General features: G+C 42.1%; 54 protein-coding genes, 1 tRNA gene and 2 pseudogenes (1 of these 57 running past the window's edge). 10 read left to right on the top strand and 47 right to left on the bottom strand.

Features of this window, described 5'->3' with window-relative positions; all coding sequences use genetic code 11:
• The 29 genes and pseudogenes from ABT997_RS08525 to ABT997_RS08390 form a co-directional block, all read right to left on the bottom strand.
• Nucleotides 1-993 carry the 5' portion of a nicotinate phosphoribosyltransferase gene (locus ABT997_RS08525; protein WP_350019152.1) on the bottom strand. The gene continues 465 nt to the left of window position 1, outside the view, so 993 of the gene's 1,458 nt are visible here — the first part of the coding sequence; the start codon lies at nucleotides 991-993; its stop codon lies off the left edge, out of view.
• A 200-nt stretch (nucleotides 994-1,193) separates the two neighbouring features.
• Entirely contained in the window at nucleotides 1,194-2,108 is a 915-nt protein-coding gene (gene trxB, locus ABT997_RS08520; protein ID WP_350019151.1) for a thioredoxin-disulfide reductase, read from the bottom strand.
• A 58-nt stretch (nucleotides 2,109-2,166) separates the two neighbouring features.
• Nucleotides 2,167-2,394 carry a DUF4059 family protein gene (locus tag ABT997_RS08515; RefSeq protein ID WP_350019150.1) on the bottom strand — a complete coding sequence of 76 codons (228 nt, stop codon included), beginning with the start codon at nucleotides 2,392-2,394 and terminating at the stop codon, nucleotides 2,167-2,169.
• A 195-nt stretch (nucleotides 2,395-2,589) separates the two neighbouring features.
• Complete coding sequence (locus tag ABT997_RS08510; protein WP_195214373.1) at nucleotides 2,590-3,333, bottom strand: amino acid ABC transporter ATP-binding protein; 744 nt, start codon at nucleotides 3,331-3,333, stop codon at nucleotides 2,590-2,592.
• Entirely contained in the window at nucleotides 3,330-4,136 is an 807-nt protein-coding gene (locus ABT997_RS08505) for an amino acid ABC transporter permease (protein WP_350019149.1), read from the bottom strand. The genes ABT997_RS08510 and ABT997_RS08505 overlap by 4 nt, the downstream gene beginning before the upstream one ends.
• Nucleotides 4,137-4,359: 223 nt before the next feature.
• Nucleotides 4,360-5,703, bottom strand: a complete 1,344-nt coding sequence (locus tag ABT997_RS08500; RefSeq protein WP_350019148.1) for a DEAD/DEAH box helicase — start codon at nucleotides 5,701-5,703, stop codon at nucleotides 4,360-4,362.
• Nucleotides 5,704-5,829: 126 nt separating this feature from the next.
• Nucleotides 5,830-6,831 (bottom strand): phospho-N-acetylmuramoyl-pentapeptide-transferase, encoded by a 1,002-nt coding sequence (gene mraY, locus ABT997_RS08495; RefSeq protein ID WP_070464892.1) that lies wholly within the window; start codon nucleotides 6,829-6,831, stop codon nucleotides 5,830-5,832.
• A gap of 1 nt (nucleotide 6,832) precedes the next feature.
• On the bottom strand, nucleotides 6,833-9,118 hold the full coding sequence (gene pbp2x, locus ABT997_RS08490) for a penicillin-binding protein PBP2X (protein WP_350019147.1): 2,286 nt from the start codon (nucleotides 9,116-9,118) through the stop codon (nucleotides 6,833-6,835).
• Entirely contained in the window at nucleotides 9,111-9,446 is a 336-nt protein-coding gene (ftsL, locus tag ABT997_RS08485; RefSeq protein WP_006596866.1) for a cell division protein FtsL, read from the bottom strand. Before ftsL ends, pbp2x begins: the two co-directional genes overlap by 8 nt.
• 12 nt (nucleotides 9,447-9,458) lie before the next feature.
• The gene (rsmH, locus tag ABT997_RS08480; protein ID WP_350019146.1) at nucleotides 9,459-10,409 is read right to left on the bottom strand and encodes a 16S rRNA (cytosine(1402)-N(4))-methyltransferase RsmH; all 951 of its coding nucleotides are present in this window, start codon (nucleotides 10,407-10,409) and stop codon (nucleotides 9,459-9,461) included.
• A 395-nt stretch (nucleotides 10,410-10,804) separates the two neighbouring features.
• Nucleotides 10,805-11,062 (bottom strand): DUF896 family protein, encoded by a 258-nt coding sequence (locus ABT997_RS08475; protein WP_154859396.1) that lies wholly within the window; start codon nucleotides 11,060-11,062, stop codon nucleotides 10,805-10,807.
• A gap of 33 nt (nucleotides 11,063-11,095) precedes the next feature.
• Complete coding sequence (glyS, locus tag ABT997_RS08470) at nucleotides 11,096-13,132, bottom strand: glycine--tRNA ligase subunit beta (protein ID WP_350019145.1); 2,037 nt, start codon at nucleotides 13,130-13,132, stop codon at nucleotides 11,096-11,098.
• 208 nt (nucleotides 13,133-13,340) lie between these two features.
• Nucleotides 13,341-14,258 carry a glycine--tRNA ligase subunit alpha gene (glyQ, locus tag ABT997_RS08465; RefSeq protein WP_000038760.1) on the bottom strand — a complete coding sequence of 306 codons (918 nt, stop codon included), beginning with the start codon at nucleotides 14,256-14,258 and terminating at the stop codon, nucleotides 13,341-13,343.
• Between the two features lie 509 nt (nucleotides 14,259-14,767).
• Complete coding sequence (locus ABT997_RS08460; RefSeq protein WP_350019144.1) at nucleotides 14,768-19,258, bottom strand: S8 family serine peptidase; 4,491 nt, start codon at nucleotides 19,256-19,258, stop codon at nucleotides 14,768-14,770.
• Between the two features lie 247 nt (nucleotides 19,259-19,505).
• Nucleotides 19,506-20,348, bottom strand: coding sequence for an aldo/keto reductase (locus ABT997_RS08455; protein WP_350019143.1), 843 nt, complete (start codon nucleotides 20,346-20,348; stop codon nucleotides 19,506-19,508).
• A 1-nt stretch (nucleotide 20,349) separates the two neighbouring features.
• Entirely contained in the window at nucleotides 20,350-20,577 is a 228-nt protein-coding gene (locus ABT997_RS08450; protein ID WP_048715249.1) for a hypothetical protein, read from the bottom strand.
• Nucleotides 20,578-20,754: 177 nt separating this feature from the next.
• Nucleotides 20,755-21,906 carry an N-acetylglucosamine-6-phosphate deacetylase gene (gene nagA, locus ABT997_RS08445; protein ID WP_006597080.1) on the bottom strand — a complete coding sequence of 384 codons (1,152 nt, stop codon included), beginning with the start codon at nucleotides 21,904-21,906 and terminating at the stop codon, nucleotides 20,755-20,757.
• A gap of 579 nt (nucleotides 21,907-22,485) precedes the next feature.
• Complete coding sequence (locus ABT997_RS08440; protein WP_023022293.1) at nucleotides 22,486-24,117, bottom strand: Na/Pi cotransporter family protein; 1,632 nt, start codon at nucleotides 24,115-24,117, stop codon at nucleotides 22,486-22,488.
• A gap of 144 nt (nucleotides 24,118-24,261) precedes the next feature.
• Entirely contained in the window at nucleotides 24,262-24,612 is a 351-nt protein-coding gene (gene rbfA, locus ABT997_RS08435; protein WP_023022291.1) for a 30S ribosome-binding factor RbfA, read from the bottom strand.
• 72 nt (nucleotides 24,613-24,684) lie between these two features.
• Nucleotides 24,685-26,982, bottom strand: a pseudogene (gene infB, locus ABT997_RS08430) (translation initiation factor IF-2); the annotation flags it as partial.
• A gap of 336 nt (nucleotides 26,983-27,318) precedes the next feature.
• Nucleotides 27,319-27,393 (bottom strand): annotated as a pseudogene (locus ABT997_RS09835) (hypothetical protein); the annotation flags it as partial.
• A 31-nt stretch (nucleotides 27,394-27,424) separates the two neighbouring features.
• Nucleotides 27,425-27,724, bottom strand: coding sequence for a YlxQ-related RNA-binding protein (locus ABT997_RS08425; protein ID WP_023022287.1), 300 nt, complete (start codon nucleotides 27,722-27,724; stop codon nucleotides 27,425-27,427).
• The gene (gene rnpM / locus ABT997_RS08420) at nucleotides 27,717-28,013 is read right to left on the bottom strand and encodes an RNase P modulator RnpM (RefSeq protein ID WP_006596879.1); all 297 of its coding nucleotides are present in this window, start codon (nucleotides 28,011-28,013) and stop codon (nucleotides 27,717-27,719) included. The genes ABT997_RS08425 and rnpM overlap by 8 nt, the downstream gene beginning before the upstream one ends.
• 10 nt (nucleotides 28,014-28,023) lie before the next feature.
• On the bottom strand, nucleotides 28,024-29,169 hold the full coding sequence (gene nusA / locus ABT997_RS08415; protein WP_023022285.1) for a transcription termination factor NusA: 1,146 nt from the start codon (nucleotides 29,167-29,169) through the stop codon (nucleotides 28,024-28,026).
• 45 nt (nucleotides 29,170-29,214) lie between these two features.
• A complete protein-coding gene (gene rimP, locus ABT997_RS08410) occupies nucleotides 29,215-29,703 on the bottom strand; it encodes a ribosome maturation factor RimP (protein WP_350019163.1) in 489 nt (162 codons plus the stop codon).
• A gap of 321 nt (nucleotides 29,704-30,024) precedes the next feature.
• Nucleotides 30,025-30,660, bottom strand: coding sequence for a tRNA (guanosine(46)-N7)-methyltransferase TrmB (gene trmB / locus ABT997_RS08405; RefSeq protein ID WP_023022282.1), 636 nt, complete (start codon nucleotides 30,658-30,660; stop codon nucleotides 30,025-30,027).
• Nucleotides 30,657-31,451, bottom strand: a complete 795-nt coding sequence (gene ccrZ / locus ABT997_RS08400) for a cell cycle regulator CcrZ (protein ID WP_023022280.1) — start codon at nucleotides 31,449-31,451, stop codon at nucleotides 30,657-30,659. Before ccrZ ends, trmB begins: the two co-directional genes overlap by 4 nt.
• A 40-nt stretch (nucleotides 31,452-31,491) precedes the next feature.
• On the bottom strand, nucleotides 31,492-32,547 hold the full coding sequence (locus tag ABT997_RS08395) for an ABC transporter permease (protein WP_123159659.1): 1,056 nt from the start codon (nucleotides 32,545-32,547) through the stop codon (nucleotides 31,492-31,494).
• Nucleotides 32,544-33,275, bottom strand: a complete 732-nt coding sequence (locus ABT997_RS08390; protein ID WP_123159660.1) for an ABC transporter ATP-binding protein — start codon at nucleotides 33,273-33,275, stop codon at nucleotides 32,544-32,546. The genes ABT997_RS08395 and ABT997_RS08390 overlap by 4 nt, the downstream gene beginning before the upstream one ends.
• A 67-nt stretch (nucleotides 33,276-33,342) precedes the next feature.
• Here ABT997_RS08390 and ABT997_RS08385 point away from each other — a divergent pair, with 67 nt between their 5' ends.
• A complete protein-coding gene (locus ABT997_RS08385; protein ID WP_350019142.1) occupies nucleotides 33,343-33,756 on the top strand; it encodes an HIT family protein in 414 nt (137 codons plus the stop codon).
• Nucleotides 33,757-33,769: 13 nt separating this feature from the next.
• Nucleotides 33,770-34,066, top strand: a complete 297-nt coding sequence (locus tag ABT997_RS08380; RefSeq protein ID WP_006596887.1) for a hypothetical protein — start codon at nucleotides 33,770-33,772, stop codon at nucleotides 34,064-34,066.
• A gap of 58 nt (nucleotides 34,067-34,124) precedes the next feature.
• Here the strand turns inward: ABT997_RS08380 and lytR are convergent, their stop codons facing one another.
• From lytR to ABT997_RS08360, 4 genes are all read right to left on the bottom strand, one after another.
• Entirely contained in the window at nucleotides 34,125-35,294 is a 1,170-nt protein-coding gene (lytR, locus tag ABT997_RS08375) for a glycopolymer--peptidoglycan transferase LytR (protein ID WP_006596888.1), read from the bottom strand.
• On the bottom strand, nucleotides 35,291-35,824 hold the full coding sequence (locus ABT997_RS08370; protein ID WP_233332370.1) for a GNAT family N-acetyltransferase: 534 nt from the start codon (nucleotides 35,822-35,824) through the stop codon (nucleotides 35,291-35,293). Before ABT997_RS08370 ends, lytR begins: the two co-directional genes overlap by 4 nt.
• A 2-nt stretch (nucleotides 35,825-35,826) precedes the next feature.
• Nucleotides 35,827-36,276, bottom strand: coding sequence for a tRNA (adenosine(37)-N6)-threonylcarbamoyltransferase complex ATPase subunit type 1 TsaE (gene tsaE / locus ABT997_RS08365; protein WP_350019141.1), 450 nt, complete (start codon nucleotides 36,274-36,276; stop codon nucleotides 35,827-35,829).
• A 123-nt stretch (nucleotides 36,277-36,399) separates the two neighbouring features.
• Complete coding sequence (locus ABT997_RS08360; protein ID WP_154854892.1) at nucleotides 36,400-37,821, bottom strand: NCS2 family permease; 1,422 nt, start codon at nucleotides 37,819-37,821, stop codon at nucleotides 36,400-36,402.
• Nucleotides 37,822-38,085: 264 nt separating this feature from the next.
• On the opposite strand from ABT997_RS08360, the gene ABT997_RS08355 reads away from it, so the two are divergent.
• The 7 genes from ABT997_RS08355 to serS all read left to right on the top strand — a co-directional run bounded on the left by ABT997_RS08355 (nucleotide 38,086) and on the right by serS (nucleotide 45,235).
• Nucleotides 38,086-38,898, top strand: a complete 813-nt coding sequence (locus tag ABT997_RS08355) for a Cof-type HAD-IIB family hydrolase (RefSeq protein WP_350019140.1) — start codon at nucleotides 38,086-38,088, stop codon at nucleotides 38,896-38,898.
• Between the two features lie 278 nt (nucleotides 38,899-39,176).
• Nucleotides 39,177-40,199, top strand: a complete 1,023-nt coding sequence (gene adhP, locus ABT997_RS08350) for an alcohol dehydrogenase AdhP (protein WP_350019139.1) — start codon at nucleotides 39,177-39,179, stop codon at nucleotides 40,197-40,199.
• 342 nt (nucleotides 40,200-40,541) lie between these two features.
• Complete coding sequence (locus ABT997_RS08345) at nucleotides 40,542-41,531, top strand: PTS sugar transporter subunit IIB (protein WP_350019138.1); 990 nt, start codon at nucleotides 40,542-40,544, stop codon at nucleotides 41,529-41,531.
• Between the two features lie 27 nt (nucleotides 41,532-41,558).
• Nucleotides 41,559-42,362, top strand: coding sequence for a mannose/fructose/sorbose family PTS transporter subunit IIC (locus ABT997_RS08340; protein WP_156677092.1), 804 nt, complete (start codon nucleotides 41,559-41,561; stop codon nucleotides 42,360-42,362).
• Nucleotides 42,363-42,380: 18 nt separating this feature from the next.
• Nucleotides 42,381-43,292 carry a PTS system mannose/fructose/sorbose family transporter subunit IID gene (locus ABT997_RS08335; protein ID WP_009732289.1) on the top strand — a complete coding sequence of 304 codons (912 nt, stop codon included), beginning with the start codon at nucleotides 42,381-42,383 and terminating at the stop codon, nucleotides 43,290-43,292.
• Nucleotides 43,293-43,371: 79 nt separating this feature from the next.
• Nucleotides 43,372-43,743: a DUF956 family protein gene (locus ABT997_RS08330; protein WP_350019137.1), complete on the top strand. Its 372-nt coding sequence runs from the start codon at nucleotides 43,372-43,374 to the stop codon at nucleotides 43,741-43,743.
• Nucleotides 43,744-43,957: 214 nt separating this feature from the next.
• On the top strand, nucleotides 43,958-45,235 hold the full coding sequence (gene serS / locus ABT997_RS08325) for a serine--tRNA ligase (RefSeq protein ID WP_350019136.1): 1,278 nt from the start codon (nucleotides 43,958-43,960) through the stop codon (nucleotides 45,233-45,235).
• A gap of 45 nt (nucleotides 45,236-45,280) precedes the next feature.
• Here serS and ABT997_RS08320 read toward each other — a convergent pair whose 3' ends face one another.
• From ABT997_RS08320 to ABT997_RS08260, 13 genes are all read right to left on the bottom strand, one after another.
• On the bottom strand, nucleotides 45,281-46,051 hold the full coding sequence (locus ABT997_RS08320; protein WP_350019135.1) for an acetyl-CoA carboxylase carboxyl transferase subunit alpha: 771 nt from the start codon (nucleotides 46,049-46,051) through the stop codon (nucleotides 45,281-45,283).
• Nucleotides 46,051-46,911, bottom strand: coding sequence for an acetyl-CoA carboxylase, carboxyltransferase subunit beta (accD, locus tag ABT997_RS08315; protein ID WP_350019134.1), 861 nt, complete (start codon nucleotides 46,909-46,911; stop codon nucleotides 46,051-46,053). The genes ABT997_RS08320 and accD overlap by 1 nt, the downstream gene beginning before the upstream one ends.
• Before the next feature lie 88 nt (nucleotides 46,912-46,999).
• Nucleotides 47,000-48,367 carry an acetyl-CoA carboxylase biotin carboxylase subunit gene (locus ABT997_RS08310; protein ID WP_350019133.1) on the bottom strand — a complete coding sequence of 456 codons (1,368 nt, stop codon included), beginning with the start codon at nucleotides 48,365-48,367 and terminating at the stop codon, nucleotides 47,000-47,002.
• Nucleotides 48,368-48,377: 10 nt separating this feature from the next.
• Nucleotides 48,378-48,800 carry a 3-hydroxyacyl-ACP dehydratase FabZ gene (fabZ, locus tag ABT997_RS08305; RefSeq protein WP_006596902.1) on the bottom strand — a complete coding sequence of 141 codons (423 nt, stop codon included), beginning with the start codon at nucleotides 48,798-48,800 and terminating at the stop codon, nucleotides 48,378-48,380.
• Complete coding sequence (accB, locus tag ABT997_RS08300) at nucleotides 48,797-49,279, bottom strand: acetyl-CoA carboxylase biotin carboxyl carrier protein (protein WP_350019132.1); 483 nt, start codon at nucleotides 49,277-49,279, stop codon at nucleotides 48,797-48,799. The genes fabZ and accB overlap by 4 nt, the downstream gene beginning before the upstream one ends.
• Nucleotide 49,280: 1 nt before the next feature.
• Nucleotides 49,281-50,513, bottom strand: coding sequence for a beta-ketoacyl-ACP synthase II (gene fabF, locus ABT997_RS08295; protein WP_023022242.1), 1,233 nt, complete (start codon nucleotides 50,511-50,513; stop codon nucleotides 49,281-49,283).
• A gap of 18 nt (nucleotides 50,514-50,531) precedes the next feature.
• Nucleotides 50,532-51,266: a 3-oxoacyl-[acyl-carrier-protein] reductase gene (gene fabG / locus ABT997_RS08290; protein ID WP_006596905.1), complete on the bottom strand. Its 735-nt coding sequence runs from the start codon at nucleotides 51,264-51,266 to the stop codon at nucleotides 50,532-50,534.
• 12 nt (nucleotides 51,267-51,278) lie between these two features.
• Nucleotides 51,279-52,199: an ACP S-malonyltransferase gene (gene fabD, locus ABT997_RS08285; protein ID WP_350019131.1), complete on the bottom strand. Its 921-nt coding sequence runs from the start codon at nucleotides 52,197-52,199 to the stop codon at nucleotides 51,279-51,281.
• Nucleotides 52,200-52,223: 24 nt separating this feature from the next.
• Nucleotides 52,224-53,189: an enoyl-[acyl-carrier-protein] reductase FabK gene (gene fabK / locus ABT997_RS08280; protein ID WP_350019130.1), complete on the bottom strand. Its 966-nt coding sequence runs from the start codon at nucleotides 53,187-53,189 to the stop codon at nucleotides 52,224-52,226.
• Between the two features lie 110 nt (nucleotides 53,190-53,299).
• Nucleotides 53,300-53,524 carry an acyl carrier protein gene (locus ABT997_RS08275; protein ID WP_003003892.1) on the bottom strand — a complete coding sequence of 75 codons (225 nt, stop codon included), beginning with the start codon at nucleotides 53,522-53,524 and terminating at the stop codon, nucleotides 53,300-53,302.
• 55 nt (nucleotides 53,525-53,579) lie between these two features.
• Nucleotides 53,580-54,554: a beta-ketoacyl-ACP synthase III gene (locus ABT997_RS08270; RefSeq protein ID WP_350019129.1), complete on the bottom strand. Its 975-nt coding sequence runs from the start codon at nucleotides 54,552-54,554 to the stop codon at nucleotides 53,580-53,582.
• Nucleotides 54,554-54,988 carry a fatty acid biosynthesis transcriptional regulator FabT gene (gene fabT / locus ABT997_RS08265; RefSeq protein ID WP_042507432.1) on the bottom strand — a complete coding sequence of 145 codons (435 nt, stop codon included), beginning with the start codon at nucleotides 54,986-54,988 and terminating at the stop codon, nucleotides 54,554-54,556. Before fabT ends, ABT997_RS08270 begins: the two co-directional genes overlap by 1 nt.
• Nucleotides 54,989-55,086: 98 nt before the next feature.
• Nucleotides 55,087-55,878, bottom strand: coding sequence for an enoyl-CoA hydratase (locus ABT997_RS08260; RefSeq protein WP_129822877.1), 792 nt, complete (start codon nucleotides 55,876-55,878; stop codon nucleotides 55,087-55,089).
• A 213-nt stretch (nucleotides 55,879-56,091) separates the two neighbouring features.
• On the opposite strand from ABT997_RS08260, the gene ABT997_RS08255 reads away from it, so the two are divergent.
• Nucleotides 56,092-57,441, top strand: a complete 1,350-nt coding sequence (locus tag ABT997_RS08255) for an aspartate kinase (protein ID WP_350019128.1) — start codon at nucleotides 56,092-56,094, stop codon at nucleotides 57,439-57,441.
• Nucleotides 57,442-57,515: 74 nt separating this feature from the next.
• Here ABT997_RS08255 and ABT997_RS08250 read toward each other — a convergent pair.
• Nucleotides 57,516-57,589, bottom strand: a tRNA-Asn gene (locus ABT997_RS08250).
• Nucleotides 57,590-57,671 lie beyond the last annotated feature (82 nt).

Below are 57,671 nucleotides of genomic sequence, written 5' to 3'. Positions count from 1 at the left end.
AACAATCTTATAGACTGCTCCGAGAGCTGGTTGGTCATAGGCTGTGATCAACTTAGTTCCGACACCCCAGACATCAATCTTAGCCTTTTGCATCTTCAAGTTGAGGATGGTGTTCTCATCCAAATCATTTGAAGCATAGATCTTCGCTTCTGTGAAACCAGCTTCATCCAACTGTTGGCGAACCTTTTTCGAGATGTAGGCAATATCTCCAGAGTCAATCCGCACTCCTAGGAAGTTGATACGATCGCCCATCTCACGCGCCACCTGAATCGCAGCTGGAACTCCGATGCGTAACGTATCATAGGTATCCACCAGGAAGACACAGTTGCGATGGGTCTCAGCATAGGCCTTGAAGGCTTGATAATCATCGCCATAGACCTGCACCAAGGCATGGGCATGTGTCCCAAGGACAGGGATGTCAAAGAGTTTTCCTGCACGTACGTTACTGGTTCCGCTAGCGCCTCCAATAACGGCTGCACGGGTTCCCCAAATAGCCGCATCCATTTCGTGCGCTCTACGAGTTCCGAACTCCATCAAAGGTTCGTCTTCGATCACAGCCTTGATCCGAGCGGCTTTTGTGGCAATCAAGGTTTGGAAATTGACAATATTGAGGAGGGCCGTTTCAACCAACTGACACTGGGCAAGCGGTCCTTCTACTTGGACAATCGGCTCATTGGCAAAGACCAGGTCCCCTTCTTTGGCAGAACGAACAGTCAATTCCATTTTAAAATTTTTCAAGTAATCCAGGAAGGCTCCTTCGTAGCCTAAGGATTCTAAGTAGGCAATATCCGACTCTGAAAAACGTAGATTCTTCAAATAGTTGACAATGCGCTCAAGACCTGCAAAGACGGCATAGCCATTTTTAAAAGGTTGCTGGCGGAAATAGGCTTCGAAGACCGCCTTTTTATTGTGGATGCCTTGCTCAAAGTAAACCTGCATCATATTGATTTGATACAAATCAGTATGGAGAGTTAAACTATCATCTGGGTACATGTTTGATCCCTCTTCTTTTTTCTTACGTCATGGCACCAGTCACGCTCTGTCAACTGGCACAGTCCAAAATAATTTTAAACACATTATAGCACATTTTAAGCAGGACCACATGACTTTAATCCGGGCTAAGCCTCATTTTTATCGTAAAAAAGAAGGGATCTTCGCCTCTTTCCATCAGACGAACATCCCTTTCTTCTTTCTTATTCTTCGTGTTCAGTAATATATTTATAAGCTTCTTGACCGGCGACAGCGCCATCCCCAACAGCTGTAGTGACCTGACGAAGATCTTTTTGGCGGACATCTCCAACCGCAAAGACACCCGGCACGGAGGTCTTCATATGATCATCAGTGATCACCCAACCTTGATCGTCTAGAATACCGAGGTCTTTGGCAAAGTCACTGACAGGATCCAAGCCTACATAGATGAAGACACCACCTGCTAGTTGCTCACGGACTTGACCAGTTTGAACATCTTTTAAAAGCAGACTGGTCACACGGTTGTCCCCTTTGATTTCTTCAACCACTGTATTCCAAGCAAAGTGAATCTTTTCATTGGCAAAAGCCCGATCTTGAAGAACTTTTTGGGCACGTAGGGCATCGCGTCGGTGAACGATGGTAACAGACTTAGCAAACTGAGTCAGGAAAATTGCCTCTTCAACCGCTGAATCTCCTCCACCAACGACCATAAGGTCTTCATCTCGGAAGAAGGCTCCATCACAGACGGCACAATAAGAAACCCCACGACTATTCAATTCTTCTTCACCTGGAACTCCCAATAAACGATGGTTGGAACCTGTCGCAATAATAACGGTCTTAGCTTGTAGGAGACCATCATCTGTCGTAATTTCCTTGTAGCTTCCTTGATCAACAATGTTTTCGGCTCTGCCAAACAAGTGTTCCACTCCTAAAGCTTCTAGAGGTTCGAACATCTTTTCAGCCAATTCAGGACCACTGATGTTGGCATAGCCTGGATAATTTTCAATGTCAGACGTGTTGTTCATCTGTCCGCCAGGAATTCCTGCTTCTAACAAGGCAACCTTGAGATTGCTGCGGGCTGCATACAAGGCTGCGGTCATTCCCGCAGGTCCTGCGCCGATAATCAGTGTATCATACATAAGCTTCTCCTTTTGTTGTAACTATCTTGATTCTAACTCCAATTCAATCATTTTGCAATTATCTTGCTCGAAGAATAAACAGAACTCCAATGACTGCAAAGGTAAGGACTGGAATTATCATAATATCAATTAATAAAATATCATAGAGGTGTAACTGGCGTTCCTTAGCTGTTTTATCCGTCTTACGAGCTGCTCGCAAGCCTATCCAAATAGCTGAAGCAACCAACACCCCAATTGAAGTGATGATTAGGCTCTCGATATAGAGAGATAGCAATTGGTTTAACATAAGATCTCCTTAGTATCCAAGATTGGAATGAGGGGACGAGATGCCGATTCGTTTCGTTCACTATTAAATCAACTTGAAACTTCTATCTATGCGGAAAAATGAACTACATATAATCCTCTTTTCCTGAGGCACCTACTCAAAGAAAAATCCGAGTCTGAAACATCGCGTTCCAGACTCGAGCTCTTATATATTATATCAAACAAATGTTCGTTTGTAACTAGCAAAGAATTCTTTTGTCCGCTCTTCTTTAGGAGATTTCATAATCTCTTCTGGAGTGCCAGATTCAATAATTTTCCCCTTGTCGAGGAACAAGACCTTGTCTGCCACCTGGGAAACAAAGCTCATATCATGGCTAACCAAAATCATGGTTTGACCTGCCTGAGCTGCTGCTGCGATGGCTTTTTCTACCTCTCCGACCAATTCCGGATCGAGGGCTGAGGTTGGCTCATCCAATAAGAGGACTTCCGGCTTCATGGCTAGGGCTCGCGCCAAGGCTACCCGTTGCTTCTGCCCTCCGGACAAATGACGAGGATAATGGGTTTCGCGGTCCGACAGACCGACTTTTGCGAGTTCTTCTTTGGCAATCTTGGTCGCTTCCTGGTCGGGTAAGCCTTTGACGACGATTAGTCCTTCCTTGACATTATCCAAAGCAGTCTTGCGACTGAAAAGATTAAACTGTTGAAAGACCATAGCTAGTTTTCTTCGAAGGGTCAGGATCTCGTCCTTGCTGATAGTTTCAAAGTCCACCTTCTCCCCATTGATATCAATACTGCCACTATCTGGGGCTTCCAAATAGTTCAAGCTTCTCAAGAAGGTTGATTTCCCAGCTCCAGAAGAACCGATCAAGGCAACAACTTCCCCTTTTTGGACTTCCAAATCGAGATGGTCTAGGACCACTTGACCGGAAAAAGATTTTGATAATTGTGAAATCCGAATCATGCTGCTCGTTCCTCCTCTTGCAAGGTTTGGGTAACAACTTTTGGATCTTTGATAGCGAGTACTTGTTCGATCCAGCGACCCAATTGTTCAATCAAAATATTAATGGCCCAGTAAATCAATGAAACAGAGATAAAGCGCTCAAAGTAGCGGCTGTCATTCCCCGACATAATCTTGGCTTGGGCAAAAATTTCCAAAACTCCAGCATAGAAGGCCAGAGAAGTTCCCTTGGTCAAACCAATCAAAGAGTTGATCAAGGTCGGTGTTGCAACCACGGCTGCATTTGGAATAATAATTCGACGATAAACTTGGGCATTGGTCATGCCGAGACTCTTCGCCGCTTCGATTTCACCCGCATCAACAGATAAAATCGCTGCCCGAATGGTCTCACTGGCATAGGCTGCCTCATTGAAGGCAAAGGCTACAATGACAAATAAATGGGCTGGCACATCGTTGATATTAAAGGCTGTCCCATATTGTTGGTTAATGGCCTTCAACAAGAGCGGGATTCCATAGTAGGTCAGCATCAACTGGACCAAAATTGGTGTTCCTCTTAAAAAACTCACAAACAAGGCTTGGACAGGGTAGAGGATTTTTACCCGATTGATTTTGACAATGGCAAACAATAGGGCTAGCAATAAACCAAAAAAGGCTCCTGCCAAGGTTAACAAAATCGTATTTGGAAGCTCTTTTAAAATTCCGGGAATAGCTTCAAAAACGACGCGTAGATTAAAGATTTCTCCTTCTGGTATCCATTTTAAAAACTCTTCGTACCAGCCGGATGCCAGATAAGTAGTTGTAAACATCTTCGTTACTTCCTCCCTCGATAATGAATCATTCTATCATATTTACAGTTAAAATGCTGAGTTTTGCTACTGATTGTTCGTAAATCATGCTCAATGTATCATGCAATAGCAAGCAACAATCTCCTCTAATAGTAAAAAATAGACTATCTATAGATAGTCTATCACAAAATAAATCAGTGACCAAATAGTTAATTTTTATGGAAATCTTTAAATTTCTTTATCACTAAAAGGTTTGGCGTTTAGCCTTTCTTTCTGCCCGACCGCGAGCGCGGTTCTCAGCTCGCTTGGCTTTCCGACGTTTCTCGTCCACGGCCCATTTGATTTTTTTCTTGTAGCCTGGTTTGATTTTTTTCTTTTTCTTCTTGACCAAGCCAATCATCTCAATATCGAGTTTTTCTTGGCGTTTTTCACGATTAGCCCGACGATCCCGGTCATAGGTATCCTCGATAGCCCCACCCTTCAAGACCTTAGGTACAAATTGAATCCCCAATTTTTCAAGCTCCCGAATGTCTGAGTCATCACTCGGTTGATAGAGGGTAATAGCTGTACCAGGAAGGCCATTCCGACCAGTCCGGCCAACGCGGTGGACAAAGAAGGACAAATCTTGTGGAATGGCATCGTTGATGACATGACTGACCCCTTCAATATCAATACCACGCGCTGCCAAATCTGTCGCAACGATATATTCAAAATCCAGGTTTTTGACTTGGTTCATAATCCGCTTACGCTCCCGTGGAGGAACCCCTCCATGGATTTTAGCGACTTTAAGGCCCTTTTCTACCAAATAAGCATGCAAGTCATCTGCTCTGTCCTTGGTGTTCACAAAAATCATAGCCAGATAAGGTTGAAGAGCCTGGGTTAGTTGATAGACTTGCTCATTCTTATCGCGCCCTTTTGTCGATACCAACCAGTTATCAATGGTGTCCGAGATCACCGTTTTGGTTTTGATCTGCTCCATGACAGGGTTGGATAGGTATTTCTTCAAGAAAGGTTGCAACTTTTGCGGAATCGTAGCAGAGAAGACCAAGAATTGGAGTTGTTTGGGAAGACTGGATGCAATCTTATCTACCGTCGTCAAAAAGCCCATATCGAGAGTCATATCAGCCTCATCGACCACAAAGGTATGGGCCTTATGAATGGCTAAATCTCCAGAGGCAACCAAATCATAGATGCGTCCTGGTGTCCCAATCACGATATGCGGTTGAGCCACTTGGAGCTTATCAATCTGACGAGCCTTATCAGTTCCGCCAACATAGTTAGCAATCCGAATTTCCTTTTCACAGTGGCTAGCAATCTGACGAGCCGCTTGGTAAATCTGTGTGGCCAACTCCCGACTAGGCGCTGTAATCACCACTTCGACATGGCTACTATCCTCATTTAAGGTTTGAAAAATTGGCAAGAGGAAGGTATGAGTCTTCCCTGATCCTGTTTTGGATTCACCGACCAAATCTCGACCTGCTAAAACAATCGGGATGAGTTTTTCTTGAACTTCTGTCGCTTCGATAAAATTAATCTCTTTTAAGGCCTCTTGGATATAGTCCTTAAACTTAAAATCTGTAAATTTCATTCTCTTATCCTTTCATCATCTCTACTATTATATCAGAAAAGTCCTCTTCCCGCTCTTCTTTTGGACAGCAATTCCTAGCCAGCGAAAAAGGTTGAGATAGCATCCCAACCTTTTATAATTCATGACTTATGAATTGGTCAAAAAGTAGATCAAGAGAGTCAAGGCACTCATTCCTGCACCGACGCTCCAAAGAAAGGCATCGACCTTCCACTCAGACCATTTAGGTCCATTCCCAGACAAACCACCCAATTCTAGATGGTGATGGAAAGGCGTCATGCGGAAGATCCGGCGCCCTTCTCCTGTCCGTTTCTTGGTCCATTTGAAATAGGACACTTGGAGCATGACCGAGCTAGTCTCAAAGACGTAGACAATCCCAATCAAGAGCAAGGTCCACTCTACGTGGAGAGCCATGGATAGAGTCGCAAGCATCCCACCTAGGGCTAGGCTTCCAACATCTCCCATGAAAATCTTGGCCGGCTTATGGTTGTAGACGAAGAAACCTAATAGAGCTCCAATCATACTAATGGTCACAAAGAGGATATCGATTCGTCTTTGCCAAACAGCGATGATGGAATAAGCGATTAAACTGATCGTCACCGAAATGCTTGCCAACCCATCAATCCCGTCCGTCAAGTTGACAGCATTTGAAAAACCAACCAACCAGAACAAGGCAAAAACAATGTAGAAATGCCCCAAATAAAGATCCCAACCAAAGACATTGAGAAGACTACCAGCTCCATGGCGTTCAGAAAAGAGATAGAAAATGATTCCTCCCACCAATTGCAAGGCTAATTTTTGCTTAGGATTCAATCCTTCATTGATCTTACGGAAAACTTTTAAGAAGTCATCCAAGAAACCGACGATTCCGTACAAGACCAAAATAAAGAGAATCAATTGAACAGGTCGCGTAAAGTTCCCAGTTAAAAAGCTAAAAACCAGGGTGACAAAGACAGAAGTGATCAAGAAGACCACTCCACCCATGGTAGGAGTGCCCGCCTTGGCTTGGTGTTGCTTCACATCTTCGTGCATTTGTTGCCCTGAAATATGGGCTCGTTGATAGAAACGGATGAAGGCCGGAATGCCAATAACCGTCAGTATAAATGATACTACTAGGGTAGCAAGTAACATATCAATCTCCTAATGTAATTGTTATTTTCTTCGTCTTCTTTAAAGCAGTTTCTACTTTGACGTTTTGTTTGCTCACACGAGAACCTTCCCCTTTATAGGTGATCTCAATGCCCGTCCATTCTGCAAATTTATCAACATTTTCCTTGGTCCATCCGTACATATCCGGAACTGAATCCAAGTCATCTGTCAACAATAACACTTGCTCATTTGCTTTTAATTTCGTTCCTGCTGAAACAGACATCTTTTTAATGTTTTTTCCAGTACCTAGGACGACAGGCTGGATCAGATTGCGCCGCAGTTCATCTGCGAAGCCACCTGGGCTGATGGTCTGCTTCAACTTCAATTCTTTCGACAAGGATTCTGCCGATGGCATCTTATAAGTGTCCTCTTTCGCGACCCCATCCAAGGCCTTGGTTTCCGTTACTAGATTCAATTCATCCTTCAAAGCAACCGCATCTTCCAAGACTGGATTGACCAGTTCTTGCCAGCTCTTTGGACTAAAGCTGACTTCAGGCTGTTGAACCGTCACATACATAATGAAATCTGGGTCTTCAGCCGGTGTCATGACAACAATCGAGTTGATATTATCATTTTCGCCTTCCAGGTAGCCATTAGCCGTTGCAATTTGGGCAGTCCCTGATTTAACAGCAACATTTTGTCCAGCTACTTGGATAATGGGACCATCCGATGAATAGAGGGTACCAAATTGAGGATCAGTCCCTACCGTAATCATGTAATTACGGGTCTGTTGGGCAGCCGAAGCGGATACTGGATTGCCGACAATCTCTCTTTGTGATTTACGAGCAGTTTCATGCTTGCCGTCGTAGATCGCACTGATAAATTTAGGCTCCAACATTTCCCCATCGTTGGCAATAGCAGAAAATGCTCGCAACATCTGCGTTTGGGTCACAGAAATCCCTTGACCAAAGGAAGACATGGCTTGAGTAACATAGTTATCACCTGGCAAGCCTCCAAAACTTTCGTCTCCCATTCCAAAACGCGTAGGAAGTCCGAATTTAAAGAGAGTGAGGTAATTCATCCAGACATCATTGCCCATCTTCTGTTCAAGCTTGGTCATCCCAATGTTACTTGAATAGGCGAAACCTTGGGCAATATTCATATAGCGACCTTCTGTCAAGCCCATATTGATTTCCCAGTCTTTGATGGTCGCATCTTTCACTTGCAACTCGTTATTGTAATATACCTCGTTATAGGCTGGGAATGTCCCATGATCAATCGCCGCGGCCAAGGTCATGACCTTCATAGTCGAACCTGGTTCGTACTGATCCTGGTAAAGAATCGTGTTCCAAGTTCTCAGATTCTTGATATCCAGACCTTCTTTGGTATCTGCATTATAGGTTGGCCGTTGCGTTGTCGCAAGGATTTCCCCTGTTTTGGCACTCACTAGGGTCGCACTAACAAATTTGCCTTTTACCTTTTCTTGGAATACATCCATTCTGGTTTCGAGATAGGTTTGAAGTTCCGCAGAAATGGTTGTATAAACATCCTTTCCATCTTCGGTCTTCACGGCAACCTTGTCTGATCCCGGTACAATATTTCCGTTACGATCCTTTTCATAGGTCACCACTCCATCCTGACCACCCAGGATCCGATCCAAGGATTTTTCTATTCCCGTTGTTCCCTGCAGGGTTTTATTGCCTTCTTTATCTTCTATCAATTGAGCTTGACCGATAAATTGAGAGGCAAAGGTCCCATTTTTATAACTCCGGTTTGGACTCGTCGTAAAATCAACACCTTTAATGTTGGCAGCTTCTAGTTCACTCCGGATAGCATCCATGTTGCTATAACTAATATCGTTCCCCGCTGCACCAAAAGAAACTTGGTTGAGCTTCTTTTGAGACAGTTGTTGGACGACATAATCTTTTTCCATCCCCAAATAACGATTAAAAACGTCCGCTACTTGGTTGTATTGGCTTTCTTCAACGTATAAAACTTCACCTTTTGCTGATTTATAAGTTTTATCGATGATAGCATAAACATTATAAGTCGTCGCATCTTCAGCAATGACAGCTCCATTTCGATCATAAATTGTTCCTCGTTTGGCTGGAACAATCTCGGTTTTCTGATGGACTTGATGCGATAACTCAGATAAATTTTTTCCAAATTTGCTATCTGTGCCTATAATAACTGCAAAATTAATGAGAAAAATGAAGAAAACAAGAATGGAAAGCAAACTTAAATTCTTAGCTACTTGCCGACGATTTTGGTCTGGAAGTTTCCTTTTTTTAAGGGAATAACGAATGATTTTCTTTTTTAATTTACTCATCGCTACTTGAACTCACCACTTTTCGATTTTCTTTTTGGAGGGTCATCCCCTGAGAACTAGCTAACTTAGACAAGCGTTCATAGCGAGTCAACTCATTAACTTCTTGCCGGATATCTTCTAGTTCAGTCTCTTTTGTTTTTAGTTCTGTATTGAGGTTTGTCAAATCACTTTGCACTTGTAGAATCCGCGTCTGCATAAAAATAATACTGACAGCAAGAATAATCCCTGTTAGGACAATCGAGCCATAAAAAGCTTTCTCTACTCTGGTAAAGCGACGAATACGATCTTGCAATTGACTGCCCCGAGATCGTAATGGTTGATCTGCCATGTTCATTTCCTCTTACTTATGAATTTTTCGAGCAACTCGCAATTTTGCAGAATGAGCTCGGTTATTATTTTCTAACTCTTCTTGGCTTGGAAGAATCGGTTTTCGAGAAACTAATTCCATTTTTGGTTTTAAATCCTCTGGGATAAAGGGCAAGCCCTTCGGTACTTCTACTGTAGAAGCCTCTTTAAACAATTGCTTGGTCAAACGATCTTCCAAGGAATGAAAGGTAATGACTGAAATACGACCACCAACTGCCAACAAATCCATAGCCTGCTGGATTGATTCATCAGCCGCTCCCAATTCATCATTAACTTCAATTCGAATAGCCTGAAAAATTTGTTTGGCTGGATGCCCCTTTTTCTTTAGTTCCTTAGCTGGTTTTGCAGACTTAATAATCTCTGCTAACTCTGTTGTCGTTTCAATCGGTTTGACAGCACGCGCCTGTTCAATCTTCCTGGCAATTTGTTTAGAGAATTTATCTTCTCCATACTTGAAAAAGATTCGGACTAGATCGTGGTAATCATAATTGTTGACCACGTCATAAGCCGTCAAAGAAGCTTCTTGATTCATCCGCATGTCCAAGGGAGCATCTTTTTTATAAGAAAAACCACGAGACCGCTCATCTAACTGAGGACTAGAGACTCCCAAGTCATAACAAATGCCATCAATTTCACTGATTCCCAATTCTTGGAGACGCTCTTGAAGATTCCGGAAATTGTCTTTGATGAAGGTTACCATGCCTTTTTCAACGTAAGGAGCCAATCGTTTCTCCGCATTATTAATCGCATGCTGATCCTGGTCAAAGGCATATAAATGCCCTTTTTCACTTAATTGACTTAATAAATATTCGCTATGGCCAGCTCCACCTAGAGTGGCATCCACATAGATTCCATCTGGCTTTACATCCAGCATATCAATCGTTTCATGGAGCAAGACCGTTACATGATGAAATTCTTTACTCATATCCTATCTATTTTACCACAAATCTGACCAGGATGCACTTGAGATTCTCTTCTCTATCTGCTCACCATTTTCGGATAAAAAGTTCCCATTCTTCAAAAGCTCATCCTATCAACCAATAGACCGAGAGAAGCAAATTGTGATACAATAACTCTATGAAAGATAAGAAATACCTTCTCCTTGGCCTGCTAGTGGCCGATCTAATTGCAGTCTACTTTTTCCTCCGAACTCCTGTCCCTTGGATTTTTTGGACAGCAACCTTCGTTCTTGCCGTCTCCATTTGGATATTTAAAAATCAATGGAAAAACTACAAAAATAGAGATAAGGATTCAGAGTAACCCATATAGAACAAGAAAACTCGATCAGTTCAACTTCTGATCGAGTTTTCTATTGTCTATTTATGAATTGGGATCATCAAGGCTACGGCCATGCAAACCTTTCTCCCGTTGGACTTGGCGCAATTTTTCTGGTGTCACGTCATTGCCTTCTTCATCCACCACCTTGATTCCTTCAATGTGGTGACGAACCGAACGACGATAACCTTCAATGTATTCTTCACGAAGTTTTGCTTGTTCCACTGTTTCTTCTGGTGTCAAACCTTCTGTTTTTTTCTTTTTAGCAAGCTCATTGATCCGAGCAATTTTTTCAGGTGTCATAATAAGACCTACTTTCTACCTGTCACCAGGTACTTATTTTGTGTTCAATTGGTTGAAGGCTGCGACAGCATTAGCTTTCGCTACAAGGCCTACAAGAAGGGCCAAACGGTTATTTTTGACAGCTTCATCTTCAGCCATCACCATGGTATTGTCAAAGAAGGCATCGATGACTGGGCTAAGAGCGAAGAGTTGAGCCAATTTGTCGCTAGCTGAACCTGTCAATTCAAGCTCTTCAATTGCTTTAGCAAGAGCTTTTTCTTGATCATTTTCAAAGAGACTAGCATCGACCACGACTGAAGCATCTGCTTTTTCTGCCAAGTTGAAAGCACGAGAGAGGGACTCAACAGCCGACTTATAACCATCCTTCTTCGCAGCTTCTGAAAGAGCATCAGCTGCTTCCAACATATCCGCCACAACAAAGTTTGAACCAGCAAGAACGGCTTCTTTGATATCTTTTGAAGTGCGTCCCATCATCTTGTCCACACGCGCTTTGATGAAGTTGAGCACTTCTGCTTGATTGTCATAGGAAAGACTATCAAACGAAAGAGCGTAAAGGCTGTCAATCAACTCATCCATAGGGATATGCCAACCAAAAGCATCCAAGATACGAACAATCCCTTGTGTTGCACGACGAAGCGCATAAGGGTCATTTGAACCTGATGGGATGAGGCCAACTGAGAAGAATGAAAGGAGGGTATCCAATTTATCTGCAAGGGCAAGGATAGCACCAACCTTAGTCTCTGGAAGAGCTCCGTCTGCTGAATCAGGAAGGTAGTGCTCACGGATAGCTGTCGCAACCGCAGCATCTTCACCAGCGAGAAGAGCGTATTTCTCACCCATGATTCCCTGCAATTCATCGAACTCTCCGACCATACCAGTCAAGAGGTCAAATTTGTAGATTTCAGCTGCACGAGCTACGGCTGCCGTTTCTTCAGCAGTCAAACCAGCTTGCTCAGCCAAGGAAGCTGCAATGACACCAGCACGCGCCATGTGTTCTGAAAGAGAACCAATTTTTTCATGGAAGGTCACGTGAGCCAATTTAGCAACGAGGTTTTCAATCTTAAGTTTTTGGTCTTCACGCCAGAAGAATTCACCATCTTCGAGACGGGCAACCAAGACTTTTTCATTTCCGCGAACGACATTTTCCAAGTGCTCAGCGTTACCATTACGGACTGAGATGAAGTTTGGTTTGAGCTTACCATCAAGATCACGCACAACAAAGTAACGTTGGTGTGTTTCCATTGAGGTCACCAAAACCTCTTCTGGAACGTCCAAATATTTGGTGTCGAAGCTTCCCATAAAGGCCGTTGGGTATTCCACCAAGTTCAAGACTTCATTTAGAAGTCCTTCTTCGATTTGGACCTGAACACCTTGTTCTGCTTCGATAGCCTTGATTTGCTCACGAATCATGTTTTCACGTTCCTTGCTATCCGCAATCACGTAAACGGTGCGAAGGTCTTCCTCATAAGAATCCGCATTGGTAATTTCCACTTCGTGTCCAAGGAAACGGTGTCCACGGCTCACACGATCTGATTGGATATCCAAGAAATCAAGGTCAAGCGCTTCGTCGCCCAAAAGAACGATCAAGGTGTGAACTGGGCGAATGTATTCAAAGGTGTTGTTGGCCCAGTGCATGCTGACAGGGAAGGTCATTGAAGCAAGGACTTCTGGAAGGCCAGCCAAGACTTCTTTGGCAGGTTTTCCAGCTTCGTGCTTCGTAACATAAACGTACTCTTCCCCTTTGACTTCACGGAATTCGATATCATCAACCGTCAAGCCTTTTCCACGGACGAATCCTTGCGCTGCTTTTGAGAAGTTTCCATCTGCATCCAAGGCGATTTTCTTAGAAGGTCCTTTAAAATCTTCGGTCAAATCAGATTGTTGATCCGCCAAACCAATGACACGGACAGCCAAACGGCGTGGCGTTGAGAAGGTTTGAATGCTTTCGTATGAAAGACGGTTGTCATCCAAGAAGGCTGCCATTTTTTCACCCAGTTGTTTTTCGCTTGGTGTGACAACGTAGGCTGGTAACTCTTCAAGTCCTAGTTCTACTAATAAGTTTTTTGTCATGTTTTTTCTCCGAAAAATATCTTTTTTTCCAGTTTGCCTTATGTGATTGGCACGCAAGCAACCGACTTCGTCGTTTCATTGCTAAAATTGGAGCCTAAAGTCTCCAATTTTGCCTGGTATCGTTAGTTTCTCTAACGATACCTTTATCACTGCGGCAACTGGTTCTGTAGGATTGCTCTATCAGTCAATCCCATCTAATACGCTCTCTTTATTCTTCCTCTTCTGCTAGGAGTTTTGCGCGTGTGGCTTCGTCAAGCAGTGGGTAACCAAGTTTTTTACGTTCTGCGACGAAGGTTTTGGCTACAACACGGGCCAAGTTACGGATGCGGGCAATGTAGCCAGCGCGTTCTGTAACAGAAACAGCACCACGTGCATCTAGCAAGTTGAAGGTGTGTGAGCATTTCAAAACATAGTCATAGGCTGGGTGAACAAGCCCCAATTCCAAAGCACGTCCTGCTTCTTTTTCAAATTTTTCGAAGTTTTCAAGAAGCATATCTTGGTCAGAAACTTCAAAGCTGTATTTTGAATGCTCATATTCAGGTTGAAGGAAGATTTCTCCGTATTTAACCCCTGGAGCCCACTCAATATCGTAAACAGAATCTACTTCTTGGATATAAGAAGCTAAACGCTCCAACCCATAAGTAACTTCAGCGGTAACAGGACCAGTTGCCAAACCACCGACTTGTTGGAAATAAGTGAACTGAGTGATTTCCATACCGTCAAGCCAAACTTCCCAACCAAGACCAGCTGAACCAGTTGATGGGTTTTCCCAGTTATCTTCAACGAAGCGGATATCGTGTTCCAATGGATTGATCCCCAATTTTTCCAATGACTCTAGGTAGAGCTCCTGGATATTTGATGGTGATGGTTTCATGACCACTTGGAATTGGTGGTGTTGGTAAAGACGGTTTGGGTTTTCCCCGTAACGACCATCCGCAGGACGACGTGATGGCTCCACATAAGCCGCGTTCCATGGCTCAGGACCAATGGCACGAAGGAAGGTGTAAGGACTCATGGTTCCCGCACCTTTTTCATTATCATAAGCCTGCATGAGCATACAACCCTGGTCATTCCAGTATTGTTGCAAAGTCAAAATAATTTCTTGAAATGTTAATTTCTTAGACATTAAATACTCCTTGATTTAAATGATTTCTTGCGACACGAGTCTGCCTCGTCGATTATACGAGGCAAGACGAGTTAGTACTGCGTTTAGCTCAGGCATCCTAGTGCTGAGCGTGGGGCAGTCCGACTATAAGGAGGCATCTGCCACTAACGCAGTGGAAGGTTAGTTTTTTAGACATCTTCTTCTCCTTTTTATAATTCTTGCGACTTTGGATACAAAAAAACCGTGTCTTTGCTCCTAAGTCAAGTGACCTAGGGGCGTCAAAAACGCGGTTCCACCCTAATTTATTACTTCATTTTATTCTACTGTACTCAGCTATCTACTGAGAGAAAGCGCCACTTGCTTATCTTGCTCTGCTTGGCTTTCACTATCCCAAGCTCGCTAAAAAAACGCCATAAGCCTTTCTTTCTTGACTAGTATTATAGCAGATTTCTATTCGAGTGTAAACAAAAAACAAGTCCGAAACAGGTGTTTCAGACTTGTCGCAAATCCTTTCAAAGAAAGGGTGACTGTTATGGGCGTTTTACAACCTTTGGTTTTTTCCCATTTAATTTTTTCTTAGCAGCTTTAACCTCAGCTAATACCGCCTTGACTTCCTGTTGACTGGCACCAGGATTAGCCAGTACAGCTTGAGCGCGGATAAAGGCTTGTAGGTAGTTTACCTTCACCTTATCTGCTGCATAGATAAACTTCGCATTCTTAGCTTGGAACTGGAGTTCTGCGGCAATCAATTTCTTCAGACTTGAAAAATCAGTTGTTTTACCATTTAGCTGTTGATCAGCTGCCTGGTAATTTGCAAGTGCTTGGTTGATTTGCTCTTGTGTCACACCTTCACGGACGAGCAAGAGTGCCAATTCCTTAAAGCTTTGGTCAAAGGTACGTCGAGCGGAATCCTTAGCGTTGGCATAACGACCTGTTTTTGAGGTTACATCATAGGCAGCAATGGCTGATTTTAGCGCTGTAAAATCAGACTCTTTTCCGTCTAATTGACTTGTTACCAATCCAAGATTTGAAAAGATTTGGTTAACTTCTGCTTGTGATAACTTAGCTGCAAGAGCTTTCTGAGCTTCTTGATAAGCTACATCATAGGCTAAACGTTTTTCACTTGTTGCATTAAAGTACTGAGGCGTGCTGGTCAAGTTCGCTTGTTGGGCCAACAATTGCAACAATTGGGTTTTAATGACTACAGAAAGTTTTGCGAGATTGTTTTGGTTCGCTAGAACGGTCACAGTTGGTGCATCCTCAAGCAACTCATAACCTGTTGGTAGACTGACTGAAATCGTATAGGTTCCAACTGGGATATCTTTCCCAAAAGCATTCTTGCCATAGCGTTGAACTGGAAGAACAAAGGTTTCACCAGCTTGATTTTTCAAGACAACTGGTGTTGTTCTTGGTACTGCTTGATCAAAGACCAGGCTCAATGGTGCAGTGACAATCTCTTTGGCCAAGAATTCAATGGTCTTAAAGCTGTCCTCTGCAGTGATTTCAAATTTCTGAGTTCGTTCGCTGACGAGTTTCAGATCTGATTTGTCATAGGCAAAGAGTTCTGCCACATAGCTACCAAACTTAAGGAAATTGATTTCTTTCCCCTTGTCTAAGTTGACATACTGTCCTTTATCATCCTTGATACGGTAGACAAAATCGGTATCTAATTCTTTATGTGTATCGGCATCTAGGACTGACACCTTAATTCGGCCACTATCTTCACTACCAGCAAAATCAGCAAGAGAAGCAAAGTCGCGGTTTCCAGCGTAGTCTTCTACCACATAGTAAAGTAAGTCTTTACTGATTCCTTCTGGAAGAGTATAGCCACCATCTTCATTTGCCGTTAAATAGACACGGTTTTCAAAGCGACTAGTCTTCCCTAGGGCGTCTTTCCCCTCTTTAACCAGGGTCCCTTCTTCATCAAAGGCTTTGACATAGAAGACTTGCTCTCGTAAGATTCCACCATTGCCAATATCTTTTGTTTTACGAGCATAGAAGGTTTCTACCCCATCCTTCTTGGTCGTATAACCTGAAGTCAAGACTGGTTTTTGGGTATCGATTTGAAGATTAAAGCGAACAACTTGCTCTTCTGCTCCTGGAACGGCTGGCGTATAGCGAACTTCATAGACATAGTGACCATCCGCTACCTTTTCACCCTTGGCATCCGTTCCTTCCCAAGCCGTATTGTCGACTAGATAAGATCGTTTCCCACGTCCGTCAAAATAATTCTTACGAGCAGAGAAAGATCCTGTACTTGACCAAATTGGATTAGCAAATGCTTGATCATCTGCCTTGTAGACAGCTGCTTTCATATTTTTTAGGTTTCGCAAGACGACTGCACGATACTGCACGTAATCTTTGTTCCCATCTCCATCTGGAGAAATAGCCAGACGGACATTGCCGTCAGCATCCAAATGGAGGACGTTCAAACCTTCTGGTGTTTCCACTGTTCCAAGAACGATTGGGCTTCGTTCTGCTGTTTCCTTCTTAGCAGTCGTATAGAGCACATCATTCGCGTTTGAAACTAAAGAAGTGACGTTTGCATTCGATGGCACGTGTTTGGTTTCTGGGACATCATAGTAGAATCCTGATTTCCCTTCTCTTACCAAGTTGTAGATTGGTTTTTCAACCGCAGGGATATCTTGGAAAGAACCACGGAAGCCCATAAATGGGATGCTAACCACATCGCCATCATCTGCTGGGTCCACAAAGCGAACAAATCCTTCTAGGAAGTAACCGTTCGGCATCAATTTAGTCAATTCTTCTGCAAACTTAGATGCATCGACAGTCACCGTCACTGTCTGACTACTATGGGCTTTTACAGTGACATTTGGCCATACCGTCTCTGTTAATTTCCGTGGCTTCAAGGTAAAGTGATCGTCTTTTACATCGTCGGTAGTGGTATTCACAATCATCTTCAACTCTCTATCAGTATCAGAAATATTATGAACAGTCACATCAAAACTGAATCGATCTTCCACATTACCAAGAGTTACGCTTGGGTAAGCATCTTCATTCGTTACATATAAATCTGTTGAGACGGCTGCAGCAGTATCTACAATCCCTGCCCCTTGTTGACGTACCGAAGTGTAGGCTCCCGTTTCTTTGTTGAAGTGCGGTTTTGCAGTTGACATGATCAAGGCCTTAACCGTTGCAGATAGCTCCTCTGGTGAAAGTTCTGGATGATGAGCTTGGAGGTATTCCTTCACCAAAGCTGATACCCCAGCCACATGAGGAGAGGCCATACTGGTTCCGCTGATACTGCCATAGCTATTATCATTTAGTGAAGAGAAGATTGATCCACCAGGTGCTGTGACATCCGGTTTTAATTGTCCATCCGTTGAGACTCCCCAACTAGAGAATTCAGACATTTTTCCTGCGTCAGGGTTTGGACGGTTATCCAGACTGCCATCAAAGACTATCTTGTAGTCTTTGTCTTTGATCGCTTCTCCATACCGCTTAGAAATAAATACCGCAGGAATCTTTCTCGCATCGCCTTCGAGACCCATTTTGACATTTGCACCTTCGACACTGTTATAAATGAGGGCGCCAATCGCTCCTTTTTTATAGACATTAGCGACCTTATCTGAGAAGGTGATTTCGCCACGTTTGATGAGGGCAACTTTACCAGTCAAATCGAGACCTTCTAAATCACTCTCACGCCCCAAACCAGCATCCACATAGTCATATTCTTTCCCATTTTCGAAATTGGCATCTGTTTCAGCTGCTGTATAGGTAAATTTCCCTTTATCCAAGTCGGCATTGTCTTCCAAACCACGCACTGTAAAGACTTCTTCTGTTACGAATGAATCATTTACTGAGGCAACTGAAATAGACTCTTCTACGGTTGAAGGACTACCCACGACTCCATAATCAGGGTTTTCAGCACTTGGGTTGTTATAACCGTATCCATAAGTATTGCTATTACCTGCCGCGATGACGACACTAACCCCTTTGGCGCGTGCTCGTTGGATCGCTTCTCTGACAGCAGGACTAGCATTCACTGTAGATCCTGTCCCAGATCCCAAACTCATGTTAATGACATCAGCTCCCAATGCCACTGCGTCATCAATCGCTTTCACATAGACAACATCGCTGGTGGATCCACTACGATCAGAGAAAACCCGCATAAACATCACTTGGGCTTCTGGAGCAACTCCATATACGTAGTTGCCATCCCCAGCTTTTTTGTCAGGGTTCCCAGTCGCAATACCTGTTACGTGCATACCGTGTGAATCATGGTCTTTTTCTTTGATATTGTCATCTCCATCCATATAATCATAGGCAAAGACAACCTTATCGTTGTACCATTTTCCGTAGTCAATTCCCGCTGCTTTTTTGGCAGCTTCTAATTCTGTTTGATTTTTGAACTTCCCTTTTGTAGGATCTGAAATCCGCAATACTTCATGGTAGACATCTAAACCAGAGTCAATGACTGCAACAACCGTCCCTTCACCCTTGTAGCCTTTTTCCCAAGTTTGGGGCACATTAATAATCGTATTGCTACTGATACTTAATGGTTTATCTTCAGCTTTCTTTTCGGTTCTTGCTTCCGTTACAGGTTTAGCCTTACTCTTCTCCTCTGTTGAAGAAGGTTTTGCTTCTGTTTTTTCCTGTCCTTCGGATGCTTTTTCTACAGTTTTATCTTCGGTTTTAGTTACGACTTCCGCTTGCTTCTCCGTAGCTTGAGCCTCTGTTTTGGCTTCTTTCGCAAGGACTTGGCTATCTGATTCGACAGATGGAGTTGTTGCCCCTTTTTCTGAGGAAGCAGGCTCGTCAACAACTTTACCATTTTCAACTACTGAGTCTGCAGTCTGCTCACTTGCCTGATTCGTTACAGGAGACGCAGACTCACTTGGCGATACTGGATTTGCTTCTGCAGATGCAACGACTGCAATCTCTGGTTGTTTCGCTTCATCAGCACTTACATTCCCTGCTCCAAAGACAAGAACAGATCCTAACAGCACCGATGCAACACCAAACTTATATTTTCTCAATGAGAAACGCTGTTTACTCATAAAATTCCCCCTATATACTAAATTATTCTTATTATACTCCTAATTTTTCAGAAAATTCACTCAACATTAACTTTGTTATCAAATTGTAATATTCCCGTACGATATCTTTAATTAGTTATTTTTTATTTGCTTTTTGGTGGTTTTAATATCCAAATAATTAGACAAGTAAAACAAATTGTTCGTCTTTTATCTCATTACACAAAAAAGACAGCGAGAGCAACCTCTCACTGTCTATAAATAAACGATCTTAAAAGTCTTTGGTGTCTGGGTCTGGTGCTCCCGCCTCTACTGGGATCTTCCGAAGGAGCTCACAGTCTTCTGGGGATAATGCAATCGCAGAGCATTGTAGGTTACTTGCAATCCGCTCAGGAGTCACTGACTTGGGTAAAGGCAAAAATCCTTCTGCTAAACTCCAAGCCAAGAGAAGCTGGGCTGGTGTCACGTCATACTGTTTAGCCAGTGTGAGGACTGTCTCATTTTGGAACAGCTCTCCTTGGCCAAATGGTCCCCATGCCTCCAATAAAATTCCTTTATCACGGCAATAACGGACCACTTCCTCTTGATAAACTCCAGGGGCCAAGCGAATCTGATTGACCGCCGGAAGAACGTTGGCACTCTCTAACAAAGCATCCAGGTGATGGGGCAGGAAGTTACTCACGCCAATAGAACGAATCTTTCCTTCTGCCTGCATATCTTCCATGGCTCTCCAAACCTCACGATTCCGTTCTTTCCAGGCCTCATTTTCTCGATGAGTCACAGGATTTGGCCAGTGGATGAGGTACAAATCGATATAATCTAGTCCCAATTTGTGTAAAGATTCTTCTAGGCCATTAACAGCATCCTCATAGGTGTGACGATTATTCCACAACTTGGTCGTTACAAAAAGCTCTTCTCTTGGAATACCACTATCTTTGATAGCCTTTCCGACGCTTTCTTCATTTTGATAGATGGCTGCCGTATCAATATGGCGATAGCCCGCTTCTAAGGCTGCTTTTACTGCTTGATAAGCTTCCTCGCCATCTTTCGCCTTCCAAGTACCAAAACCAAGTACAGGAATGTGGTGTCCGTCATTTAGTTTGTAGCTCTTCATCTTATTTCCCGTTACTTTCCTTTGTTTTTTCACCAGACTTAGAAGTCTTCGCATTCAAGCGCAACTTTGGCTTAAAGATATTTTCTTTCGGCTGCACCATCGATTTACTAAAAAAGGCATAGAGTAAAAAGGCACTACCTGCCACTAGGATGACGGGACTACGGCGCAACATACCGTAGATAAAGAAAAACAAGCCCATCAATAAAAAACGTACGTTTATCTTATTCATAAAACTACCTCGCGATTCAATTACTTTCATTATACCATGTATCGGAGCAAAGAGACAAATGGCTAGATCAGGGAATCCAATCCAAATAAGCTGAGACTCTCATCCCAGCTTATAGAAGAAATTCAATTTTTAGTCTGGCAATAGCAAGAGATTCGTAGTTGAACCTCTTTTTCACCATTAAGCTTCAAATCGTTTTTGGCCATCCAAGAAGGTTGCTACCAACTCTAAATCTTTATCCAATACAATAAAGTCAGCGTCATAACCCTCACGGATTTGGCCGCAGACATCATCAATATGGACAGATTTAGCAGGGTTGAGACTCGCCATCATGACTGCTTCATGAGGATTGGCAATGCCCCACTCAACAACATTCTTCAATCCATCTTTGAGCTTCAAGATCGAACCAGCCAGATTCCCTGTCGATTTCAAACGGGCTGTTCCATTTTCTACGACAACAGGGAATTCACCCAACATGTAGTCGCCATCTTCCAAGCCACCAGCTGTCATACAGTCGGTGATCAAGGCAATATTTTCCACTCCTTTTTGTTTGAGAAGGATGTCGCAGGCTTTTGGATCAACGTGATGGCCATCACAGATTAACTCTGCATAAGTATGAGGAAGTTGGTACATAGCCCCAACCATTCCTAGCTCACGGTGCGTCAAACCGCGCATTCCGTTATAAGCATGTACCCAGACACTGGCCCCAGCATCCACTGCTTTTTTAGCTTCGTCAAAGGTTGCATTGGAGTGACCAAGCGCAACCGTTACCCCTTCTCCTGTCACTGTGCGGACAAAGTCTTCGACACCATCTCGCTCAGGAGCAAGGGCAATTTTATTGAGCAAGCCGTTGGCTGCTTTTTGCCATGCACGGAATTCATCCATCCGAGGATCTTTCATGTAGGCTGGATTTTGTGCCCCTTTGTACTTCTCTGTAAAGTAAGGTCCTTCAAAGTAAATACCACGAATCTTAGCACCAGACGCTTCTTGGTAGCGTGCTCCAATGTTTTCAGTGACTGCTAATAATTGCTCATAAGAAGAGGTCAAGGTTGTTGGCAAAAAGCTAGTGACCCCTGTGCTCAAGAGCCCCTCACTCATAGTATGAAGGGTTCCCTCGATGTTGTTGTCCATAACATCAACTCCACCAAATCCATGGATGTGCGTATCGACCAAACCAGGAGCAATACTATAGCCTGTATAGTCCAAAACAGTAGCTCCCTCTGGTAGCTGATCTACATGTTTCCCAAATTTGCCATCGACTATTTCTAGATATCCTCCCTTACGAATGCCATGGGGATAAAAGAATTGATCTGCTTGTATATAAGTTGTCATGGTGATTTCCTTTCTTTTTCTACCGATATATTCATACACATTATAATCCTTTGTGCTACATTTGTAAATGGTCTAGACCTATTTTATTTAAATATATTAATATTCTTTATAAATACAATAAGAAATCCAGTTCTAAAGAACTGGATTTCAGAATATTGACAAACTTTTTCCATAAAATAGATAGATGATTTTTTTAAAAAATTATCTTTTTTGAGAAATTAGGCAGATCTAAAACTTTCCGCTGTGAGAAAAGTGCCTAGATCAATTAAGGTCTAGGTACACGGAATTATTGAGACCTTAGGCTCAATAATTAGTCATGGAACTTCGAAGAAGTTCGCTGACGTCCGTACTCACCTAAGGAAAGTTTTAAAAAAAATGTTATACCAATCTAAAGAGAGTGGGACAAAAATCGGTCACTCGTTAGATTCGATTTCGTCGTCCCACCTCCGCACAGTTGAGTAGGACTGTAAAAGCTGATGAAATCAGCCTAGTAGATCCCTACTCAACCACTGCGTCTTGCTCGACAATCCAAAGACAATTGAGAGGCTAGGACTTTTGTCCCAGCCTCTTTTTGCTTTTTTAGATCTGCTCTAATTGTACCTTCTCTGCTAAATTCATGGCATGGTCTGCAACACGTGTATAGTGAGAGATCATATCAATAAAGTTGACACCTGCTTGAGGTGTACACTCGCCCTTGTTTAGACGAGAAATATGGGTCTTCCGCAATTTCTTTTCGAGCTTTTCAATTGCCTGATGGCGCTGTTCCAACTCTGCTGCCAACTCTTGGTTATCCTCTTCTACACTTCTAAGTGCATCTTTAACAAAAGTAGCAGTTTGTTGGTAGATATCTTCTAATTCAGCCAAGGCATTATCAGAAAACACAACTTTCTTCCGAATGAGGTAGTCCGTCAGGTTGATTAAGGATTCCGCGTGGTCTCCAATCCGCTCTAAATCTCGAGAAGAATCCAAAATATTAGTCAAGGATTCACTTTCTTTTGGACTCAGAGCTTCACTAGACAAGCGGATCAAGTATTTGGTCAACTGATCATCGATGGTATTAATGGCTTCTTCTGTTTTATGGCCTTTTTCAGCTAGCTTTTCTTCTTGATTTACAATGTAGCGATAGGCCAAGTCGAAACTCTTTTCAGCATAGGTTCCTAAATGCAATAGTTCTTTTTTGGCATTTCCTAAAGCAATCGAAGGAGCTTGGGTAATCAGATTTTCATCCAAGTAAAGTGGTTCGTATTTGACCACTTCATCCTCACCAGGAATCAATTTCGTCACAAAGTAAGCCAAAGCTCCAATGAAGGGGAACTGGATGATGGTATTGGTAATATTAAAGGTCCCGTGAGCAAAGGCTATGGTCATCTCGGGAGACAAATGAAGAGTCGTTTCAAACCATTGAATCAAAGATGTAAACGGAACAAGGAAGACAAGACAGATAATGGTTCCGATAACATTAAAGGCTACATGGGCACCCGCCACACGTTTGGCCGCAATATTTGCTCCCAAGGAAGCAATGATGGCTGTAATGGTCGTTCCGATATTATCACCAAAGAGAACTGGGAGAGCCCCTTTAAGGTCAATCAAATGACTAGCATAGAGATTTTGTAAGATACCAATGGTTGCAGAGGAAGCCTGAATCAAAAGAGTTAATCCTGATCCGACAAAGACACCCAAGATAGGACTTTTACTCAACTCCACCATGTAGTCACGAAAAACTTGCAAATCTTTAAGAGGTTCCATAGCCCCACTCATCAAGTTGAGGGCAAAGAAGATACCACCGACACCAAAAACGATTCGTCCAACATTATTAACCAAACGATTTTTGGTAAAGAAGAGACAAATCGCTCCGATAAAAAGCATAGGCAAGGCGTAGTCTCCTAATTTAAAACCAATGATAAAGGAGGTAACAGTAGTTCCAATATTGGCCCCCATAACAATACCAATAGCTTGACGGAGGGTTAGAAGTCCAGCACTCACCAGACCGACCGTAATCACTGTAACCCCTGAACTAGACTGAATCAAAGCAGTCATCCCAATCCCTACTAGAACCCCTAGAAAGGGATTACTCGTATATTTATCAATATAGTATCGAAGGCGATCCCCTGCAGCCTGTTGCAAGCCTTCTCCCATGGTTTTAATACTATAGAGAAAGAGACCCAAGCCACCTAAGAAGTTAAATAAAATGTTCTGCCAATCAATGGACATTTCTTTCCTCCATCATCATTCGATAAAAGTTTACTCACTCTATTTTAAAACATCCACCACTTGGACACAAGTTTTTTTTTGAAATTTCTTCTGAATTTTGTCCTAAAAAAACGATAGACTCTACAAAATCTATCGTTTTGTTCATTATTTTTTATCAAGCTCTCGTAACATTTGATCAATTTTGTTTCCATATTCAATGGATTCATCTTTGATAAAGGTTAAATCCGGAATCTTATATAATTTTAAATTCCGACCTAATTCGCGCTTGATGGTTCCTGTTGCTTTTTCAAGCCCTGTCTGAGCCTTCTGATTATCTGAAGCCAGGTCACTCATAATCGAATAGTAGACCTTAGCCATAGACAAATCGCCTAGCATCTGAACATCCGTAATGGTGACACCTTGAACACGTGGGTCACGAACTTTTTTTTGCAAAATTTCGTTGACTTCACGCTTGATTTCCATCCCTACTCGGTCTGTCCGAAAATGACTTGCCATAGGAACTCCTTTCTGATCTGTCTTTAAAACTAGGAAATGGGAGATTTCTTCTCTTCTTTCCTAGTTAACAGTTTATTTTTTAATTTCTTCCATGATGTAAGCTTCGATGGTATCATCCGTCTTGATATCATTGTAGCCTTCGATCATCAATCCACCTTCGCGACCGTTGGTTACTTCTTTGACATCATCTTTATAATGTTTCAAGCTAGCAAGAGCGCCATCATAAATCACGACACCGTCACGAATGACACGAACTTTGGAATCACGAGTGACCTTACCACTGAGGACCATAAATCCACCAATGGTACCCACTTTAGAGACTTTGAAGGTTTCACGAATAACCGCTTCCCCGATGACTTTCTCTTCAAACTCAGGATCCAACATTCCCTTCATGGCATCTTCCATTTCTTCAATCACTTTGTAGATGATTGAGTGAAGACGGATTTCTACCTCATCAGCTTCAGCTTGCTGACGCGCTTGAGGAGTAGGGCGGACGTTAAATCCAATGATGAAGGCATTTGAAGCTTCTGCGAGGGTAACGTCTGATTCGTTGATAGCACCAACCGCTGAGTGAACGATGGTAACCTTGACACCTTCTACTTCAATCTTTTGAAGGGAAGCAGCAAGGGCTTCAACCGAACCTTGTACATCAGCCTTGATAATGACATTAACAGATTTCACTTCACCAGCCTTCAAAGTATCAAAGAGGTTTTCAAGGCTGACACGATTAGTTGCTTGCCGTTGTTTCAAGAGGGCACGTTTGGCACGTTCTTCACCCGCTGCACGCGCTGATTTTTCATCTTCATAAACCGCAAAATGGTCACCCGCCATCGGCGCTTCGTTTAGACCAGTAATCGAAACTGGTGTGGAAGGACCTGCAACCTTAACCCGACGTCCAAGGTCATTGGTCATGGCACGGACACGCCCGAAAGTATTCCCGACAACGATTGGATCTTGGACATTCAAAGTACCTTGTTGCACAAGAAGAGTTGCAACCGCACCTTTACCTTTATCCAAACGCGCTTCGATAACCGTACCGATGGCACGAACAGTTGGATCTGCCTTGAGTTCTTGGATTTCAGCCACAAGAAGGACCGTTTCCAACAACTCATCGATGTTTTGGTTGAACTTGGCTGAGATTTCTACAAATTCAGAATCTCCACCCCAAGCAGTTGACATAACGCCGTGTTCTGCCAATTCTCCAATAACACGTTCTGGATTGGCACCTGGTTTATCAATCTTGTTAATGGCAACGATAATTGGAACGTTAGCCGCTTTTGAGTGGTTAATGGCTTCAATCGTCTGAGGCATAACCCCGTCATCCGCTGCTACGACCAAGATGGTAATATCGGTAACAGATGCACCACGTGCCCGCATAGAGGTGAAGGCTGCGTGTCCAGGTGTATCCAAGAAGGTAATCTTCTTGCCGTTTTCCATGATTTGGTAGGCTCCGATATGCTGGGTGATCCCACCGGCTTCTCCTGTCGCAACCCGTGAGTTACGAAGGGTATCCAAAAGGGTTGTTTTACCATGGTCAACGTGTCCCATAATGGTAACAACTGGTGGACGCTCCACCAATTTATCTGGATTCAAATAACCATCTTCGACGAAGAAGCGCTCGATATCCGCATTATCCACTTCAACCTTTTTCTTAGCTTCAATTCCATAATCCACTAACAGAAGTTCAATGGTATCGCCATCCAAAGATTGGTTTTGTGTCGCCATCACGCCCATCATGAAGAGCTTCTTAACGATTTCTGCCGGCTCACGCTTAATCCGTTTTGCGATTTCCGCAACCGTCATTCCATCTGTGTACTCCAATTCACTTGGCAACTCATGGAATTTACGCTCTGTTACTGGTTTTGGAGCTTCATTGCGGTTATTCTTTCCTTTTTTATTCTTTTTGTTGTTATTCCAGTTACTATTTCTTTGATTTCTCACTTGGTTTTGACTACTTCGATTCTTTTGTTGTTTTCTTGGACCATCTTCTTCACGATCAAAATCTTCACGTTTTTTGTCTGGTCTAGCTTGCTTTTTCCGACGTGTATCAACTGCTGCAGGACTTGGACTCGCTACTGGAGTTGCTTTCACTGGCTCCGCCTTTGGTTGTGAAGCGACAACTTCAGTGGCAACCACTTCTTCGCGCTTACGACGTTGTTGTCGTTCTTGCTCAACCTTGGCTGCCTGGTTTTGCTTGTAGCGTTCTTCACTACCACGTGCATATTCCGCATTTTGCTCTGCCTTTAATGCTGCAGCACGGGCTTTGAAATCAATCTTGGGTGCACCGTTTACTGGATTTGGACGTCCTTGACCATTTCCAGCTTGATCGCGACGACGATCATTCCCTTGATTTCGACGGTCATTCCCTTGATTCTTTCGCTCATTGCGATTTTGGAAACGATCTCCGTCCCGACGGTCGTTTTGTTGTTTTTTAGGTCGATTTCCTTGTTGTTGACGACGTTCAGCTTGCTCTTTCGCACGGGCTTCACGTTCCGCCTTGAAATTACGACTCTTTGGCTTCACAACAGGTGCTACAGCTGTTTCAGTTGTTTTTTCTGTATTGTTTGCAACGGGTTCTTTTGCAACCGGCACAACTTTTACTTGTTTTTCTTCCGTCACTTTAGGAGTTTGAGGAGCCTTTGATGCAAAACTATTCACCAAACGCTCAACAGCTTCACCTTCAATACTAGAAGCGTGACTCTTTACCTCCAACCCTAATTCTTTCGCACGTGTGACGACTTCTTTACTTTCCTTGCCTAGTTCTTTGGCAATCTCATACAATCTTTTCTTAGACAATTGCTGTCCTCCTCTTCTATTCCATAAGAGACCTCATTTTCTTTGAAAATCCAGCATCTGTCACGGCCACAACCTTTCGTGAGCGACCAATGGCAGTGCTTAATTCTAGTGTTGAAAACACGGTTAATACCGGAACGCCATAATAGTGGCATTTATCTGTGATTTTTTTTGTAAGATTGGGAGCGGCATCATCTGCTAGAAAAACTAAGCAAGTCTTTCCTTCTTGAACAGACTTGATAACCAATTCTTCCCCAGAGATAATTTTCCCTGCTCGCTGAGCCAATCCCAATAAATTACTGACTTTTTGCTTATTCAAGGCCTAACTCTCTTCTCTTCACCTTATGATCCACATAAGCAATCAATTCGTCGTAAAAAGCTTCATCCACTTCCATGCTAAAGCTGCGATTGAAGACTTTCTTCTTTTTAGCTTGAAGTGCTTCCTCATTATCCAGTTTGATATAAGCACCACGACCATTTGCTTTCCCAGTCGGATCGATAAAAACTTGACCTTCTTTATTTTTTACGATTCGCAAGAGATCTCGTTTATCGATGACCTCGTTTGAAACAACAGACTTGCGTAAAGGGATTTTTCTTGTCTTTACCATGATTCCCTCCCTATTCGTCTACAGAATCCAAATCACTTTCTACTTCTTCAAAAGCAGGCTCTTGACTTGCTTCCATTTCTTCGTACTCACTTGCTGATTTAATATCAATCCGGTAGCCAGTTAAGTGAGCCGCCAAGCGCACGTTTTGCCCCCGACGACCGATAGCAAGAGATAGTTTGCTATCTGGCACTACCACAAGGGCATGCTTGCTGTCTTCTTCGTCAAAGATGACTTGATCGACCTCAGCAGGAGCAATGGCATTGTAGATAAATTCTGCTGGATCTGGAACCCACTCAATGACATCAATATTTTCTTCTGTTGGAACCATACGATCCAATTTCTGATCGTAACGAGCTGGGTGGAACTTGCTAGTAATCTTTTTGATGTTAGATCCACCACGACCAACGATGGTTCCAATCGCATCCACGTTTGGATTATGGCTACGAACAGCAACTTTGGTCCGGTCGCCAGCTTCACGCGCTACGCTCATGATTTCAACCGTTCCATCGTAAACTTCCGGAATTTCTTGCTCCATCAAACGTTTGATCATTTCTGGATGGCTACGGCTTACGAATACGTTCACCCCACGAGGATTGTCTTCTACTTTGTAGACAAAAACTTCGATGCGATCATGAGATTGGAAGACTTCACCCGGGATTTGATCTTGTTTAGACAATTGAGCTTCGATAGACCCTAAATTTACATAGATAAAGCGATTATCAAAACGTTCAACGGTTCCACTCATAATTTCATTTTCATGCTCTTTATAAGTGTTATAGGTAATCGCACGAGTTTGCTTGCGCATTTTTTCCATGATGGTTTGTTTGGCAGATTGCGCTGCGACACGGCCAAACTCAGCAGGAGCTTCTTCAAATTTGATTTTATCTCCCAATTCATAAGCAGAACTAATCGCAAGAGCATCTTTCAAACTAATTTCTAACCGGCTATCAAACACTTCGTCTACTACTTCACGAACGGTATAAACGCGGAAGTCACCAGTCTTTTCATTAAACTCGATAGCGGCACTCTCTGCTTGGCCATACCGTCTCCGGTAAGCTGAACGCAATGATTCTGTGACAGCTTCAATAATATCTTCTTTTTTGATTCCTTTATCTTCTTCCAAGATGCGGAAAGCATCAAGCATTTCTTTACTCATTCTTTTCTTGCTCTTAAGCTACTAAGAGCCTTCCTTTCTTTTCTGCTATAATTTGACAGCTAGTCTTGCTTTCGATACAAGACTATAGAGGATTTCAATGGTTTTCTTTCTGGTTTTGTCCATGTATTCCATGGTCAATTGATCATCTTCGAACTTCACGAGTGTTCCTTCAATGACCTTTTGTTTGTCAACTGCCTTGTACAAGCTGACATGGATATATTGACCCAGAGCTTTTTCCACAGCATCTTTGGTTTTTAAAGGACGCTCCAAACCAGGACTCGTCACTTCTAGGAAATACTGTTCTGGGAATGGATCTGGTTGAATCTGATCCAACAGAGGACTAATCACTTCTGTTAAATCTGCTGTATCATTCAGGGTAATACCGCCTGGCTTATCAACAAAGATACTTAGAACATAATCTCCTCCTACCTTTCCATATTCAACATCCACTAGTTCAAATGGAGCTTGGATAGCTGGTTGAAGAATTTCTGTTACTAATTCAACAATTGTTGCGATAGGACAACACCTCCTCACAGACAAGAGGCGAAGATATGTCTTCGCCTCTCCTTTTCTATTCGTTTTAAATATTCTAACACAAGTTCCGTCGAAATGCAAGAATTTCGCCTTCCTCATTCATACAGCTATCATCAAAAAGAAAAACGAGAGTGGGACAGAAATCGGTAATTCGTTAGAATTCGATTTCGTCGTTGCACCTCCGCACAGTTGAGTAGGGCTATAAAAGCTGATGAAATCAGCCTAGTAGAGCCCACTCAACCACTGTGTCTTGCTCGACAATCCAAAGACAATTAAGAGGCTAGGACTTTTGTCCCAGCCTCCTTAATCCTTATCTAGACTTTAAAATTGTGCTTCAACCCGATAAATGACCTGACCCTTACTGGAGAATTTCTTTTCATATTCGGTCATGACATTTCCCTCAAAATCACTCGCATGAAGATCTAACCAGACCCCCTTTAAGGTCATTCCGTATTGAGAAAAACTCACCAAACTATATTCAAAGAGTCCTCGATTGTCCGTCTTAAAATGAATCTCCCCATGTTCTGGCAAAATCTGTTTGAAGGTATCTAAGAAACTCTTATAAGTTAAGCGACGTTTTTCATGGCGTTTCTTGGGCCAAGGATCCGAGAAATTGAGATACAATTGATCAATCTCACCATCTTCAAAGTAATTGGTAAGGCTATCCCCATCTACCCAAAGCAACTTGATATTCGGAACATCGGCTTCTAACACCTTGTCCAAAGCGTAGCTTAATACCGATTTTTGAATATCAATCCCAATATAGTTGATAGTTGGATTTTGTTTGGCCATGCCAGTGATAAAGGCTCCTTTACCGCTTCCCACTTCAATATGAATCGGATGGTCATTTCCAAAAATCTCATGCCACTTCCCTTTGGCTTCTTCTGGTTTTAAGATGACATATTGCGGATTGGCTTCTAATAATTCGGTTGCACCTTTGCGGTTTCTAACTCTCATGCTTCCTTCCCATATTTTGACCGGAAATTGCGCAAGGCATAAATTTCCCGGTTAACATTCTCTAAATCATTATTTTCATAGTATTTTACAATCTGACAAAGGAAAGAGTATTGACCAAACCAGTACAATTTACCAAATACAGTTTCGTTGTACTTATAGCCGTAATAGACCAGCCAATCCTGCCACTGAGAGTCTGGAATGTAGTGACTTAAAACATGAGCCACATCCATCATCCGATCTGTCAAGCGGACAGAATCCCAATCAACCAAGTAGATGAATCCACTGTCCGTTTCAATCCAGTTACTGTGGCGTACATCTCCATGAACAATGGTCGCATAATCTTCTCGAAAAGCTGGAACAGTCTGTCGTAAACTCTTTAACACAGATTGCAAATAATTGTTTTGACGCAAAGCAATTGGCAACTGACTGCTCAGAGAATTCAATAAATCCAGCGGAGATTCAGCCGTGTAGCCCAATTTTCTCAATTGTGTCATCAAGGGGCGTGAACGGTGCAAACGAGTCAGGATATGAACCACTTGCTTTTTCCCCATCCCATTTGGAGTTAAAATTTCTCCATTTAACCATTCTTGTGCGCTCATCACATTTCCGTCAGGTAAGCGTCGGCTCCATAAGAGTTGTGGAGCAATTTGTTCTTTAGCTAGCCCCGCTAATATTGGAGTTGTATTCATTTTGACAAATACTTTCCCCCCATCCGGATAAGTCCCCATAAAGGCTTTCCCGCTTTTACCAGCAATTGGGGTCAACGTTAGCTCTTTTTCGTTCGAGTCCATCTATTCCTCCGTAAAAAGTTTCCCATCTATTTTACTAATTTTAAGGCGTTTCGTCAACTAATCGTCTCACCTTGAAAGGTGCATAAACATAGGCTAAAAAGGCTGTGAAAGCTAGCAAGCCCAAGACGAGAAGTTTGTCTTCAAAGACCACCAATCCCAGACCTCCCTCAACGAGAACCACAAACAAAGTCACCGATTGAACTGTTTGAAGAAGCCCTCGTGTTTTAGCACGCATTTCCAAGGGGAAAAGACGAGTTAAATATTGATAGTCAAAGGCCTTGTAGAGCCCGAGCAATTGAAAAACAAGTAAATAATTCAAAAGTCCAGCGACAGCCACTGCTACTAGTGTTTGCGGGATGAAGAGAAAGACAGCTATTGATAGTCCTAATAGACGCAGACTCATGGAAAACAGATCTCCATTTCTGAGATAAGAACGGAGATACAGGTTGTTCCAGGTCTTGCCACTGACTTTCGGGACCATTTTTGTCAGCTTATCTAAATAAGCCCGCCGTTTTACGCTATTAGTCATTCCTTTTACTGTTGTAAAAAGGGCAAAAAACCTTAGAATACTTTGCTTTCTCAGATTTTCAAGCTCTACGATTCGCTTCCAATCAAGACCCGCCTGGTTATAGAATCTTTTTCCCTTTCCTTGAAAAACAAGAACTTTCAACAAGAAGAGAAGAGTCAAATAAACCACTACAATGGTAAGAGACAGTCCTAGAGCCAGAGCCAAAGGGACAAACAGGACGAGCACAAGGGTTTGCACAATCCCCCAGAAAATAGTCGCTCGTAAGGTCTGTTGTTTCAAATAGCCTTTCAATTCCTCTTCTTTTACTAGGAGGAAAATCATGTCCGGCTTCTCAACATAGGTTGCAATTGAACCAACTGGAAGTAAGAGAAAGGGAGCTAGAGCAAGTATAACAAGGAGAAGGTTCTTATCTTCTGGTAGAGAGCGCAAAAATTGGCTGTACTGAACTGCTAAAAAACCTAGAAAAATCAAGAGAAAGAGAACAAAGTGATCATTAAACACATAGCGAGAATATTTCAAACACTGATTGCGAAAGATCGCCTTCCTCTTTTGTAGTACTTCTATCATCGGTCAGCCTCTTTTGTTAGTGCAAGGTAAATCTCATTCAAATCCGCATCTGCCATTCCAAACTCTGTCCGCAATTCCTCTAAAGTCCCCTGGGCACGGACCTGCCCCTTATGGAGGATGACAAAGGCATCACACATTTTTTCAGCAGAATCCAGAACATGGGTACTCATTAAAATAGATTTTCCTTTTTCTTTCTCTGCATTCAATAGTTGAATTAAATCTGAGATAGCGACTGGATCTAGGCCTAAAAAGGGCTCATCCACAATAAACAAACTTGGATCCACAGCAAAGGCACAAATGATCATGACCTTTTGTTTCATCCCCTTAGAAAAATGGACAGGAAACCAATCCAATTTTTCCTCTAGTCGAAATTGTTTCAAGAGAGGAGTTACACGCGCAAAAACAGCTTCTTGATCCAAATCATAGGCCATAGCTACTGTTTCAATATGCTCACGCAAGGTTAACTCTTCATAAAGGCTAGGGGTTTCTGGGATATAACCAATTTTTTGACGATAAGCACTTGGAGAAGCAACTAGAGTCAAGTCATCAATCCGGATTTCACCAGCATAGGGACGCAGGAGACCAATAATTTCATTAATGGTCGTTGATTTCCCTGCCCCATTCAAGCCGATCAATCCAATTAATTGGCCATCGCCAACCTCAAAACTAACATCTTTTAAGACAGGGATATTGACATAGCCTCCTGTCAGGTTTTTTATTTCTAACATATTTTCTTTGCTTTCTGGTATAATGTTCTTATATTATAACAAAATCTAGCTAAATTGAGGTATATTTATGGTTTCGGATTGTATTTTTTGTAAGATTATTTCTGGAGACATTCCTGCTTCTAAGGTCTACGAAGATGACCATTTTCTTGCTTTTTTAGATATCTCCCAGGTCACTCCAGGCCATACCCTTGTGATTCCAAAAAAACATGCTCGCAATCTGTTGGAAATGACACCAGATGAAACGGCTTATCTCTTTAACGTCGTTTCAAGAGTCACCAAAAAAGTGGAAGGTGCTACACAGCCTCAAGGAATGAATATCATTAGTAACATGGAAGAAATTGCGGGTCAGTCTGTCTTCCACACCCACGTCCATATTCTTCCACGCTACTCTCAAGAAGACGACCTAAAGATTGATTTCATTGCCCACGAACCTGATTTCGAACACCTTGCCCAATTAGCCAAGGATATCTCAAACCATTAAAAAGGAGCTTACTATGAAATTAAGAGATCTATTTTGGTTTGCGACTGGAGCAACCATCAGCTATCAACTTGTTAAAAATCGTGAACCACTGAAAAATGAATTCAACGAAACCAAACAACTAACGGATGGAATCCAATCAAACCTTTCAAAAATCAAAAAGAATATTGAAATCATCCAAGAGCAAAGAGTCCTTTTAAATCAACTACTGGAAGACTTTTCCTATAAAGCAAGGGTCTTCTCTCAGCAAGCCAACGCTTCTGTAGAACAAATCCAAACTATTTGGTCTGAGAAATCTAGCGATCATGAATAAACAAAAAGGTTTTGAGATAGTCGTCTCAAAACCTTTTTATTTATAGAAGTATTTGACTTTAGTTTCCTCCAGCACCAGCTACCGTTGTATCCGTATAAGGTGTCACTGTCGGTTGATAGGGTGTCACTGCTTCTGAGCTTACAGAAGTCTCTGGAGCATAGGAAGGATCATAATAGCCTCCGCCTGTATCCTGGCTCGCCTCTACTGGACTTTCGCCACTTTCTGATGAAGAAGCTCCCCCAGTTTCGTCGCCATCCAATAGAACGGCACTTGTTTTGAGCTTGCTTAAAGGTGATAAGCCCAAACTTTTACGCAAGATATTCTGCATCTTCAGCAGGTGCTCTGAAGTAACGATTTGGTAACTTCCGCCATCCGCTAGGGTGGCATCTTCCCCTTTCAACTGTTCCATACGGATGTTCTTCAAGGCATCTCGATAACCCATCAACTGCATCAAGCTATTCGTATCCAAGGAGATATTGGTCTGCATATTATCACTAACCGCTTCAATAATTCCTTGATAGTTGCTCAAACCGTCCAGAGTCAATACTTTCTTGATGATCTTTTCGATAACTTCCCGTTGTCGTTTTTGACGGCCATAGTCTCCTTCTGGATCTTGATAACGCATCCGTGAATATACCAAGGCTTGCTCTCCATCAATCTCTTGACGACCAGGTGGAATTTTCGCTGTGTATTCCGGTTCATTTTCTTCGATTGAAATATCAAAATCAAATGGATTGTTTACCGTGATACCACCGACCTTATCAACCAGTTGGACGAGACCTTTCATATTGATCATCGCATAACGGTCAATATGAATATTCATCAAATCTTGGATGGTTTCAATGGCCAACTCTGCCCCACCTTGAGCATAAGCCGCATTCAGCTTCGCTTGGACAGTTTCTCCATCCTTCGTGATATTGGTCAAGATATCCCGTTCCAAACTCATAATCGTTGTTTCACGCGTCTGTGGATTCACCGTCACCAGAATCATGGTATCACTGTTTCCTACCCACTGATCCTCTCGTGAACCTGACCCTGTATCAACCCCCATGAGCAAGATGGTCATCGGTTTGTTTTCTGCAATGACATTATTTTCATCGCCAATGCCTTTAAAGGTCTTACTCAACGTGTTTGTTGACTGATTGAGGATGGTCAGCCCATAGGCTCCAAGCCCGATTGTCGTTACAGCTAACAAACTAAAAAACATTAATAGAATTTTTTTAATCATTGATTCTGTCCATCTATCAGTTTGCCCATTAGGTAAACATCCAGATATTCCCCTTCCTTGTATACGCCTCTCTTGCGGAGACCTTCAATTTCAAATCCTAGCGTTTGGTAGAGATGGATGGCCCGTTCATTTCGAACTTGGACACTGAGGTCTAACTTCCGAAGGAGGTTGGTACCTTCTGCCCATGCGATTCCTTCTTCTAGAAGAATACGACCCAAGCCTTTATTCCAATAGGCCTTCCGAACAACGATAAAGACATCTCCAATATGGCGCAAGGCTCTGTTTTGATCCGCTGCAATATTTAAGACACCTACCAGATCCTCACCCAAGTATAATAAGAGACATAATTGATTGTCTGTTTGTGCTTGCGTTTCAGCAAATATTTCCAACTCTTGCTTGGTCATCCCAAGCCCTTCTGGAGCCAAGGTCATGAACTCAGATTCAGTTGCTACAGCTTTAAAAAAGTCGAGTAAACGCCCTGCATCCGAAGCCTCAGCCTCTTTTAAAAAGAGATCCAATACCTGTTCCATCTTCAAGCTCCTACAGAAGTCAGAAATGACTCCTTTAATTGTTCTGCACGTTCACCGACAGCTGACAAGCGTATCTCACGTCCGTCGCCATCCTTGAGCAGTTCAACCTTTAAATATCCAGCAGGAAGACTGGTCTCTAGCAATTCTCCCCACTCAATAACGGTCACCCCTTCACCAAATAAAAAGTCATCCAAATCAATCGAATCTGGATCATCTCCAATACGATAAACATCCAGGTGATACAAGGGTAAGCGACCTTCATATTCTCTCACGATAGTATAAGTGGGACTTTTGATCATCTGACGAATATCCAACCCTTGAGCAAGGCCTTTTGTAAAGGTTGTTTTCCCTGCCCCCAGATTTCCCGTCAGAATCACGACATCCTGTTTTTCTAATCGTTGACCCAACTGTTTTCCAAGGGACATCAACTCTTGTTCATTTTGACTTTTCATTCCTCCATTATACCAAAAATAATTGATTATTGCCCACTATTTTTAGTCGATCAACCTCCTGCCTCACATGAGACAATCAAAAAAAGCTTGGACTTTTTGTCCAAGCTTTCCTCTATGTTCATTCTAATGCAAGGCCATACTGATAAAGTTCAAGATAAACAAGGCATCTAAAATCCAAATCATACTGTGAACTTCTTTGGCTTCACCTTTGACCAATTTGGTTACTGTATAGGTAATAAAACCTGCTGCAATCCCATTTGTGATGGAATAGCTGAATCCCATAAAGATAGAGGTAAAGAAGGCTGGTACAGCTTCTGCCATATCATCCCAATGGATGTTTTTCAAGCTACTTAACATCATGATCCCAACGATGATTAATATCGGTGCTGTCGCTGCAGTTGGTACGATGGCAAGAAGAGGACTAAAGATACTTGACACTGCAAAACAGAGGGCTACTACAAGGGCTGTCAGACCAGTCCGTCCACCAGCTCCGATACCCGCAGCTGACTCAACATAAGTCGTCACATTTGAAGTACCTGCAATGGCACCAACAGATGTCGCTACAAGGTCTGAATAAAGGGCCTTATCCAATTTAGCAGATTGGTGATTTTCACCATTTGTGGCAACAATACCAACTTTTTCACCAGTTCCAATCAAGGTACCAATCGTATCAAAGATATCTGTCAATGAGAAAGCGAGGATGGCCATCAAGGTTTCAGGAAGACGAGAAGTATTGGTAATCAAGGAACCTAATCCTTCTGAACCAAGTGCAGCTCCAAAAATTTTCCCAAGATCGTTGACAGCTGCTCCAAGATGGGTACTACCAAAGTCAATCGTTGAAAGATCAACAATGCCAAATACAATACCAAGGATTGTTGTCGTAAGGATAGAAAGGATAATTCCTCCTTTAATGCCCTTGATGACAAAGAAAACAGTAATGGCTAAGCCAGCCAAGGCAAGGAGGACTGTCGGACTATTGAAACTAACAAGTCCTGGGACCGCTGCAGAATTTGCTGTAATCGCTGCATTCGCTTTGTCAGCCCCTTCTCCTGCCACCGTATAGGTATGCGGATCAATCGAAAACTTCAACAAACCAGCATTTTTAATGCCGACATAGGCCAAGAAAATTCCGATACCAGCTGAAATAGCTGAACGCAAAGCATTTGGAATGGACTCAATAATCATTTTCCGAACATTAGTTAATGTGATAATCAAGGAAATCAATCCACAAATAAAGACCATTCCCAAGGCTTCTTTCCAAGAATAGCCCATCCCAAATACCACTGTAAAGGTAAAGAAAGCATTCAAGCCCATTCCTGGTGCTTGGGCATAAGGCAGATTCGCATAGAAAGCCATCATGAGAGTCCCAACGACTGAACCAATAATGGTTGCTAGAAATACTCCTTGAGCAGGCATTCCTGTTTGGGAAAGCATTTGAGGGTTTACAAACAAGATATAAGACATGGCAAAGAAGGTCGTTAAACCAGCTAATACCTCTGTACGAACCGTCGTTCCGTGTTCAGATAGTTTGAAAAACTTATCCATTTTTCCAATAAACTCCTTAAAAAAAATAAATCTGCTCGCGATTCAATCACGAACAATACCAATATTTTATCAAATATTATTCACTTTTACAAGAGATTCATCTGGACAATCTTTCGTGTCATATTATCTTCTATTCGAAAGACTGAAATTTTCCGGTTTATCTGGTATAATGGTAGCATTCGTCTAAAAATATGGTGCTCTATACTCTATAAAACATTCCTTATTTAGAGTTCGAAAAACCATACAAATGAAAGGATTCTTCCTATGAATAAGAAACTAATCGCTGTCGATTTAGATGGCACCTTATTAAATTCTGAGAGTAAATTATCATCCTATACGATTGAAACTATCCAAAAAGTCAGTGAACAAGGCCACCAGGTCATTATTACAACTGGGCGTCCCTATCGAATGGCAGATCATATCTATAAGGAATTGGGATTGGAAAGTCCCATGATTAACTTTAATGGCGCTCTCACTCATATTCCAAATAAAAAATGGTCGAAAGAACTATCCATGACCCTTGATAAAAAATACCTCCTCGATATGGTCGAGAGAGAAAATGACATCCAAGCGGACTTTATTGCAGGAGAGTATCGCAATAAGTTCTATGTCACCCATACCTACCACCATACTATTGATCCCGCCTTATTTGGGGTTTCAAAAATCTCCTCCAAAACAAAATTCGAAGCTCGTAAAGTTACCGAAAATCCGAATGCCATCCTCTTTCAAACACGCGCTGAAGATAAGTATGCTTTAGCCGAAGAAATGCGTGATTACTACCATAACGAGCTAGAAATCAATAGCTGGGGTGGACCCCTCAACATTCTGGAGTGCGCTCCAAAAGGGGTCAATAAGGCCTTTGCCCTTAACTATCTCCTCGAGACTTACGGACTTGATCGGAAAGATCTGATTGCCTTTGGAGACGAACAAAACGATACAGACATGTTAGCTTTTGCAGGAACTGGTTATGCAATGAAAAACGCCAATCCTATCCTCCTCCCCTATGCCGATAAACAAACCGAGTATACAAATGATCAGGACGGCGTTGCTCGTCAATTAGAAAAACTCCTCCTATAAATAAAGAGAATTGCTTGAATCACCTTTTACAAGAAAGAATTCAAGCTTTTTGTTTTCTCAAACATACGGGACCTTTTCTGAAAATAATTTAACTGGTTAAGTTTACTTTCAGAAAATTCTCTGTGTAAGCGTTTGCCAATCGACAAAGTTTGTGATAAAATTAACATAATAAAAATAAAAAAGGGGCCTAGCTCGTTTCATACGATAATGACTCAAGTGATTCTACTTCTCGTTTTATTACCGTCTCTAATTCAACTAAGCTCTTGAGGAGGAAAACTATGAAAGCTGTTGTTGTAAATCCAGAAGGTACTGGTGTTGAAATCGTTGCAAACAAGGATATGCGTCCATTGGAAACAGGTGAAGCACTTGTTCAAATTGAGTACTGTGGTGTCTGCCACACGGACTTGCACGTTGCTCACGGAGACTTCGGTAAAGTCCCAGGCCGTGTTCTTGGACATGAAGGAATCGGAATTGTTAAAGAACTTGCTCCAGATGTGACAAGCTTAAAAGTTGGTGACCGCGTTAGTGTTGCTTGGTTCTTCGAAGGATGTGGAACTTGTGAATACTGTACAACTGGTCGTGAAACTCTTTGCCGTACTGTAAAAAATGCTGGTTACTCTGTTGATGGAGGAATGGCTGAACAATGTATCGTTACTGCAGATTACGCAGTGAAAGTACCAGAAGGATTAGATCCAGCACAAGCTTCTTCTATTACATGTGCCGGGGTTACAACTTACAAAGCCATTAAAGAAGGCAAAGCTGAACCAGGACAATGGGTTGTCATCTACGGAGCTGGAGGACTAGGAAACTTGGCTGTTCAATATGCCAAAAAAGTCTTCAACGCTCATGTCATCGCTGTCGATATCAACAACGACAAACTTGAATTAGCGAAAGAAGTTGGCGCAGACTTTGTTATCAACGGTCGTGAAGTAGAAGATGTCCCAGGCCTCATCAAAGAAAAAACAAATGGTGGTGCTCACTCTGCTGTCGTAACCGCTGTTTCTAAAGTAGCCTTCAACCAAGCTGTTGATTCTGTTCGTGCGGGTGGTCGCGTTGTCGCAGTCGGACTTCCTTCAGAAATGATGGATCTCAGCATTGTGAAAACTGTATTAGATGGTATCCAAGTTATCGGTTCTCTAGTAGGAACTCGTAAAGACTTGGAAGAAGCCTTCCAATTTGGTGCAGAAGGTTTGGTAGTGCCAGTCGTTCAAAAACGTCCAGTAGAAGATGCTGTCAAAGTCTTTGACGAAATGGAAGCTGGAACCATTCAAGGACGTATGGTACTAGATTTCACACATTAAGAATATTTTCCTTCAAGGTTAGCCCTCCTGGACTAACCTTTTTTATCTGCTCCGTCTAATCACACCTTAATTTTATAATAAGGATTTTTTACTGTTTTTGACAATCATTCAGGAAATAAATGTCTAAAATCTCTTCAATAAATTCAAATTTTCTTACTTAATGTTCGCTTTTTCAGATATTTTCACTCTTTTTCAAAAAACAAAAGAGACCCTTCCTGCTTGATTCTACTAGGGAAAAAGGTGGTATCATTGACTTTTTCGTGAAAACGTTTTATAATAAAGAATGCTTAAAGTTTTCTTAAACTGAAAGTCAAACAAATTTTATAAGGAGGAATGTCAATAATGAGTATTGGTATCATTATTGCTAGCCACGGTGAATTTGCTGCTGGGATCCACCAATCCGGCTCGATGATCTTTGGGGATCAAGAGAAAGTTCAAGTGGTTACGTTCATGCCAAGCGAAGGACCAGATGACCTCTACGCTAAGTTCAATGCTGCTGTTGCCGCATTTGATGCAGAAGATGAAATCTTGGTTTTGGCTGACCTTTGGAGTGGTTCTCCATTTAACCAAGCGAGTCGTGTCATGGGAGAAAATCCAGATCGCAAATTTGCAATCATCACAGGATTAAACCTTCCAATGTTGATTCAAGCTTATACAGAGCGTTTGATGGATGCAAATGCCGGCGTTGATAAAGTCGCTGCAAACATCATCAAAGAATCTAAAGACGGAATCAAAGCTCTTCCAGAAGAATTGAATCCAGTCGAAGAAGCAAGCACTGCTTCCGCTGCTCCTGTTGCCCAAGCTGCTATTCCAGAAGGAACGGTGATCGGAGATGGTAAGCTCAAGATCAACCTTGCTCGCTTAGATACTCGTCTGCTTCATGGACAAGTCGCTACTGCTTGGACTCCAGATTCAAAAGCAGATCGAATTATCGTTGCTTCAGACTCAGTTGCTAAAGATGAACTCCGTAAAGAGTTGATCAAGCAAGCGGCACCAAATGGTGTGAAAGCAAACGTTGTCCCAATTCAAAAATTGATCGAGGTTGCAAAAGATCCACGCTTTGGTGAAACACATGCTTTGATCTTATTTGAAACACCTCAAGATGCCCTTCGTGCCATCGAGGGTGGTGTTCCGATTAAAACCTTGAACGTTGGATCAATGGCTCACTCAACTGGTAAAACCATGGTCAACAATGTGTTGTCAATGGACAAAGAGGATGTGGCTACATTCGAAAAAATGCGTGATCTTGGAGTAGAATTTGATGTCCGTAAAGTGCCAAATGACTCTAAGAAAGATTTGTTTGACTTAATTAACAAAGCCAACGTTCAATAATCGATTACTTACGAAAGGATTTTAAACATGTCTATTATTTCTATGGTATTAGTGGTCGTTGTTGCCTTCTTAGCAGGTCTTGAAGGTATCCTTGACCAATTTCAATTCCACCAACCACTTGTTGCTTGTACCTTAATCGGTTTGGTAACAGGTAACTTGACTGCCGGTGTTATGCTTGGTGGTTCACTTCAATTACTTGCACTAGGCTGGGCAAACATTGGAGCTGCCGTTGCACCCGATGCTGCTCTTGCATCTGTCGCTGCTGCGATTATCTTGGTTCTTGGTGGTGATTTTAGTGCAAAAGGAATCGCTGTAGCTCAAGGTGTGGCTATTCCACTTGCAGTTGCTGGTCTTTTCTTGACCATGATCGTCCGTACCCTCTCCGTAGGTTTGGTCCACACTGCTGATGCTGCTGCTAAAAAAGGTGATTTCAAAGGCGTAGAACGTGCTCACTTTGTTGCCCTTCTTCTTCAAGGACTTCGTATCGCTATTCCTGCAGCCCTCTTGTTGATGATCCCTGCTGAAACTGTTAAGGGGGCTCTCGAAGCAATGCCTGCTTGGTTGTCAGATGGTATGCAAATCGGTGGTGGTATGGTCGTTGCCGTTGGTTATGCCATGGTTATCAACATGATGGCAAGCCGTGAAGTATGGCCATTCTTTGCGATTGGTTTTGCTCTTGCAGCCGTTAGCCAATTGACTTTGATTGCCCTTGGAGCGATTGGTGTTGCTCTTGCCTTGATCTACCTTTCTCTTTCTAAGAAAGGTGGCAATGGAGGTGGCGGAGTCGCTACTTCTAACGATCCAATCGGCGATATCCTCGAAGACTATTAAGAAAGGTGTGACACTATCATGACTGAAAAATTACAATTATCTAAATCAGATCGTCAAAAAGTTTGGTGGCGTTCAACCTTCTTGCAAGGTTCTTGGAACTATGAACGGATGCAAAACTTGGGTTGGGCTTACTCATTGATCCCAGCTATCAAAAAACTTTACACGAAGAAAGAAGACCAAGCGGCTGCTCTTGAGCGTCACATGGAGTTCTTCAACACTCACCCATACGTAGCTGCTCCAATCATCGGGGTAACTCTTGCCCTTGAAGAAGAAAAAGCAAATGGCGCTGCCATTGATGATGCCGCTATCCAAGGGGTTAAGATTGGTATGATGGGACCTTTGGCGGGTATCGGAGATCCTGTCTTCTGGTTTACAGTTCGTCCAATCCTTGGAGCTCTTGGTGCCTCTCTTGCCTTGACAGGTAACATCCTTGGCCCACTCATCTTCTTTATTGCATGGAATGCGATTCGTATGTCCTTCTTGTGGTACACCCAAGAACTTGGATACAAAGCAGGTTCTGAAATTACTAAAGATATGTCAGGCGGTATCTTGCAAGATATCACAAAAGGGGCATCTATCCTTGGTATGTTTATCCTCGCTGTCTTGGTAGAACGTTGGGTTTCTATTAAATTCGTCTTCAATGTTTCTTCTGTTAAGCTAGACGACAAAGCTTATATCCACTGGGATAAACTTCCTGAAGGATACAAGGGTATCCAAGAAGCCTTCGCACAAGTTGGTTCAGGCCTATCTCAAACACCTGAAAAAGTTACAACTTTCCAACAAAACTTGGATTCATTGATTCCTGGTTTGATGGGATTGCTTCTTACTTTTGCTTGTATGTGGTTGCTTAAGAAGAAAGTGTCTCCAATCACTATCATCATCGCCCTCTTTGTAATTGGTGTCTTAGCACACGTTGCAGGCTTGATGTAAAACAAAGATCAAAAAAAGAAGGTTTCGGCCTTCTTTTTATTATGGTATAATGAAATGAACATTGTTACAGGAGGTTCACATGGCACAATCGCAGAATAAAACCGTTGAATTCCACACCACTGGTGTCTCTTATCTAGGTGTTGGAGGGAAGGTTGGAAAAATATTAGTTGGAGATGTGGCTTTTGAATTTTATGCGGATGCCAATGTTGAAGACTACGTCCAAATTCCCTGGAAAGAAATCGACCAGATTGGAGCCAATGTCTCCGGACGTAAAATTAGCCGCCATTTTGAAATCTATACCAAAGAATCAAAGTTCCTCTTTGCTTCTAAAGACTCGGGTAAAATCTTAAAAATTGCACGAGAACATTTAGGTAATGACAAAATTGTCAAGCTACCGACCTTGATCCAAACCATCGGTCGGAAAATAAAAAATCTATTTGCAAAAAAATAGAAACTTTAGTATAATCATAACAACGGATAAGTAGGTTATCTCCTTCTTTCAGAAAGTCTGCGGTTGCTGTGAGCAGATAAAGGACCTAATTGAAATTCTACCGTTTATCAAAAAATTGAAGATCAAATCAAGTGCACACCTGTGAAGTTGGATGGAACCGTGGCCCTGCCACTCCAACACTGTAACAGGTGTGTTTTTTGTTAAAGGAGAAGCTATGTTAGATATTAAACGAATTCGTACAGACTTTGATACAGTTGCTGAAAAATTAGCGACACGCGGTGTTGATGCGGCCATTTTGAACGAAATGAAAGAGATCGATGCAAAGCGTCGTGACATCTTGGTCAAAGTAGAAAGCCTCAAGGCTGAGCGGAACACAGTCTCTGCTGAAATCGCTCAAGCCAAACGCAACAAGGAAAATGCCGACGACAAGATTGCTGCCATGCAAACTCTCTCTGCAGAAGTCAAAGCATTGGATGCAGAATTGGCTGAAATCGATGCCAAATTGACAGAATTTACTACAACCCTTCCAAATATCCCGGCTGATAGCGTGCCTATTGGGGCTGACGAAGACGATAACGTAGAAGTTCGCCGTTGGGGAACTCCTCGCGAGTTTGACTTCGAACCAAAAGCTCACTGGGACCTTGGTGAGGACTTAGACATCCTTGACTGGGAACGTGGTGGAAAAGTCACTGGAGCTCGTTTCCTCTTCTATAAAGGCCTCGGAGCTCGCTTAGAACGTGCCATCTACAACTTTATGCTAGATGAGCATGGTAAGGAAGGCTACACCGAAGTTATCACTCCTTACATGGTTAACCACGATTCTATGTTTGGTACTGGTCAATATCCAAAATTCAAAGAAGATACGTTTGAATTGAAAGATACGAACTACGTCCTCATTCCTACAGCTGAAGTTCCGCTGACCAACTACTACCGTGATGAAATCATCGATGGCAAAGATCTACCAATCTACTTTACAGCCATGAGCCCATCTTTCCGTTCAGAAGCTGGTTCTGCTGGTCGTGATACACGTGGCTTGATTCGTTTGCACCAATTCCACAAGGTTGAAATGGTTAAATTTGCTAAACCTGAAGAGTCATATGAAGAATTGGAGAAAATGACAGCCAATGCTGAAAACATCCTTCAAAAACTTAATCTTCCATACCGTGTGGTAGCTCTCTCAACAGGAGATATGGGCTTCTCAGCTTCTAAGACCTATGACTTGGAAGTATGGATCCCTGCACAAAATACTTACCGTGAAATCTCAAGCTGTTCCAATACAGAAGATTTCCAAGCCCGTCGTGCCCAAATCCGTTACCGTGATGAAGCAGATGGCAAGGTGAAACTCCTTCACACCTTGAACGGTTCTGGATTGGCTGTCGGACGTACCGTCGCTGCTATTCTTGAAAACTATCAAAATGAAGATGGTTCTGTAACCATCCCAGAAGTTCTTCGTCCATACATGGGAGGCGCTGAAGTTATCTCACCAAAATAAAAACTCAAAAAAAAACTGAGTCTTGCATCTGCAAGCTCAGTTTTTTTAATATTTACGAAAACGTTGGTAACGTTGCTCTAGCAGATCTTCGAGAGATAAGTCTTGTAGCTCCTTCAATTCTGCTTGGATTTCCTTCTTCACTTGAGCTAGTAATTCGCCATTAGAAAAACCATGCTCGGGAATCACCTTGTCCACAATATCCATATTTAACAACTCATGCGAAGTAATCTTCATCAATTCAGCAGCTTCCATGGCACGGCTTCCATCTTTCCATAGAATAGAAGCAAATCCTTCTGGACTCAAGACGGCATAGATGGAGTTCTCCAACATCCAGACCTTATCTGCAACACCAAGAGCTAAGGCACCACCTGATCCCCCTTCTCCGATAATAATCGCGATTATCGGAACTTTTAAGTCACTCATTTTCATGAGGTTACGGGCAATAGCCTCACCTTGTCCCCGTTCTTCAGCACCAACACCCGGATAAGCACCTGCGGTATTGATGAAGGTTACTACTGGACGACCAAACTTCTCCGCCTGTTTCATCAAGCGCAAGGCTTTTCGATATCCTTCTGGATGGGGTTGACCAAAGTTTCGACTAAGATTGTCCTGAAGATTCTTTCCTTTTTGAATCCCGACAACCGTTACCGCTTGATCTCCTAGCCAACCAATTCCACCAATGACTGCACCGTCATCTCGGAAATTCCGATCGCCATGTAATTCGATAAAGTTATCAAAAATTCCATGAGCATAATCGAGAGCTGTCAAACGTCCTTGGTCACGAGCTTCTTTAATAATTTGTGTTATTCTTGTCATTACTTCCCTCCATGAAAGGCTAACAAGTCTGCGATTGTTGAACGCATCTCACTACGTTGGACAATCACATCCACAAAGCCATGCTCCTGCAAAAATTCAGCCTTTTGGAAATTATCCGGCAACTGTTCTCTTACGGTAGACTCGATCACTCGTCGACCTGCAAATCCCACAAGGGCTTGACTCTCCGCAATGATGATATCCCCTTCCATTGCGAATGATGCCGTTACCCCTCCTGTTGTTGGGTCTGTTAGAACAGTCAGATAAAACAAGCCTGCTTTTGAGTGTCTTTGAACAGCTGCAGAGATTTTAGCCATCTGCATCAAACTGACGATTCCTTCTTGCATTCGAGCACCACCAGAAGCTGTAAAGAGCACGACTGGGAGCTTTTCTTCTGTCGCCAATTCAAATAGTCGTGTAATCTTTTCACCGACCACAGAGCCCATAGAAGCCATGATAAAATTGGAATCCATAATACCAAGAGCCACTTGATGGCCCCCAATCTTTGCAGTTCCTGTTAAAACAGCCTCATCAAGTCCTGTCAATTCACGGACAGTCGCCAATTTCTTCTTGTAGTTTGGAAACCTAAGCGGGTCCTTGGTCTCAATACCCGTAAACAGTTCAATAAAGCTTCCTGGATCAATCGTTAATTGAAGTCGCTCTACCGCAGAAATACGGAAGGTATAACCACACTTAGGACATAGACGTTCACTTCCTAGATCCTTTTGGTAAATCGTATGTTTACAGCCCGGACACTGAGAAAACAACTCATCTGGAACTTCTGGTTTCGGCTGAGGTGCTTCAATGGCCGACCGATTGGGATTAATTCGAATGTACTTATCTTTTTTAGAAAATAAAGCCATCAACTTCTCCTTACTTGGTAAAAGAACTTTGTAATTGTGCGCGTTCATTCCTTGTGAAAATGAATCTCACATTTACAAAGTTCAATGTTTATTGATTTTTCTGATAATTTGGTAAAAATTTTTCCATCAGGAAGGCGGTATCGTAATCACCAGCAATCACATTCGAATCTGAAATCAAATCCAATTGGAAATCACTGTTGGTCATTACACCGTCAATTTCCAACTCATAGAGGGCGCGTTGCATCTTCATCAAAGCATCAAAACGATTCTCTCCATGGACAATGATTTTGGCAATCATACTATCGTAGTAAGGTGGAATCGTATAGCCTGGGTAGACAGCAGAATCCACGCGCAAGCCAACTCCTCCACTTGGAAGGTAGAGATTGGTGATCTTTCCTGGGCTTGGTGCAAAGTTAAAGGCAGGATTTTCCGCATTGATCCGGCATTCAATAGCATGACCAGAAATTTGAATATCTTCTTGACGAACAGACAATTCTTGTCCAGCAGCAATCTTAATTTGCTCTTTCACGATATCAATTCCTGTGACAAATTCTGTCACGGGATGCTCAACTTGAACCCGAGTATTCATCTCCATGAAGTAAAATTCGCCTTTTCCTTCATCGTAAAGAAACTCGATTGTCCCAGCATTTTCATAGCCAACAGATTCGGCTGCGCGGACGGCTGCAGAGCCAATTTGATCTCGAATCGTCTTACCGATTGCTACGGACGGAGATTCTTCGAGGACTTTTTGGTTGTTTCTTTGAAGGGAACAATCCCGTTCACCCAAATGAACCACATGTCCAAATTGGTCAGCCAGGATTTGAACCTCAATATGACGAGCTGGGTAGATGACACGTTCAAGGTACATAGCTCCATTGCCAAAGGCCGCCTTAGCTTCTGTCGAAGCAGATTCAAAAGCTGGAACTAGGTCTTCTGCCCGTTCTACTTTACGGATCCCTTTACCGCCACCTCCAGCTGATGCCTTCAGCATGACAGGATAGCCAATCCGATCGGCAACTTCCAAGGCTTCTTCAGCTGTATGAACTTCTCCATCTGATCCTGGAATAACAGGCACGCCTGCTTTGATCATTTGTGCTCGGGCATTAATTTTATCACCCATCATATCCATGACAGATCCTGATGGTCCGATAAACTTAATGCCGACTTCCTCACACATGGTGGCAAACTTCGAATTTTCACTCAAAAATCCAAATCCTGGGTGAATAGCTTCTGATCCAGTCAAAACAGCTGCAGATAAAACAGCATTCATGTTCAAATAAGACTCGGTTGACTTGGCAGGCCCAATACAAACTGCTTCATCCGCTAGTAAGGTATGCAAGGCTTCTTTATCAGCCGTTGAATAGACAGCGACTGTTTCAATTCCTAATTCACGAGCAGCTCGAATAATCCGGACCGCAATTTCACCACGATTCGCGATTAAAATTTTTCGGAACATAGAAACCTCCCTAGTTACCAATTGCAAATGTTAGGGTCCCGCTAGCAGCTAATTTCCCATCGACTTCCGCTTTTGCTTCCACGACCGCAATCGAACCACGACGCTTGACAAAGGTAGCCGTCATCACGAGCTGATCTCCCGGAACGACTTGTTTTTTAAATTTAACCTTATCCATTCCAGCATAAAAGACTAATTTCCCTTTATTTTCTGGTTTGGATAATTCTAAGACACCGGCAGTTTGTGCCAAGGCTTCCATAATGAGGACACCTGGCATTACTGGGTAGCTTGGAAAGTGCCCATTAAAGAAGGGCTCATTGATCGTCACATTCTTAATGGCTACAATCGTATCCTCACTTGTTTCAAGGACGCGATCCACCAACAACATCGGATAGCGATGCGGAAGAGCTTCTTTAATAGCTTGAATATCGATCATTTAATCCGTACCAATCCTTTCCCAAACTCAACCATTTCTTCATTTGAAACAAGGATTTCAGTGACAATTCCATCCTTTGGTGCAGGAACTTCGTTCATAACCTTCATCGCTTCAATAATCAATAGGGTTTGGCCTTTTGAAACGCTATCTCCAACCTGAACAAAAGCTGGTTTATCAGGACCTGAAGCTAAATAAGCTACACCAACAAGAGGACTTTCAACCACTTCCCCTTCTGCTGCTACTGTTGGAGCAACTTCTGGAGCTGACGGAGCAGCTGGTTCTTCTGCGAGAACAACAGGGCTTTCAACAGCGGGCGCCACTTCCTGAACTACAGGAGCTGGCGTAGCAGGTTGCGAGCTAGCTACACTGCCAGTATTTTTACTAAATGATAGCACATCCGTTGCATTTTGATAGCTAAATTCACGAAGACTAGATTGGTCAAATTGACTCATTAGGTCTTTAATCTCTTGAATATTCACTTTATCCCTCCCAACGTTTAAAGGCTAAGACAGCATTGTGTCCTCCAAATCCAAATGTATTGGAAATAGCATAGGAAATTGGACGTTCTTGCCCTTCACCAAAGATGACATTGGCTTCAATATAATCTGATAACTCTTGTGTTCCAGCAGTTTTTGGAACATATTGATGGCGAATTGCTTCAATTGTCGCAATAGCTTCTACAGCCCCTGCAGCTCCCAAGAGGTGACCTGTAAATGATTTTGTAGAAGATACTGGAACTTCTGTACCAAATACAGAAACGATTGCACCACTTTCTCCTTTTTCATTTGCTGGAGTAGAGGTACCATGAGCGTTGACATAATCAACTTGAGCTGGTTCAATTTCTGCCTCATCTAAAGCCAACTTCATTGCTTTAATAGCACCTTGACCTTCTGGATGTGGAGAAGTCATATGGTAAGCATCACAAGTATTTCCGTAGCCCACGACTTCAGCAAGAATGGTTGCACCACGTTTTTCAGCGTGTTCCAAACTTTCAAGAACCAACATTCCTGATCCTTCACCCATTACAAATCCATTCCGATCTTTATCAAATGGAATAGAAGCACGAGTTGGATCTTCTGTTGTTGAAAGAGCTGTCAGGGCTTGGAAACCGGCGATTGCAAATGGTGTAATAGAAGCTTCAGAACCACCAACCAACATCAAATCTTGGAAACCAAACTTAATAGCGCGGAAAGCATCTCCAATCGCATCATTGGAAGAGGCACAAGCAGTGTTGATAGATTTACAAATTCCATTAGCTCCAAAACGCATCGCAACATTACCAGATGCCATATTTGGCAAAGCTTTTGGAAGGGTCATTGGTTTGACACGTTTTGGTCCTTTTTCATGCAAACGAATCACTTGATCTTCGATTTCTTTAATACCACCAATACCAGAAGCAACAATGACACCAAAACGATCTTTGTCAATAGCTTCTACATCTAAACCTGCATGATTCACAGCTTCTTGAGCGGCATACAAGGCATACAAAGAATAGTTGTCAAAGCGGTTTGTATCTTTCTTGATAAAGTACTTATCAAATGGGAAATCTTGGATTTCAGCTGCATTATGAACAGCAAAGTCACTGTGGTCAAATTTTGTAATCGGACCAATTCCAATCTTTCCTTCTTTTAAGCTATTCCAAAATTCTTCTGGAGTGTTTCCGATTGGAGATGTCAAGCCATAGCCTGTTACAACAACACGATTTAATTTCATTTCAAAACCTACCTCTTTTTATTGCATGGTTAAGCCACCATCAATTGCGATGACTTGCCCTGTTAGATATTCTTGAGTCGCAAGAAAGACTGCAACATCTGCTACTTCTTCTGTATTTCCAAATCGTTTCATTGGAATTTGAGCGAGAGACATTTCTTTAATTTTTTCCGGAAGTCCTTCTGTCATATCAGACTCAATGAAGCCCGGCGCAATGACATTGACTCGGACATTTCTACCAGCTACTTCACGCGCTACCGATTTAGAAAAACCAATCAAACCAGCTTTTGAGGCTGCATAGTTAGCTTGTCCAACATTTCCGGTTAGACCGACAACACTCGACATGTTAATGATAGCACCTTCACGCGCCTTGGTCATCGGCTTTAAGACTGATTGTGTCATATTAAAAGCACCAGTCAAATTCACCTTCAAGACTTGCTCAAAATCTTCTTCCGTCAATTTTAACATGAGCTTATCATTGGTAATCCCAGCATTGTTAACAAGGATGTCTACTGAGCCAAGTGCTTCAATCGCTTCCGCGACCATTCGTTTCGCTTCCGTAGCTTGGGATACATCCCCAGTAACGCCAACTACCTTCACACCGTATGAGGCAAATTCATCCACTAGACCTGCAGGGAGCTCTCCACGACTATTTAAGACAATGTTGGCACCTTTTGACGCAAATTTATGTGCAATAGCCAATCCAATGCCTCGACTTGAGCCAGTAACAAATACATTTTTATTCTTCAGTTCCATAGTCACCTCATCTTATTCGTTCAGTAAGGCATCAAGGCTTGCTTGATCCTCAACATTTTTCGTTGGAAGAGTTTTATCAATTTTTTTCAAGAAACCAGTCAAGACCTTACCTGGACCAATTTCAATCACTTCATCTACTCCAAACTCTTGAATCGTTGCAATCGAATCATAGAAACGAACAGGCTCCATCACCTGGCGAGCTAATAAAGCTTTGATTTCGTCTGATTTCATGATCTTTGCTTCTGTATTCCCAACCAAAGGCAAGCTAAAGTCCTTAAAAGTAACTTTTTCAAGTTCAGTCGCTAGTTTTTCACTAGCAGAAGCAAGTAAGACCGTATGGAAAGGACCAGAGACATTTAGAGGAATCAACCGTTTTGCCCCTGCTTCTTGTAAGAGTTCAACTGCATAATCCACAGCTTCAACCTCTCCACCAATCACAATTTGGGCAGGAGTATTGTAGTTAGCTGGTGTTACAACTCCCTTTTCAGAAGCCTGTTGACAGATTTCTTCAATCAAGGCAGGATCAGTATTCATGACAGCTACCATCTTCCCGCTTCCAGCAGGCGCAGCTGTTTCCATAAATTCACCCCGCTTGGCTACCAAAGCGACTGCTTCTTCAAAAGAAAGAGCACCTGCAGCAACCAAAGCAGAATATTCTCCTAGAGAAAGACCGGCAACAATATCCGGTGTCATGCCCTTTTCTGCTAATAGACGATAAATAGCTACTGAAGTTGTCAAAATAGCCGGTTGGGTAAAGCGTGTTTGATTGAGCTTGTCTTCATCAGAATCAATCAATTCTCGTAAATCATAGCCCAAAATCTGACTTGCAGTATCAAATGTCTCCTTAACAATCGGATAAGTTGCATACAAGTCACTAGCCATCCCCAATTTTTGGGCACCTTGACCAGCAAATAAGAAAGCACGTTTTGTCACTGTCCTCTTCCTTTCCTTTACTTGTTAGAATTTGACATCTGCCCAGCGAGCTGCTTCTTTCTGAATGACCTTAGCAGCTCCAAAATAGATATCTTCCAAGATTTCAGCACAGGTTTCTTCTTTACCTACGAGACCTGCAATTTGTCCTGCCATCACAGATCCGTTATCAACGTCTCCGTCCACAACAGCATTGCGAAGAGCACCTGCTCCTAATTCTTCAATTTCTTCTTGAGTCTTCTTACCTGCCAAGAAATCTTTTTCCGCTTGGTTATAGGCAGAAGCCAATTTATTCTTAATCGCACGAACTGGATGGCCAACAACTGACGCAGACACTACTGTATCAATGTCTTTAGCTTTCAAGATTTTATTCTTAAAGTTTTGGTGAGCATTTGATTCTTTAGCTACGACAAATCGTGTTCCCACTTGAACAGCAGCTGCTCCAAGCATGAAGACTGCAGCTGCTCCAGCACCATCAGCCACACCACCAGCACCAATAACGGGAATAGAAACAGCTTCGACCACTTGACGAACCAGGGTCATGGTAGTCAATTTACCAATATGCCCACCTGCTTCCATTCCTTCAGCAATCACAGCATCCGCACCTAGTTTTTCCATCCGTTTTGCTAAAGCTACTGAAGGTACAACTGGAATAACGGTAATGCCAGCTTCGTGGAAACGATCCATATATTTCCCAGGATTCCCTGCACCAGTGGTAACAACTTTAACCCCTTCTTCGATAACCAAGTCAACAATGTCATCTGCAAAAGGAGAGAGGAGCATGATATTCACTCCAAAAGGTTTGTCAGTAATGGATTTGACACGATCAATATTCGCTTTGACAACTTCTTTAGGTGCATTTCCTCCACCGATGATCCCAAGACCACCTGCATTGGATACAGATCCAGCAAGATCTCCATCTGCTACCCAAGCCATACCACCTTGGAAAATTGGATATTTAATGTTTAATAATTCTGTAATTCGTGTTTGCATAGTACCTTCCTCATTTTCGCTTAAGTAATAGTTTGAAAGCGGTTCTTTGCTTTGAGCGTCAAACTATTACCTAAACAAGAGAGAATATCTTTCGATACTCTCATCCATTATTATTTAGTTTTTTCTTCTACGTAAGCAACAAGGTCACCTACAGTAGACAATCCTTCTTCAGTTTCAATTTGAATGTCGAATGCATCTTCAATTTCTGAAATCACTTGGAACAAATCCAATGAATCAGCTTCAAGATCTTCAAAAGTAGACTCAAGTGTTACTTCTGATGGTTCTTTACCAAGTTCTTCAACGATAATTTCTTGTACTTTTTCAAATACTGCCATGATTGGCCTCCTTAAAATAATAAAAAATTTTTAAAATGTGTTACCACATGTTTAACTAGATTGTAACAAGAAGTGAGCCCCATGTCAAACCTCCACCAAATCCAGACAGAAGAATTGTTTGACTTCCATCCAATTTGATCAGTCCTTGGTCGACACACTCCGATAATAAAATTGGAATACTTGCGGCACTCGTGTTACCATATTCCATCATGTTTGCAGGAAGTTTTTCCCGATCAACCCCGATTTTCTTAGCCATTTTATCTAAGATACGGTCATTTGCTTGGTGCAGAAGAAAAAAATCAATCTCTTCAACAGGCACTGGAGCATCTGCTAACGTATTTTTAATACTCTTAGCCACATCCCGAATGGCAAAATCAAAGACTGCTCTCCCATCCATTGACAAATATTTTTTATCTTCTTCCTTATCAGAATATGGTGAAGATAAACCAACAGATGATGATTGAAGAACTTCTCCACGGGAACCGTCTGAAAACAGACTTTCTGCTAAAAAAGTTTGTTGCTCGGAAGCTTCCAATAAAACACCGCCAGCACCATCCCCAAATAAGACTGCTGTTGTCCGATCTTCCCAATCGATCACTTTCGATAAGGTTTCACTTCCGATAACGATTCCTCGTTTGTACTGGCCAGAGCGAATATACTTTTCAGCAGTCGCAAGCGCAAATACAAATCCACTACAAGCAGCGGTCAAATCAAAAACAAAGGCTTTAGAGGCACCAATTTTAGCTTGAACACGAGCAGCTGTAGATGGCATCATGGAATCCGGTGAAATCGTAGCAACAAAGATAAAATCCAACTGATTCGCTTGTAAACCACTTTTTTCAAGCAAGCGACGAGCCACTTCCGTAGCTAAATCGCTGGTTGATTCTGATTGAGAAATATGACGCTTCCGAATTCCTGTCCGACTAGCAATCCACTCATCACTGGTATCCATCCGTTCAGAAAGATCCTGATTGGAAATCACTTGGCTTGGCGCATAATGGGCTGCCTGACTAATTTTTGCAAAAGTCATTATTTCAAATCCTCCAAGAAACGATAAAGGTTCTGCAACCCTTTTTGCATCACTTTCCGTTCATCTGGAGACATCCCATCTATAATCTGATTAACCATCCGCTTGTGAAATTGTTGGTGAAGCCGATACAAGAGTTTTCCTCTTTTGGTCAAACTCAAATGGACAACCCGACGATCAACTTCAGATCTGGTTCGTTCAATATAACCTTTTCGTTCAAGGTTATTTAAACTGGTTGTGACTGTACCTAACGTTACCATTAACGAACGCGAAATATCACTTGGAGTTGCGTTTGGTGTTGAGCCGATGACATCTATTGTGTGCATTTCCTTAATAGAAACATCATTAAATCGACTGCTACGTAAACTAGTTTCTTCGATGACTAAAACGTTGTTAAAAATGGATGTAAGGTAATCATTGACTAGTTGAAAATTCAAAAACCACACCCCCTATTCATTACTTTGATAATCGAATTTTATCAAAATTCAAACCAAATAGCAAGTCTCAACAACAAAAACATAAAAATTTTACGTTTTTATTTTCCTATAAATTTTGGACGTCGACGCTCTGAATAGGCAATAACTCCCTCTTTAAAATCTTCTTTTAAAGATAGATTTCTTTGCAATCTCAACTCAATTTCAGCATAGCGATCCCAGTCAGTCAGCATGCTAGACCAGGCCAACTCTTTAATCGCAGCAAAAGAATTGTCTGAGCTACGTCTTAACTTCATGAGAAGTTGGTTAACAGTCTTGTCTAATTTATCTACTTCAGAAACCTTATACACAACGCCATATTCCAGAGCCTTTTCAGCACCTAATGGTTCACCGGTCATCGCTAACTGAGTTGCTCTACTCAAACCAATGGCTCTTCCTAAAAGGAAAAGACCACCAGCATCAGGAGCTAAACCTACTCCAACAAAGGCTTGAATAAACTTGGATTTATCAGAAGCAATACAAAAATCTGCTGCTACTGCCATATTAGCAGTTGCTCCTGCAACCGCACCATCTGCTACCATAATCACAGGTTTTGGAAGTTGCTTCATTTTTTTAGAGATTTGATTAACCAATTCCGCAATTTGCGTTAACGAATCGATATCATCGGCATCGACAGCCCGCTTCATCTCTGCTAAATCACCACCAACCGAAAAAACCTTACCGACTGCTTTAAATAGAATAAAACGAATATCTGGATTCTTCTCAGCTAATTCTAATGCTTCAAGGATTTCCTGACACATTGGAATGTTAAAACCATTTGAAACCTCAGGTCTATTTAAAATAATAGATGCGAGATCCTCTTCAACAGAATATATAATCGTTTCGAACACCATAAGCCACCTCTTTACTAATTAGCTGTTCAAATTGTTTGATAGTTGAACTTATTTATTTTTATATTATTTTAGCACAACTACTTTGAGAAGTAAATTACATTTTCATAACAAAGTGTCTCAGCCGAAAGACTTGCTTGATTGCAGTGCTGTTTTAGATTGTAACCAAGCCTTATCTTTGGTATAATTTAAAGTAAGTTTTGTAAAGGAGTCCACATGAAAGTAGTTAAATTTGGTGGTAGTTCGTTAGCATCTGCTACCCAGCTAGAAAAAGTATTCAATATTGTTAAAGAAGATGAAACCCGTCAATACGTGGTCGTTTCTGCTCCGGGGAAACGCAATGCTGAAGACACAAAAGTTACCGATGCCCTTATCAAGTATTATAAAGAATATACCAACGGAAAAGATACTAGTCAAAGTCAAGAATGGATTATTAATCGCTATCGTTCTATTACAGAGGAGTTAGACTTAAACGAGGAAATTATCGAAGAAATTGCTAGAGATATCATGTCCCTTGCAACACTTCCCAAATCCGATAACACCTTCTTATATGATACCTTCTTAGCAGCTGGAGAAAACAACAATGCGAAACTAATTGCAGCTTACTTTGTAAAAAAAGGTTTAGAAGCAAAATATATCCATCCAAAAGATGCAGGTATCTTTGTAACAAGTGAACCTTGTAATGCTCGCATTCTGCCTTCTAGTTACGATAAGATTGAAGAACTCAGAAACCATAATGAAATTTTAGTGATCCCTGGATTCTTTGGAATTACTAAAGAAGACCAAGTATGTACTTTTTCAAGAGGTGGTTCTGATATTACAGGATCAATTATTGCAGCCGGAGTTAAAGCAGATCTCTACGAAAACTTTACGGACGTCGATGGTATTTTTGCAGCTCACCCAGGGATTATTAAACACCCACACTCTATTCCTGAACTAACCTATAAAGAGATGCGGGAATTAGCCTATGCTGGCTTTAGTGTCCTCCATGATGAAGCACTTGTTCCTGCATATCGTGGAAAAATTCCAATGGTGATTAAGAATACCAACAATCCAAAACATCCAGGTACCAAGATTGTGCTGAACCATACCAATGAGAATGTAAAAGTTGTTGGAATTGCAGGAGACTCAGGATTTGTCAGCATTAATACCACCAAATACCTGATGAATAGAGAAGTCGGTTTTGGTAGAAAATTATTACAAATTTTAGAAGATTTGAATATTAGTTGGGATCACATGCCAACAGGAATTGACGACCTATCAGTCATTCTTCGGTCAAAAGAATTAACCCCAATTAAGGAACAAGAAATTTTAAAACATTTAATCCAAGATTTACAGGTGGACTATGCCGAAATTGAGCATGATCTTTCCATTATCATGATAGTAGGAGAGAATATGAAAAATCAAATTGGTGTAACAGCAACAGCTACAAAGGCTTTATCAGAAAACAACATTAATATCCAAATGATTTCTCAAGGATCCAGCGAAGTTTCCATCATGTTTGTAGTCAATCAAGAACAAGAAAAACAGGCTATTAAAGCTCTATACAATGTTTTCTTTAACTAAGAAAAAAAGGTTCGAAAGAACCTTTTTTTTAATGTATTTATAAAAAGAAAATAAAAAACCCTTTCGGGTACTGACTCCGCCAGTAGGACTCGAACCTACGACATCATGATTAACAGTCATGCGCTACTACCAACTGAGCTATGGCGGAAAAAAGCTAAGCGACTACCATATCTCACAGGGGGCAACCCCCAACTACTTCCGGCGTTCTAGGGCTTAACTTCTGTGTTCGG

Origin of the sequence: Streptococcus australis (genome assembly GCF_040226615.1) — a bacterium.
GTDB lineage: Bacteria > Bacillota > Bacilli > Lactobacillales > Streptococcaceae > Streptococcus > Streptococcus australis_E.
Note: the sequence above shows the minus strand (reverse complement) of the source record. Positions and strands in the feature narration are given on the sequence as shown.

Coding starts and splice junctions, on each gene's coding strand:
- fabG (WP_006596905.1), bottom strand. CDS start 51,266: ATGGAACTGAAGAATAAAAATGTATTTGTTACTGGCTCAAGTCGAGGC.
- ABT997_RS08330 (WP_350019137.1), top strand. CDS start 43,372: ATGGCACAATCGCAGAATAAAACCGTTGAATTCCACACCACTGGTGTC.
- ABT997_RS08320 (WP_350019135.1), bottom strand. CDS start 46,051: ATGACAAGAATAACACAAATTATTAAAGAAGCTCGTGACCAAGGACGT.
- ftsL (WP_006596866.1), bottom strand. CDS start 9,446: ATGGCAGATCAACCATTACGATCTCGGGGCAGTCAATTGCAAGATCGT.
- ABT997_RS08335 (WP_009732289.1), top strand. CDS start 42,381: ATGACTGAAAAATTACAATTATCTAAATCAGATCGTCAAAAAGTTTGG.
- ABT997_RS08310 (WP_350019133.1), bottom strand. CDS start 48,367: ATGTTCCGAAAAATTTTAATCGCGAATCGTGGTGAAATTGCGGTCCGG.
- ABT997_RS08475 (WP_154859396.1), bottom strand. CDS start 11,062: ATGACACCTGAAAAAATTGCTCGGATCAATGAGCTTGCTAAAAAGAAA.
- ABT997_RS08275 (WP_003003892.1), bottom strand. CDS start 53,524: ATGGCAGTATTTGAAAAAGTACAAGAAATTATCGTTGAAGAACTTGGT.
- ABT997_RS08395 (WP_123159659.1), bottom strand. CDS start 32,547: ATGATAGAAGTACTACAAAAGAGGAAGGCGATCTTTCGCAATCAGTGT.
- ABT997_RS08340 (WP_156677092.1), top strand. CDS start 41,559: ATGTCTATTATTTCTATGGTATTAGTGGTCGTTGTTGCCTTCTTAGCA.
- ABT997_RS08380 (WP_006596887.1), top strand. CDS start 33,770: ATGAAATTAAGAGATCTATTTTGGTTTGCGACTGGAGCAACCATCAGC.
- ABT997_RS08505 (WP_350019149.1), bottom strand. CDS start 4,136: ATGTTTACAACTACTTATCTGGCATCCGGCTGGTACGAAGAGTTTTTA.
- fabF (WP_023022242.1), bottom strand. CDS start 50,513: ATGAAATTAAATCGTGTTGTTGTAACAGGCTATGGCTTGACATCTCCA.
- ccrZ (WP_023022280.1), bottom strand. CDS start 31,451: ATGGACTCGAACGAAAAAGAGCTAACGTTGACCCCAATTGCTGGTAAA.
- ABT997_RS08360 (WP_154854892.1), bottom strand. CDS start 37,821: ATGGATAAGTTTTTCAAACTATCTGAACACGGAACGACGGTTCGTACA.
- ABT997_RS08515 (WP_350019150.1), bottom strand. CDS start 2,394: ATGTTAAACCAATTGCTATCTCTCTATATCGAGAGCCTAATCATCACT.
- nagA (WP_006597080.1), bottom strand. CDS start 21,906: ATGACAACTTATATACAAGCAGATCAATTCTTTTATCCCCATGGCATT.
- fabZ (WP_006596902.1), bottom strand. CDS start 48,800: ATGATCGATATTCAAGCTATTAAAGAAGCTCTTCCGCATCGCTATCCG.
- ABT997_RS08370 (WP_233332370.1), bottom strand. CDS start 35,824: ATGGAACAGGTATTGGATCTCTTTTTAAAAGAGGCTGAGGCTTCGGAT.
- ABT997_RS08500 (WP_350019148.1), bottom strand. CDS start 5,703: ATGAAATTTACAGATTTTAAGTTTAAGGACTATATCCAAGAGGCCTTA.
- mraY (WP_070464892.1), bottom strand. CDS start 6,831: ATGTTACTTGCTACCCTAGTAGTATCATTTATACTGACGGTTATTGGC.
- ABT997_RS08255 (WP_350019128.1), top strand. CDS start 56,092: ATGAAAGTAGTTAAATTTGGTGGTAGTTCGTTAGCATCTGCTACCCAG.
- adhP (WP_350019139.1), top strand. CDS start 39,177: ATGAAAGCTGTTGTTGTAAATCCAGAAGGTACTGGTGTTGAAATCGTT.
- accD (WP_350019134.1), bottom strand. CDS start 46,911: ATGGCTTTATTTTCTAAAAAAGATAAGTACATTCGAATTAATCCCAAT.
- ABT997_RS08390 (WP_123159660.1), bottom strand. CDS start 33,275: ATGTTAGAAATAAAAAACCTGACAGGAGGCTATGTCAATATCCCTGTC.
- rnpM (WP_006596879.1), bottom strand. CDS start 28,013: ATGGTAAAGACAAGAAAAATCCCTTTACGCAAGTCTGTTGTTTCAAAC.
- ABT997_RS08510 (WP_195214373.1), bottom strand. CDS start 3,333: ATGATTCGGATTTCACAATTATCAAAATCTTTTTCCGGTCAAGTGGTC.
- ABT997_RS08460 (WP_350019144.1), bottom strand. CDS start 19,258: ATGAGTAAACAGCGTTTCTCATTGAGAAAATATAAGTTTGGTGTTGCA.
- tsaE (WP_350019141.1), bottom strand. CDS start 36,276: ATGAAAAGTCAAAATGAACAAGAGTTGATGTCCCTTGGAAAACAGTTG.
- glyS (WP_350019145.1), bottom strand. CDS start 13,132: ATGACAAAAAACTTATTAGTAGAACTAGGACTTGAAGAGTTACCAGCC.
- ABT997_RS08385 (WP_350019142.1), top strand. CDS start 33,343: ATGGTTTCGGATTGTATTTTTTGTAAGATTATTTCTGGAGACATTCCT.
- lytR (WP_006596888.1), bottom strand. CDS start 35,294: ATGATTAAAAAAATTCTATTAATGTTTTTTAGTTTGTTAGCTGTAACG.
- nusA (WP_023022285.1), bottom strand. CDS start 29,169: ATGAGTAAAGAAATGCTTGATGCTTTCCGCATCTTGGAAGAAGATAAA.
- pbp2x (WP_350019147.1), bottom strand. CDS start 9,118: ATGAGTAAATTAAAAAAGAAAATCATTCGTTATTCCCTTAAAAAAAGG.
- serS (WP_350019136.1), top strand. CDS start 43,958: ATGTTAGATATTAAACGAATTCGTACAGACTTTGATACAGTTGCTGAA.
- ABT997_RS08345 (WP_350019138.1), top strand. CDS start 40,542: ATGAGTATTGGTATCATTATTGCTAGCCACGGTGAATTTGCTGCTGGG.
- ABT997_RS08440 (WP_023022293.1), bottom strand. CDS start 24,117: ATGTCCATTGATTGGCAGAACATTTTATTTAACTTCTTAGGTGGCTTG.
- trmB (WP_023022282.1), bottom strand. CDS start 30,660: ATGAGAGTTAGAAACCGCAAAGGTGCAACCGAATTATTAGAAGCCAAT.
- ABT997_RS08355 (WP_350019140.1), top strand. CDS start 38,086: ATGAATAAGAAACTAATCGCTGTCGATTTAGATGGCACCTTATTAAAT.
- rbfA (WP_023022291.1), bottom strand. CDS start 24,612: ATGGCAAGTCATTTTCGGACAGACCGAGTAGGGATGGAAATCAAGCGT.
- trxB (WP_350019151.1), bottom strand. CDS start 2,108: ATGTATGATACACTGATTATCGGCGCAGGACCTGCGGGAATGACCGCA.
- rsmH (WP_350019146.1), bottom strand. CDS start 10,409: ATGAGTAAAGAATTTCATCATGTAACGGTCTTGCTCCATGAAACGATT.
- fabK (WP_350019130.1), bottom strand. CDS start 53,189: ATGCAAACACGAATTACAGAATTATTAAACATTAAATATCCAATTTTC.
- ABT997_RS08270 (WP_350019129.1), bottom strand. CDS start 54,554: ATGACTTTTGCAAAAATTAGTCAGGCAGCCCATTATGCGCCAAGCCAA.
- glyQ (WP_000038760.1), bottom strand. CDS start 14,258: ATGTCTAAGAAATTAACATTTCAAGAAATTATTTTGACTTTGCAACAA.
- ABT997_RS08260 (WP_129822877.1), bottom strand. CDS start 55,878: ATGGTGTTCGAAACGATTATATATTCTGTTGAAGAGGATCTCGCATCT.
- ABT997_RS08455 (WP_350019143.1), bottom strand. CDS start 20,348: ATGAAGAGCTACAAACTAAATGACGGACACCACATTCCTGTACTTGGT.
- ABT997_RS08450 (WP_048715249.1), bottom strand. CDS start 20,577: ATGAATAAGATAAACGTACGTTTTTTATTGATGGGCTTGTTTTTCTTT.